The sequence below is a fragment of the Paenibacillus sp. sgz302191 genome, from assembly GCF_057749925.1.
Window position 1 is genome coordinate 57,494 of record NZ_JBYLHY010000015.1, and the last position, 57,671, is coordinate 115,164.

Annotated in this window: 48 protein-coding genes (1 of these 48 cut by a window edge); 19 read left to right on the forward strand and 29 right to left on the reverse strand. The window is 51.8% G+C overall.

The window, feature by feature from the left end:
• Positions 1 to 8 precede the first annotated feature (8 nt).
• Complete coding sequence (locus tag AC3G2T_RS21535; protein WP_474685362.1) at positions 9 to 905, forward strand: DMT family transporter; 897 nt, start codon at positions 9 to 11, stop codon at positions 903 to 905.
• Between the two features lie 16 nt (positions 906 to 921).
• Here AC3G2T_RS21535 and AC3G2T_RS21540 read toward each other — a convergent pair whose 3' ends face one another.
• Positions 922 to 1,923 carry a GNAT family N-acetyltransferase gene (locus AC3G2T_RS21540; protein WP_488436844.1) on the reverse strand — a complete coding sequence of 334 codons (1,002 nt, stop codon included), beginning with the start codon at positions 1,921 to 1,923 and terminating at the stop codon, positions 922 to 924.
• A gap of 201 nt (positions 1,924 to 2,124) precedes the next feature.
• Here AC3G2T_RS21540 and AC3G2T_RS21545 point away from each other — a divergent pair, with 201 nt between their 5' ends.
• A complete protein-coding gene (locus AC3G2T_RS21545) occupies positions 2,125 to 2,922 on the forward strand; it encodes an AIM24 family protein (RefSeq protein ID WP_488436845.1) in 798 nt (265 codons plus the stop codon).
• A gap of 156 nt (positions 2,923 to 3,078) precedes the next feature.
• Here the strand turns inward: AC3G2T_RS21545 and AC3G2T_RS21550 are convergent, their stop codons facing one another.
• The gene (locus AC3G2T_RS21550) at positions 3,079 to 4,269 is read right to left on the reverse strand and encodes a macrolide family glycosyltransferase (RefSeq protein WP_488436846.1); all 1,191 of its coding nucleotides are present in this window, start codon (positions 4,267 to 4,269) and stop codon (positions 3,079 to 3,081) included.
• A 413-nt stretch (positions 4,270 to 4,682) separates the two neighbouring features.
• On the opposite strand from AC3G2T_RS21550, the gene AC3G2T_RS21555 reads away from it, so the two are divergent.
• Together AC3G2T_RS21555 and AC3G2T_RS21560 are read left to right on the forward strand one after the other, a co-directional pair.
• A complete protein-coding gene (locus AC3G2T_RS21555; RefSeq protein ID WP_488436921.1) occupies positions 4,683 to 5,660 on the forward strand; it encodes an aldo/keto reductase in 978 nt (325 codons plus the stop codon).
• Between the two features lie 356 nt (positions 5,661 to 6,016).
• Positions 6,017 to 7,219, forward strand: a complete 1,203-nt coding sequence (locus AC3G2T_RS21560) for a cytochrome P450 (protein WP_488436847.1) — start codon at positions 6,017 to 6,019, stop codon at positions 7,217 to 7,219.
• A 486-nt stretch (positions 7,220 to 7,705) separates the two neighbouring features.
• Here AC3G2T_RS21560 and nadE read toward each other — a convergent pair whose 3' ends face one another.
• The 9 genes from nadE to AC3G2T_RS21605 all read right to left on the reverse strand — a co-directional run bounded on the left by nadE (position 7,706) and on the right by AC3G2T_RS21605 (position 15,367).
• A complete protein-coding gene (gene nadE, locus AC3G2T_RS21565) occupies positions 7,706 to 8,515 on the reverse strand; it encodes an NAD(+) synthase (RefSeq protein WP_474685366.1) in 810 nt (269 codons plus the stop codon).
• A 101-nt stretch (positions 8,516 to 8,616) separates the two neighbouring features.
• On the reverse strand, positions 8,617 to 9,054 hold the full coding sequence (locus AC3G2T_RS21570; RefSeq protein ID WP_474685367.1) for a BrxA/BrxB family bacilliredoxin: 438 nt from the start codon (positions 9,052 to 9,054) through the stop codon (positions 8,617 to 8,619).
• 176 nt (positions 9,055 to 9,230) lie between these two features.
• The gene (locus AC3G2T_RS21575; RefSeq protein ID WP_488436848.1) at positions 9,231 to 10,598 is read right to left on the reverse strand and encodes an MFS transporter; all 1,368 of its coding nucleotides are present in this window, start codon (positions 10,596 to 10,598) and stop codon (positions 9,231 to 9,233) included.
• Between the two features lie 43 nt (positions 10,599 to 10,641).
• Positions 10,642 to 11,895, reverse strand: a complete 1,254-nt coding sequence (locus tag AC3G2T_RS21580) for an enolase C-terminal domain-like protein (RefSeq protein ID WP_488436849.1) — start codon at positions 11,893 to 11,895, stop codon at positions 10,642 to 10,644.
• 86 nt (positions 11,896 to 11,981) lie between these two features.
• Positions 11,982 to 12,686 (reverse strand): FadR/GntR family transcriptional regulator, encoded by a 705-nt coding sequence (locus AC3G2T_RS21585; protein WP_474685370.1) that lies wholly within the window; start codon positions 12,684 to 12,686, stop codon positions 11,982 to 11,984.
• Between the two features lie 105 nt (positions 12,687 to 12,791).
• Entirely contained in the window at positions 12,792 to 13,544 is a 753-nt protein-coding gene (locus AC3G2T_RS21590; protein WP_488436850.1) for an SDR family oxidoreductase, read from the reverse strand.
• A gap of 20 nt (positions 13,545 to 13,564) precedes the next feature.
• Positions 13,565 to 14,575 (reverse strand): zinc-dependent alcohol dehydrogenase, encoded by a 1,011-nt coding sequence (locus AC3G2T_RS21595; protein ID WP_488436851.1) that lies wholly within the window; start codon positions 14,573 to 14,575, stop codon positions 13,565 to 13,567.
• A gap of 222 nt (positions 14,576 to 14,797) precedes the next feature.
• Positions 14,798 to 15,223, reverse strand: a complete 426-nt coding sequence (locus tag AC3G2T_RS21600) for a DUF3905 domain-containing protein (RefSeq protein WP_488436852.1) — start codon at positions 15,221 to 15,223, stop codon at positions 14,798 to 14,800.
• 9 nt (positions 15,224 to 15,232) lie between these two features.
• On the reverse strand, positions 15,233 to 15,367 hold the full coding sequence (locus AC3G2T_RS21605) for a hypothetical protein (RefSeq protein WP_488436853.1): 135 nt from the start codon (positions 15,365 to 15,367) through the stop codon (positions 15,233 to 15,235).
• A gap of 389 nt (positions 15,368 to 15,756) precedes the next feature.
• Here AC3G2T_RS21605 and AC3G2T_RS21610 point away from each other — a divergent pair, with 389 nt between their 5' ends.
• Positions 15,757 to 16,281: a DoxX family membrane protein gene (locus AC3G2T_RS21610; RefSeq protein WP_474685375.1), complete on the forward strand. Its 525-nt coding sequence runs from the start codon at positions 15,757 to 15,759 to the stop codon at positions 16,279 to 16,281.
• Between the two features lie 36 nt (positions 16,282 to 16,317).
• Here the strand turns inward: AC3G2T_RS21610 and AC3G2T_RS21615 are convergent, their stop codons facing one another.
• The 6 genes from AC3G2T_RS21615 to AC3G2T_RS21640 form a co-directional block, all read right to left on the reverse strand.
• Positions 16,318 to 17,232 carry a polysaccharide deacetylase family protein gene (locus AC3G2T_RS21615; protein WP_474685376.1) on the reverse strand — a complete coding sequence of 305 codons (915 nt, stop codon included), beginning with the start codon at positions 17,230 to 17,232 and terminating at the stop codon, positions 16,318 to 16,320.
• A 997-nt stretch (positions 17,233 to 18,229) separates the two neighbouring features.
• Positions 18,230 to 18,598, reverse strand: a complete 369-nt coding sequence (locus AC3G2T_RS21620; RefSeq protein WP_488436854.1) for a hypothetical protein — start codon at positions 18,596 to 18,598, stop codon at positions 18,230 to 18,232.
• A gap of 11 nt (positions 18,599 to 18,609) precedes the next feature.
• Entirely contained in the window at positions 18,610 to 19,296 is a 687-nt protein-coding gene (locus tag AC3G2T_RS21625) for a PspA/IM30 family protein (protein ID WP_474685378.1), read from the reverse strand.
• A gap of 3 nt (positions 19,297 to 19,299) precedes the next feature.
• Positions 19,300 to 19,761 (reverse strand): PspC domain-containing protein, encoded by a 462-nt coding sequence (locus tag AC3G2T_RS21630; protein ID WP_474685379.1) that lies wholly within the window; start codon positions 19,759 to 19,761, stop codon positions 19,300 to 19,302.
• Between the two features lie 7 nt (positions 19,762 to 19,768).
• A complete protein-coding gene (locus AC3G2T_RS21635) occupies positions 19,769 to 20,428 on the reverse strand; it encodes a PspA/IM30 family protein (protein ID WP_474685380.1) in 660 nt (219 codons plus the stop codon).
• Positions 20,429 to 20,471: 43 nt separating this feature from the next.
• Positions 20,472 to 20,771, reverse strand: a complete 300-nt coding sequence (locus AC3G2T_RS21640) for a LiaF transmembrane domain-containing protein (protein WP_474685381.1) — start codon at positions 20,769 to 20,771, stop codon at positions 20,472 to 20,474.
• 339 nt (positions 20,772 to 21,110) lie between these two features.
• Between AC3G2T_RS21640 and AC3G2T_RS21645 the strand changes: the two genes are divergently transcribed.
• Both AC3G2T_RS21645 and AC3G2T_RS21650 read left to right on the forward strand, forming a co-directional pair.
• The gene (locus AC3G2T_RS21645) at positions 21,111 to 22,547 is read left to right on the forward strand and encodes an ABC transporter substrate-binding protein (protein WP_474685382.1); all 1,437 of its coding nucleotides are present in this window, start codon (positions 21,111 to 21,113) and stop codon (positions 22,545 to 22,547) included.
• 586 nt (positions 22,548 to 23,133) lie between these two features.
• A complete protein-coding gene (locus tag AC3G2T_RS21650) occupies positions 23,134 to 24,141 on the forward strand; it encodes a metallophosphoesterase family protein (protein ID WP_488436855.1) in 1,008 nt (335 codons plus the stop codon).
• A 55-nt stretch (positions 24,142 to 24,196) separates the two neighbouring features.
• On the opposite strand, the gene AC3G2T_RS21655 is transcribed toward AC3G2T_RS21650, so the two are convergent.
• From AC3G2T_RS21655 to AC3G2T_RS21675, 5 genes are all read right to left on the reverse strand, one after another.
• Complete coding sequence (locus AC3G2T_RS21655; RefSeq protein WP_474685384.1) at positions 24,197 to 24,895, reverse strand: response regulator transcription factor; 699 nt, start codon at positions 24,893 to 24,895, stop codon at positions 24,197 to 24,199.
• 114 nt (positions 24,896 to 25,009) lie between these two features.
• Positions 25,010 to 27,220, reverse strand: coding sequence for a hypothetical protein (locus AC3G2T_RS21660; protein WP_488436856.1), 2,211 nt, complete (start codon positions 27,218 to 27,220; stop codon positions 25,010 to 25,012).
• Between the two features lie 42 nt (positions 27,221 to 27,262).
• A complete protein-coding gene (locus AC3G2T_RS21665; RefSeq protein ID WP_474685386.1) occupies positions 27,263 to 28,441 on the reverse strand; it encodes an ABC transporter permease in 1,179 nt (392 codons plus the stop codon).
• Positions 28,438 to 29,157: an ABC transporter ATP-binding protein gene (locus AC3G2T_RS21670; protein WP_488436922.1), complete on the reverse strand. Its 720-nt coding sequence runs from the start codon at positions 29,155 to 29,157 to the stop codon at positions 28,438 to 28,440. Before AC3G2T_RS21670 ends, AC3G2T_RS21665 begins: the two co-directional genes overlap by 4 nt.
• A gap of 36 nt (positions 29,158 to 29,193) precedes the next feature.
• Positions 29,194 to 30,840: a permuted SH3 domain-containing protein gene (locus tag AC3G2T_RS21675; protein WP_488436857.1), complete on the reverse strand. Its 1,647-nt coding sequence runs from the start codon at positions 30,838 to 30,840 to the stop codon at positions 29,194 to 29,196.
• A 255-nt stretch (positions 30,841 to 31,095) separates the two neighbouring features.
• Between AC3G2T_RS21675 and AC3G2T_RS21680 the strand changes: the two genes are divergently transcribed.
• Both AC3G2T_RS21680 and AC3G2T_RS21685 read left to right on the forward strand, forming a co-directional pair.
• Entirely contained in the window at positions 31,096 to 31,533 is a 438-nt protein-coding gene (locus AC3G2T_RS21680) for a hypothetical protein (RefSeq protein ID WP_488436858.1), read from the forward strand.
• A 3-nt stretch (positions 31,534 to 31,536) separates the two neighbouring features.
• Positions 31,537 to 31,659: a hypothetical protein gene (locus AC3G2T_RS21685; protein WP_488436859.1), complete on the forward strand. Its 123-nt coding sequence runs from the start codon at positions 31,537 to 31,539 to the stop codon at positions 31,657 to 31,659.
• A 655-nt stretch (positions 31,660 to 32,314) separates the two neighbouring features.
• Here the strand turns inward: AC3G2T_RS21685 and AC3G2T_RS21690 are convergent.
• Positions 32,315 to 32,518 carry a hypothetical protein gene (locus AC3G2T_RS21690; RefSeq protein WP_488436860.1) on the reverse strand — a complete coding sequence of 68 codons (204 nt, stop codon included), beginning with the start codon at positions 32,516 to 32,518 and terminating at the stop codon, positions 32,315 to 32,317.
• Positions 32,519 to 32,803: 285 nt separating this feature from the next.
• On the opposite strand from AC3G2T_RS21690, the gene AC3G2T_RS21695 reads away from it, so the two are divergent.
• Positions 32,804 to 35,326 carry a family 14 glycosylhydrolase gene (locus tag AC3G2T_RS21695; RefSeq protein WP_488436861.1) on the forward strand — a complete coding sequence of 841 codons (2,523 nt, stop codon included), beginning with the start codon at positions 32,804 to 32,806 and terminating at the stop codon, positions 35,324 to 35,326.
• Positions 35,280 to 36,320 carry an alpha-amylase family glycosyl hydrolase gene (locus tag AC3G2T_RS21700; RefSeq protein ID WP_488436862.1) on the forward strand — a complete coding sequence of 347 codons (1,041 nt, stop codon included), beginning with the start codon at positions 35,280 to 35,282 and terminating at the stop codon, positions 36,318 to 36,320. The genes AC3G2T_RS21695 and AC3G2T_RS21700 overlap by 47 nt, the downstream gene beginning before the upstream one ends.
• Positions 36,321 to 36,446: 126 nt before the next feature.
• Here AC3G2T_RS21700 and AC3G2T_RS21705 read toward each other — a convergent pair whose 3' ends face one another.
• Positions 36,447 to 37,526 (reverse strand): hypothetical protein, encoded by a 1,080-nt coding sequence (locus AC3G2T_RS21705; RefSeq protein ID WP_488436863.1) that lies wholly within the window; start codon positions 37,524 to 37,526, stop codon positions 36,447 to 36,449.
• 485 nt (positions 37,527 to 38,011) lie between these two features.
• Here AC3G2T_RS21705 and AC3G2T_RS21710 point away from each other — a divergent pair, with 485 nt between their 5' ends.
• The gene (locus AC3G2T_RS21710) at positions 38,012 to 38,302 is read left to right on the forward strand and encodes a hypothetical protein (RefSeq protein ID WP_488436864.1); all 291 of its coding nucleotides are present in this window, start codon (positions 38,012 to 38,014) and stop codon (positions 38,300 to 38,302) included.
• Positions 38,303 to 38,662: 360 nt separating this feature from the next.
• Here AC3G2T_RS21710 and AC3G2T_RS21715 read toward each other — a convergent pair whose 3' ends face one another.
• The gene (locus tag AC3G2T_RS21715; RefSeq protein ID WP_488436865.1) at positions 38,663 to 40,189 is read right to left on the reverse strand and encodes a sensor histidine kinase; all 1,527 of its coding nucleotides are present in this window, start codon (positions 40,187 to 40,189) and stop codon (positions 38,663 to 38,665) included.
• Positions 40,186 to 40,869, reverse strand: coding sequence for a response regulator transcription factor (locus AC3G2T_RS21720; protein WP_474685395.1), 684 nt, complete (start codon positions 40,867 to 40,869; stop codon positions 40,186 to 40,188). Before AC3G2T_RS21720 ends, AC3G2T_RS21715 begins: the two co-directional genes overlap by 4 nt.
• Before the next feature lie 337 nt (positions 40,870 to 41,206).
• Between AC3G2T_RS21720 and AC3G2T_RS21725 the strand changes: the two genes are divergently transcribed.
• From AC3G2T_RS21725 to AC3G2T_RS21740, 4 genes are all read left to right on the forward strand, one after another.
• Complete coding sequence (locus tag AC3G2T_RS21725; protein WP_474685396.1) at positions 41,207 to 44,350, forward strand: ATP-binding protein; 3,144 nt, start codon at positions 41,207 to 41,209, stop codon at positions 44,348 to 44,350.
• Positions 44,325 to 45,428 carry a response regulator gene (locus AC3G2T_RS21730; RefSeq protein ID WP_488436866.1) on the forward strand — a complete coding sequence of 368 codons (1,104 nt, stop codon included), beginning with the start codon at positions 44,325 to 44,327 and terminating at the stop codon, positions 45,426 to 45,428. Before AC3G2T_RS21725 ends, AC3G2T_RS21730 begins: the two co-directional genes overlap by 26 nt.
• 191 nt (positions 45,429 to 45,619) lie before the next feature.
• On the forward strand, positions 45,620 to 47,800 hold the full coding sequence (locus AC3G2T_RS21735) for a cadherin-like beta sandwich domain-containing protein (RefSeq protein WP_488436867.1): 2,181 nt from the start codon (positions 45,620 to 45,622) through the stop codon (positions 47,798 to 47,800).
• Between the two features lie 5 nt (positions 47,801 to 47,805).
• Entirely contained in the window at positions 47,806 to 50,772 is a 2,967-nt protein-coding gene (locus tag AC3G2T_RS21740) for an S-layer homology domain-containing protein (protein ID WP_488436868.1), read from the forward strand.
• Between the two features lie 328 nt (positions 50,773 to 51,100).
• Here AC3G2T_RS21740 and AC3G2T_RS21745 read toward each other — a convergent pair whose 3' ends face one another.
• Both AC3G2T_RS21745 and AC3G2T_RS21750 read right to left on the reverse strand, forming a co-directional pair.
• Positions 51,101 to 53,188, reverse strand: coding sequence for a methyl-accepting chemotaxis protein (locus AC3G2T_RS21745; protein ID WP_474685400.1), 2,088 nt, complete (start codon positions 53,186 to 53,188; stop codon positions 51,101 to 51,103).
• Positions 53,189 to 53,576: 388 nt separating this feature from the next.
• The gene (locus tag AC3G2T_RS21750; RefSeq protein ID WP_488436869.1) at positions 53,577 to 54,482 is read right to left on the reverse strand and encodes an AraC family transcriptional regulator; all 906 of its coding nucleotides are present in this window, start codon (positions 54,480 to 54,482) and stop codon (positions 53,577 to 53,579) included.
• 266 nt (positions 54,483 to 54,748) lie between these two features.
• Here AC3G2T_RS21750 and AC3G2T_RS21755 point away from each other — a divergent pair, with 266 nt between their 5' ends.
• The 3 genes from AC3G2T_RS21755 to AC3G2T_RS21765 all read left to right on the forward strand — a co-directional run bounded on the left by AC3G2T_RS21755 (position 54,749) and on the right by AC3G2T_RS21765 (position 56,797).
• A complete protein-coding gene (locus tag AC3G2T_RS21755; protein WP_488436870.1) occupies positions 54,749 to 55,558 on the forward strand; it encodes an iron-containing alcohol dehydrogenase in 810 nt (269 codons plus the stop codon).
• Positions 55,528 to 55,893 (forward strand): hypothetical protein, encoded by a 366-nt coding sequence (locus tag AC3G2T_RS21760; RefSeq protein ID WP_488436871.1) that lies wholly within the window; start codon positions 55,528 to 55,530, stop codon positions 55,891 to 55,893. The genes AC3G2T_RS21755 and AC3G2T_RS21760 overlap by 31 nt, the downstream gene beginning before the upstream one ends.
• Before the next feature lie 73 nt (positions 55,894 to 55,966).
• Positions 55,967 to 56,797, forward strand: coding sequence for an SDR family NAD(P)-dependent oxidoreductase (locus tag AC3G2T_RS21765; RefSeq protein ID WP_488436872.1), 831 nt, complete (start codon positions 55,967 to 55,969; stop codon positions 56,795 to 56,797).
• Positions 56,798 to 57,076: 279 nt separating this feature from the next.
• Here AC3G2T_RS21765 and galU read toward each other — a convergent pair whose 3' ends face one another.
• Positions 57,077 to 57,671, reverse strand: the 3' portion of a protein-coding gene (gene galU / locus AC3G2T_RS21770; protein WP_474685404.1) for a UTP--glucose-1-phosphate uridylyltransferase GalU. 314 nt of this gene lie beyond the right edge of the window; the window shows 595 of its 909 coding nt (coding positions 315-909); its start codon lies off the right edge, out of view — the gene reads right to left on this strand; it ends in the stop codon at positions 57,077 to 57,079.

The window sequence follows — 57,671 nt, forward strand, 5'->3', positions numbered from 1 at the left end:
TGAAGAACATGCCGCAACTTTCGCGAACACGTACAACTGTTTATTTATTGTTTCTTGTTATTATGTGGGGAGTCAACTGGCCGCTTTCCAAATATGCGCTCGAATTCACGCCTCCGTTGCTTTTTGCAGGTTTGCGGACGTTGATAGGCGGGCTTTTATTAGTTTTCTTCGCTCTGCCCCGTTACAAAAGGCTTGCTCTGAAAAATACTTGGCACATCTATCTCATCTCCTCCGTGCTGAACATTATTTTATATTACGGCTTTCAAACCGTAGGGCTGAAATTTCTGCCCGCAGGGCTTTTTGCAGCGATCGTTTTCCTTCAACCCGTGCTCCTGGGCCTCTGCTCTTGGTTGTGGCTGGGGGAAGAAATGTACGGTTTGAAAATCATCGGCTTGATTGTCGGCTTTATCGGAGTCGCCGCCATCAGCGTAAGCGGGGGTTCCGGCCATATTTCGGCTGCCGGGATTTTGCTTGCCATCGGCAGCGCGATTAGTTGGGCTCTCGGCACCGTATATACGAAGAAAACGGCAGCCCGGGTAGACGCCATCTGGATGGTTGCCGTGCAGATTACCGTTGGGGGCATCGTCTTAATAATTACCGGATCTTTCACTGAAAGCTGGTCCGCTATCGTTTGGACAACGCCGTTCATATCGACGCTGCTGTTTATTTCGATTTTCGTCATAGCCTTAGGCTGGCTTGTTTACTTCAGACTTGTCAATTCGGGCGAAGCAAGCAAGGTGGGCTCATTTACTTTTCTGATCCCGCTCATTGCGATTATGATCAGCGTTCTCTTTTTCGATGAGACGATTACTTTTAAACTGGTGGCGGGGCTCGTTCTGATTGTGTCCAGCATAGTCCTCGTTAACACTAAGCCGAAATCGTTGCGCAGGACAGGACATGTATAGTGCATAGAGGTTTATCTCATTGGCATATATCCTTCAGTTTGGCAACCAACCGATACGTCCCACGCATGGGCTCATAGCCTAGGCGGCGATTGATCCGCAAAATGGGCTCGTTCGTGGATTCATTGTCCGTGCGGATGTAGGCGGCTCTGCGCTGCTTGGCAAGAAGTATGGCTTTCATTTTCAGAGCCAAAGCAATTTTACGGCCGCGGTAGTCTCTGCCGACACCGGTATATTCGTGATACATGCCGTTTGTCAACTTATTGTACAGAACATTGGATACACCTACAAATTTGTCGCGATCTGCTGCAATGATGACTTGATCCGGGGCATAGCCGTCAACCATCAGGTACCATTTTCGCCATTCGTCGATGGCGGGAACCTCTCCGGTAAACCCGGGTATATCCACCAGGGTCTCTTTGTACAGCTCATAAAGCTTCTGCTCGCTCTCCTCGCCCGCCTCATCCGCTAACGTCGTGAATCGCAAACCTTCGCTCTCCGGCGCTCGAATAACACCATCATCGCAGACGCCCACCAGGTCGGCCTTCTCCAAGTTAAGCACCGATTGAAAATAATGCCGTTCAACTTGAAACCCTCTATGTTCGGCAAATTGAAGGGACTCCGGGCTGTCATCCCAAACCTCCGTAACGAGTGTTGTCGCCCCAAGCCGGCTTCCCCAATCTGCAGCATGCCGAAAGAGAAGCCGCCCAACGCCCTGCTTGCGGTATCGTTCATCCACGACAAGCGTGTTATTGAGATACCCCGGTTCCGTCCAGGGCGCCCGCCAAGACCACACGTAACCTACGATAGCGCCTTGATCGGTAACCGCCACTTGCCGGGTACGGTCATATCCTGCGAGCAGCCCATTTTGATCCATATAGGTATGGCCTACTTCAAAAAGCTTTGCATCATCTTCCTCAAGCCTCTCCGCCGTCGTCGGCTCTGACCAGTGAGTATTCAACAGTTTGGCCAAATCGGCATAATCGTCCGGCAACCGTAAAACCCTTAGTACAATAGACATTCCGCGACCTCTCCTTACAACAAATTTTAACGTGATAATCATACCAAAAAATACCATTCACTTAGTATGTAGAGTTTAAGTAAAACAATGATTACGTTAGGCCGCACGGCAAGGAAATTGGCTTTTCTTGTCGAAAGCTTTAATGGTTGAAGAATTTTTCCAGTCCTTATGAAACGAATATAATAGGAGGCATATAAGCGTATGGCTTTTACAATAAATAATCTGAAAAATAACAGCAACATCGTCGTCAAAGAGCAGTTGGGCGGGTTTACGGTACTGGAGTATATCGAGGATTTGAGCTGTACGTCCCTTGCGGACGCAGAAGCCAACTATTTTATGAGCAGAAGCAACATGCGCAAAAAGCAGCTTATGATCGAGCTCAACAACAACGAGATCATGATGAGCGCGGGAGCCATGCAGTATATGGTCGGTAACATTGAGATGACTTCAGGCATAAAAGGCGTGGGCGGGTTAATGCGAAATTTGGTAGCCAGTGCGGTGACCGGAACTAGCGCCGTCAAGCCTGTCTACAAAGGCACAGGTACCATTATGCTGGAGACCACCTATAAATATTTGTGGTTAATTGATGTCGACAATGATCACATTGTTGTAGAGGACGGCATGTTTTTAGCTTGCGAAACGTCGCTGAACGTATCGGTAAGCGCCCGCAAAACCCTTTCCTCCGCCGCTCTCGGCAAAGAAGGCTTGTTCAATTTGAGCGCCAAAGGCAAAGGGATACTGGCGCTGGAGGCGCCGATCCCGTCCGAAGAAGCAGTCGTCGTGGAATTGCACAACGATGTGCTGAAGGTGGACGGCAACTTCGCGCTAATGTGGTCCGATTCGTTGGAATTTACCGTCGAAAAATCCGGCAAAAGCTTGCTGGGATCGGCTGTTTCGGGCGAGGGGCTGGTCAATGTGTACAGAGGAACCGGCATGGTCTGGCTGGCGCCGCTAATGGATTACAAAGCCGCTCCCGCCCCAGCCGCCTCCAGGCAATAGCGTGTTGGCAGCAGTCGGCCGGACATCGGCGAAGCATTGAAAAAGGCAGTTAAGAACCGGCGGACCAGTTTAACTGCCTTAATTATTCATGTGGTTGACGACCGTCATGCGGCGCCACACCACGCGCCGGGAGCTGCGCGCCGCTATCGTTCCCGGTTAGTCCTTAAATTCGAAAATCTCATCAGCAGCTTGATGATACCCGCCTGATTTTTGAAAAGATTCCTTCATATTTGCAGCAGTTTTCTTGAAGGATGGGTGGCTTAACACATGTTCTACGGCTTCATGCAGCCCATTTGCAGTCAAGCTTTGCATTTGTAATTGAATGCCTGCTCCGAGATTGGCGACTTGTCCCGCAATTATCGGCTGATCCGCGCTTTGCGGGATTACAATGAGCGGAACCCCGTAATAGAGACCTTCATTAGTACTGTTCATTCCACCATGTGTAATAAATAATTTAGTGTACTGCAGTACATCAGTTTGTGGAACATAATTTTTTACGATGAAGTTTTCAGGAATTTCCCCTAAATCAGAAATTTGGGTTCTATTCCCAATAGACATGACAATCGTATGATCAGTGTTCCCCAAAGCCTCAAAACAAAGCTTATAGAAATCAATTGCTTGGTTAAAAACTGTGCCCAGTGAAATGTAAATTGGGTTTTTCCCCGTGATTGCAGTAAAGTCGAAGCTTTCTTGAGTTAATCGCGAAGAGATGGATGGACCTACAAATTTATAAGTCTGGTCGAATGTTTCTCCATAAGGCTGAAACTCCCTTGTTGTATAAACGATTGTAAGCGGTGCAGGATTACAAAACACTTCGTAAGGAGAATGGATCTCCACATCGTATTTTTCCTTCAGCATTTCCGTCAGGCTTTGGAATCTATCAGTTATAGGTTTAACGATGTCCGCAGGGACCTTTATGGAAAATTGCCCCAAAATCTTATCGAATGATTCTTTTGTCTGCGCAAAAGAAGTACAGGAGTTGATAGCAGGAAGCTTAAGAATTTGAGCAAGCAAACGTCCGCAACCAAACATGGAATCATGGATGATGTAATCAAAATGCTCTCCTTTGATCTGTTCAAGAACGCTTGGTATGACTATATCCGCCGTAAGTAACAGACCGTTGACTCTTTCGAGTAAATAATCTCTTCCGCCTGAGATAAAGGCTTTTATAAATTTTTGATCGTCAAATGTTCGTACTGAAGCTCCCGTCTTCTCAATGCGCTCCCGAAAAGCTTCTATAGAAAAGTACACTACCTCTTCCCCACGCGAAATAAGCTCTTGCACAACTGCAATAGTTGGATTGATATGTCCCTCTGATCCGCCATTAATAAATAAAACACGCGCCATTTCTACCACTCCTTAGGTACCATCGCTCGAATCAAATAATGGAATCAAGTTTATCATAGTACAATACTTGAAAATTTCAAAACTTTAGGCCCTTTAGCGTAACAAATCCTTGTGGTCCCCCCTCCGCCTGCGCGATCATACGATATCCGTGCCGACTGATAAAAATTCACATCATACGCGGAGAATCGGCAAAACCGCCATTCTACTATCCAATGCTCCAACATTCGGAAAAAACACATCTGCTTGGCAGCGCGGAGAAAGCCTGCAAAAGTGCAGCCGAACCCAAAACCCTGAAACCCGCGCTTTGCTGCCGATCCGTTACGCCCAGGTAAGTAACTGAAAGAAATTTCAGCTCTTATGCTCGGTCCCGGCAAAGGTTATAATGAAGCTAATCCAAGTTGGGAGGCCAAATGATGAAAGTAATGCCGCTTGAAAAACGAGGAATATCGGACAGCCGGATCGTCTTCGGATGTATGGGGCTAGGCGGAGATTGGAATTATGAACCTTATACGCAGGAAGACGTCAAAGTCGCTGAGCAGGCCGTAGAAGCGGCGCTATCCTCGGGAATCACGATGTTCGATCATGCCGATATTTATAAGATGGGCAAAGCCGAGGCTGTGTTCGGGCAAATTTTGAAAAGCAGGCCGGAGCTCCGGGAACGGATCGTCTTGCAGTCCAAATGCGGGATTCGCTTTACGGACGGCTTGCTGCCTCAGCGCTACGATTTTTCGAAGAGCCATATTTTGAGCTCGGTGGACGGCATTCTGGAGCGGCTCGGCATCGAATATCTCGACGTGCTTTTGCTGCACCGCCCCGATCCGCTGATGGAGCCTGACGAAGTGGCGGAAGCGTTCACACAGCTGAAAACGTCCGGCAAAGTGCGGCACTTCGGAGTTTCCAATATGACCGCCGCGCAAATCCGCTTCCTGCAAAAGTCGATCGAGCAGCCGCTCGTCGTCAACCAGTTGGAGCTGCATCTGGCGAGGCTGGACTGGCTCGACCAGGGCATTCTCGTCAACCGCGCCGAAGGGTCCGGCTTGAACTTCGATGACGGCATCATCCAGCACTGCCAGATGGAGGATATCCAGCTTCAGGCCTGGGGGCCGCTCTCGCAAGGCCGCTTCACCGGCAAAAGCCTCGAAGGCGCTTCCGAAGAAGTGAAACAGACCGCCGCGCTTATCTCCAAGCTGGCGCAGGAAAAAGAGACGACGCCGGAAGCGATTCTGCTCGGCTGGCTGATGAAGCATCCGGCCAAAATCCAGCCGGTGATCGGGACATCTTCGGCGGAGCGAGTGCTCGCCTGCCGGGACGCTGTCCGCCAATCGGAGCTCATGACCCGCGAAGAATGGTACGAACTGTATACAAGCTCAAGAGGCCGCAAAGTGCCATAACCCGGAAAGCCAAGCCGCATAACGATGCTCTCTTAACCCGCCTGCACATGCACGGCGGGTTTAATTGCGTGCAGATGGCCGGCCTGCAGCACTTCCGCCTCAAATGTTCATTTCTGCGGTTGACACATTAAGTTCAATTGACCGCCGCTTTTACCATAATTATAATAACATTGTAAAATGTTTCAAATAAGACAAATAAGCTGCATGTAACATTATTACATTGAATATTATTCAGAAAGGAGGATTAGCTCTACAAGCCAAACAACCGTTGTGCCAGCCCGCCCGCTTGAGTTCTGCACTGGCAAGCCGCGATTGACAAAAATCCTACATGAACAATAGGAGGTATTATGATGAATATGAATGGACATTCAGAAGCAAACGTACAGGTCGCCGCGCTTAACATTCCCCCTAAAGGTTTGTTTGAAGCGGAACCCCCCTTTCATTGGTACAAGGAAATGAGAGAGAATGGCCCAGTCCGTTTTGATCCCGAGCGGAATTGTTGGGACGTTTTTCTTTACGACGATGTGAAAGCGATTCTTGCGAACCACGAAGCTTTCAGTTCCACCAACATTCCCGGACTGTCCGGATCCTCCATCCTTTCCATGGATCCTCCAAAGCACAAGCTGTACCGGGCTATCGTCAGCAAAGCTTTTACTCCCAAAGCCGTTGAAGATTTAGCACCGCGCATTCAGGAGCTTACTGACGAGTTGCTTGATGAAATTGAAACACAGGGAGAAATGGACGCTATCGCGAGCCTGTCTTTTCCGCTGCCTGTCATTATCATTGCCGAGCTGCTCGGGGTGCCTCGAAGCGGCCGGGACCAGTTCAAGCTCTGGTCTGACGAGGCTATAAGAGGAATCGACGTTGAACATGGGGAGACACGGGAACAGTATGCGGAAAATAAGATCAAAAACCGGTTGGCACTGAGTGAGTATTTCAAAGAAATTATTGAAGAAAAACGGAAAAATCCCGGCAATGACCTGGTTTCTGCCTTGCTTGCGGCCAAAGTGGAAGAACAATCCTTAAACTTGCCGGAGCTGATGGAATTTTGCCGTCTTCTCCTCATAGCCGGAAACGAAACAACGACAAACCTAATCGGTAACGCAATAGTTTGCTTTGCGGAGCATCCGGACAGTCAAAAGCAAATACGCGAAGATTTGTCTCTATTGCCTAATGCCATTGAAGAAGTCCTCCGATATCGTTCGCCGATACAATCGATAACACGCCGATGCAGCAAAAATACTGAAATAGCGGGACAAACGATCCGCGCAGAGGATACCGTTGTCTTGTGGTCCGGATCGGCCAACCACGACGACCGTCAATTCGAGCAGGCGAATCAATTCAACATCTTCCGTTCGCCGAATCCTCACATCGCTTTTGGAAACGGCATCCACTTCTGTCTCGGAGCTCCGTTGTCCCGCTTGGAAGCCCGGATTGCTTTGACGCAGGTTTTCACGAGATTTTCGGTCTTCACCGCAAAAGAAGGAGTGTCGTTCACCCCTGCCAAAGACCCGCTCATTTACGGCTACAAAAGCATACCTATTACTTTCCAAAAGTAACAGCAAGAACGAAATCACTCTGCGGATGAAAGAAAGCCTGCAAAAGTGCAAAAGTGCAGGCTGACCGGAAACCCGCGCGGCACAGCTGGGCGCGCAATCTGCCTCGCTGCGCGAAGCGAAGAAAGCCTGCGAAAGTGCAGGCTGGCCGGAAACCCGCACGCCAGAGCTGGGCGCGCAATCTGCCCGGCTGCGCGAAGCGAAGAAAGCCTGCAAAAGTGCAGGCTTTTTGCTCGTCCGTGGGCCGGGCACGCAATATTCCTGCAAATGTGCAGGCTTTTTAGCTGCTGCGCGAGCTCGGGCCCATTTTTATCGAAAATTCCTGCACTTTTGCAGGTTTTTCCTCAAAATGAACCTCATACACAGAAAAAACCTGCACTTTTGCAGGTTTTTCCTTCGACCTGGCCTGTCGAGCCGCCTGATGGCCGCCCGCCGCCGTGCAGCGCCGCCACTCCGTACGCCGGGAGAGGCCGGGCGCCCCCCTACAAGCTAAATGCCGGGAATCGGCGCGCGCTTGTGCTCCGTTTTCAAATACTGCTTCTCCAGCTTCTCTTGAACGGCCGGATCGATTTGCTTGCCCTCCAAGTAGTCGCTGTTATCGCCGTATGTAATGCCCAGCTCGTTCTCGTCGGTCTGCCCTTCCCACAGCCCGGCGGTCGGCGCTTTGTCGAGCACGCTTTGCGGGACGCCCAGCTTGGCTGCCAAGGAGCGAACCTGCCGCTTGTTCAGCGTGCTGAGCGGAGTAATATCCACCGCACCGTCGCCATATTTGGTGAAGAAGCCGGTGATCGCCTCGGAAGCGTGATCGGTGCCGACAACGATAAGCCCCAGTTCAAAAGCGAGCGCATACTGCATCACCATGCGCGTTCTCGCTTTCACATTGCCTTTGCCGCCGCGGCTGATGTGCTGGTGAACGCCGATATGCTTCAGCCCGTATTCGACTTCGATGGCAATTTCATCGACAGCTTCCTGGATGTTGTTTTCGATCTGATATTTCAGGTCGAACGCCTTGGCCACCGCGTAGCTGTCCTCGATATCGACCTGCTCGCCGTAAGGCTGGAACACGCCGACGGTTTTGTACTCGGTGCCGCTCTCCTCGGTCAGTTCGTCCGTCGCCTTCTTGCAAAGACCTGTGGCTACGGCGCTGTCAATGCCGCCGCTGATCGCGATCAGAAGGCCGCGCGCGTTCGCGCCTTTTACATATTCCTTCAGAAAATCGACCCGTTTGCGGATTTCCGCATCGATATCGATCTCCGGCTTAACGCCCAGTTTCGCAATGATTTCCTGCTGCAAGCTCATGACTCTCTCCACCTTGTCTTTGATATTTGAACAAAGAGCCCACACTTGCAAGTACCTGCAATGCGGGCTTTCTGCCTCATGTTGATATGAGATTATTTCATTTATTTGCAGTATTCGTTGAAAGCCCCGCTCAAGTCGCCGGCGATCATCTCCGCGGAACGGTCTTCGATTTGGTGGCGTTGGATGAAATGCACCAGCTCGCCGTTTTTGAACAGAGCGATGGATGGCGAAGACGGCGGATACGGCGCCAAATATTCGCGCGCTTTGGCCGTTGCGTCTTTCTCCTGGCCTGCGAACACGGTGTACGTGTAAGTCGGGAGCGCATCGTTTTGCAGTGCCTTGGCTACGCCAGGGCGGCATTGTCCGGCGGCACAGCCGCACACGGAGTTGATGACGAGCAGCATCGTGCCGTCTTTGGAGCTCTCAATCGCCTGATCGACCTGTTCGGGAGTCAGCAGTTCCGTAATGCCCAGACGAGTCAAATCTTCTCTCATCGGTTTAACCATATCTTTCATGTAAGAATCAAAAGACATTGCCATATGTTCCACCCCTTGGATTTTGATGTAGTAAACATGCTTATTAAGTCATATTATACATCCGTACGCATGGAAAGCAAAGCGCGAAAACGCCCCATAACGAGCTAAAAGCCTCCCGGAATCATAAATTCCGGAAGGCGCTGCCTGCAGTCGGGCCAAAAACTTAATTGTAACCGCTATCACGAAAGATGCAAATTATTTTGTTCAGCCGTGCTGTCTGCATGTTTGTTCATTTTTTTCAAATCGATCGGTTCCAGTTTGTCAACGATGAGCAGGAATGCAATGCCGCCAATAACAGCGACCGCCGCTGTATAATACATGGCCCCGTGAAAATTGCCTGTTCGCTGGATCAATGCGCCGATAACAATCGGGCTGATAATCCCCGACAAATTACCGCACAAATTCAATACGCCGCCGACCGTGCCCACCATCTTTTTCGGCAGCACATCCCCCAGCGCTACCCAGCCCATATTGGAGTAAGCATTGGCGAAAAAAGCAAGCGAGAGAATAACGACAGCAGCTGCCGGCTGATTTTCAAAAAAGTTGGCGAAGGCTAAAAGCCCCGTTAAAATCATTCCCGAAACCATCAACACTTTGCGCGCAAATGTGGTCGTTTTCCCTTTTTTCAATAAATAATCGCTGGAAAAACCGCCGAACAATACTCCGGCCATCGCCATTAAATAAGGCAGTACAGCCGCGAACCCGGCTTTGTTGATCGGCAGATGCAGACCTTTTTCCAAATAGACCATAAACCATGTCAAAAAGAAATATAACGTGGAAGAAGCGGCAAATTGCGCGATGAAAATTCCCCAAACCCTGCGCTGTTTAATGACATACATCACTTCGCTCCATGAAGACTTCTGCCCACGGCTGGAAACTTTGGAATCGAAGCCGCCGTTGTTTCGTATATACTCCAGCTCCTGCTCGTTAGCGCGCTTGCTCTCCTGCGGATCTCTGTACAAAATGATCCAGAAAACACCGAAGATGATGCCTGCCGCCCCGGTCGCGTAAAATACCGATTCCCAGTTGAATTTGGCAATGATCAAAGCGAGCGCGGGGGTAAAAATCGCCAGCCCGATATATTGCGCTGAGGAATAAATGCTTACGGCTCTGGCGCGTTCACGATTCGGAAACCACGACGTAACGATTTTGGTGTTGCTCGGATAGGCCGGCGCTTCCGTAAGCCCGATCAGCATGCGGCAAATGAACAGCATCGCGAATGACGCGCCGGTGCTGGCAAAAATATTGTGCGAGCTGAAAGCCATTACAAAAGTGAACACGCTCCACAAAATAATCGCCCACCCATAGAGCATTCGGGGACCGATCCGATCCAGCAGCCAGCCCACGGGAACCTGGGCGGCAGCGTACGCCCAGGTGAAAGCGGAAAACAGGAAGCCGAGCTCGGTAGCCGATAAGCCAAGCTCTTTTTGAATCGTGGAGCCTGCCACGGACAAGTTCGCCCGATCCATATAGTTAATGGCTACGGCTATGAAAAGGAGAACTAATATAAAAAATCGGACTCTCGTAGGCTTGTTTGTCGAGATCATACATAACCCCTTCTTTCTGTACGGTTAATTAACGACATTAAAATTACGGCTTTGCCGCAGTTCCGTCCGGCATACGCGCCAGCGTCCACTCCGGTATCGTGCCTTGGCACGGGTATTTCGCCGCCTCTTCTTCATCGAGATCGATGCCGAGCCCCGGCAGATCATTGACATACGCATATCCGTTTCTGACAGTCGGACAGCCCGGGAATACGGTCTGCAGCTGCTCGTTAAGCGGCGTCCACTCCTGGATGCCGAAGTTCGGCGAGCTTACGGACAAATGCAAGTTCGCCGCCACGCCGACAGGCGAAATGTCCCCGGGACCGTGCCATGCCGTCCGCACGCCGTAGAACTCTCCGAACACGGCCAATTTTTTCGCCGGCGTAATCCCGCCGATCGCGCTGACGTGAGCGCGTATAAAATCAATGTGACGGCTCGCGATAAGCGGCTTCCACTCGTTCACATTCGTAAACAGTTCCCCCATAGCGATCGGCGTACTCGTCTGCTGCCGGATCATGCCGATCCAGTCCAGATTTTCGGGCGAAGTCGGATCTTCCAGGTAAAAAAGATGGTACGGTTCCAGCTTCTTGGCCAATCTGACGGCTTCAATAGGAGCGATTCTTTCATGGATGTCATGAATCAGTTCAATGTTGTAACCGAGCTTGGCGCGAAGGTGCTTAAACAAGCTTTCGATGCTCTTCGCATACGCTTCCGGATCGAAATAGACCCCTTTTTGCAAATTGTCCGGTGAATGCTTCGGCTTCAAGTTATCGGCCCGCGAAATGACGCTGGCGATCAGCCGCGTATCCTCGGTGCCGCTCCCGCCGTACATGCCCATCTGCACGCGGAGGTGCTGGTACCCCTCGTCCATTAACTTTCTGGCGTTCTGCTCCACTTCGACTTCATTGCTTCCGTCAACATGGCGGTACAACGCAATCCCGTCGCGGCATTTGCCGCCCAGTAGCTCATACACCGGCAGGCCCGCCACTTTGCCTTTAAGATCCCAGAGGGCCATATCGACGCCGGACAGCGCGTTGTTCATAATCGGCCCGTTCCTCCAATACCCGCTAACGCTCGCGCTCTGCCATATATCCTCTATTCTTGCCGGATCCTTGCCGATCAAAAACGGCCTCAAGTAATCTTCAATCGCCGATTTCACCGCATATATCCGTTGGGTAAAAGTGGCGCACCCCAGTCCGTACAATCCTTTCTCGTTCGTCTCGATTTTTACGACGACCAGATCGATGCCGCCCGGAGCGGTTAAAATCACTTTTACATCTTGTATAATCAAGTTCCTCATCCCGGTACCATCCTTTTAACCGCACACTCAACTTGTCAGTTGTCCTACATGTAACCGGACAAATAAACGAAGCCTGCCTGCGGCTTTTATTTATTTGTTTTAATGATTTGCTTCATCTTGGTGACATTGCCTTCCATCGCTTCCTTGAGTATACGCTGGGCGGTGGCGCTGTCCCTTTTTTGAATCGCTCGCAAAATGTTGATATGCGTCTCGATGCTTTCGATCGTAACGCCAAAAACCCTGTTCAGCTCTTCCAAATAAAAATAATAAATATTTCGGATTCCCTGGGTCACTTTATAAAAAACGTCGTTCTTCGAGGCTTTAGCGATAGAGAGATGAAAATCGAAATCGGCTTCCGTATACTTCTTGTAATTGTTCCTGTTGTTAATCATTTCGTTTAACGTACGCTCGATTTCCTGAAAGTCTTCCTCCGTCCCGTGCAGCGCGGCGAGCTCTACGCTTTTGAATTCCACAGTTTGGCGAAACTCCATCATATCCAAAAATTCCTTCTCGCTCAGGCGCATAATCGGTGCCGAATCGATAAGCGTATACTCGCTGGGCACTTCGGAGACAAACGTTCCTTTGCCCTGATAAGTCGCTACAATGCCCATATCCCGCAGCTTTTGAATGGCGCTCCTGACGCTGACTCTGCTCACCTCGAACATGTCGCAAAGCTTGCTTTCGGACGGAATTTTGCTGCCCACTTTCCATTGTCCGCTGCGGATATGCTCATTCATTTGCTCGAATACGCTGTTTACAATATTATTTTTTTGAATGGACTTTATGCTCATGCGCGAACCCTCTTCCAAACATGTCATACAGGTAACTTCAATTATATAACACGTTTTGGAATCCGTAAACGGTTTCACGCAGCCCGGTATGCAAATGGCTTTGCGCTACCGGCCGAGCCAGCCTCCGTCGACGGCAAGCAAATGCCCGTGAATATAAGCGGCAGCGTCGGAAGCGAGAAAAACCGCCGGACCTTTGAAATCGTCAGGATCGCCCCATCGCCCCGCAGGAATCCGCTCCAAAATTTGCCGGCTCCGGACGGGATCGTTGATCAGAGCCTCATTCATGTCCGTAGCAATGTACCCCGGTACGATTGCGTTCACATTTACCCCCTGCGAAGACCATTCGTTGGCCAGCGCTTTGGTCAATTGCGCTACAGCTCCTTTGGCCGAGGCGTAGGCCGGAACCGTAATCCCCCCTTGAAAAGAGGCAAGCGAGGCGATGTTAATAATTTTTCCGCTTTTTTGAGCGACCATATGCCGGCCCGCTTGCTGGCACAGCACCCAAACCGCTTTCAAATTGACTTGCAGCACGGCGTCCCAGTCTTCCTCGGAAAAAGTGACAGCAGGCGAACGGCGCTGTATGCCCGCGTTATTAACAAGAATATCGATGCTGCCAAATTTATCCAGAACCGTCGGCACGGCTTCTTTCACCTGCTGCGGGTTGCTCATGTCGCAAGGAATAATCTCGCATTTGACGCCCAACCGCTCGATTTCCCGTTTGACCTCGTCCTGCTCGGGAGAACGTTGGAGCAATGCGATATCCGCCCCCGCCTCCGCCATGCCGAGGGCTATGGATCTGCCGATGCCGCGGGTGCCTCCGGTGATGGCGGCCGTTTTGCCTTTTAGGCTCAATAACATGTTGAATCCCCTCCTGTTGTTTACGGATGAAACAATACTTTCAACGAAATCTCGGTATTCTCCATGTATTCAAATCCTTGTTGGATCTGCTCTAGCGGAAGCTTGTGGGAAATTAAAGGGGCTACGTCAATGATTTTCCGCTCCATCAGCCGGATCGCTGCGGCAAAATCGCTCGAATTGGCGCATCTTGTCGTCGTTAAACCTATTTCCCGGAAATGCATCGCAGCCAAATCAACGGCGGGCGCCTGTTTGTACACGCTGACAACAACCGCTTTGCCTTGAAACTTAATACATTCAATCATTTGTTTCGCTGTGATTTGCGTGCCTGCGACTTCAAATACGACATCGGCCCCGACGCCCTTCGTATGGGCAAGGACGACTTCTTTGATATCGGTCTGTTTGGCGTCAATTGCCGTAAAACCCATTTGCCTGGCGATTTCCAGACGATAGGGGCTAATATCCGAAATGAAAATTTCACCGGCGCCGGCCTGTCTGGCTACCAAACCGATCAGCAAGCCGATTGGCCCTGCTCCCAAAATAGCTACGCTGTCTCCGATTTTTAAATCCGAGCGCCGCACCGTATGAACGGCCACAGCTAGCGGTTCGGTCAGCGCCGCCTCGGCGTCGGACACATTGTCCGGCAGACGGTGAAGCCGGTTAACGGGAACCGCCACGTATTCGGCGAACCCTCCGTCCCTGTCTATGCCGATACATCTCAAAACGGCGCACACATGATATTGGCCGGCCCGGCAAGCCGCACATGTCCCGCAAGTCAAATAAGGCTCGACGGTAACCCGGTCCCCCGGCTGAAAATCATCGCTGCCGACGACCTTTTCAACCGTTCCGCTGAATTCGTGCCCCATTACCAAAGGCGCCTTGGCCCGGGGATGCTTGCCGGCATAGATCATCATATCCGTGCCGCAAATTCCCGCATAAGCTACCTTGATTAGCGCTTCGCCCTCCTGCACAACCGGAATCTCGACGGATGCCGGCTGCACCTGTTTCTCGGCGACATACATACCTGCTTTCATGTCTATTCCTCCACTCCAAACTTGTCATACAAATTTATTTTAACTTGTCATACAACTATTCTACTTCATTTCCCCTCACCTGTAAACGCTTTATTTATTTTAATGCCGTTTTCCCGAATAGATGGCCGAAAAAAACGCTCCGCCCGCATTAGCCCATCACTGGCTGCACACCGTGCAAGAACCAGCTCAGCCAGCCTGTACACCATGCAGAAAAAGCGAAAGCTACGCTTCCGCCTCGTCGTCCTTTTTGCCGGAATCATCGACCGGTTCGGCCTGCCCCAGCTTGTATTCGTATGCCACATCTTTATCCGGATGCATGAAAATGCCGCTTTGCGGGGAGATGCCCTTTTCGAAATAGTCCCGGTTCTCGGCTGTCTGAAAGCCGATATCCTTGTAAGGATGCACCCAACCGTCGCCCGCCATGACGAACGGGTCGGTTTCCTTGCTCCAATTCTCTAACGGGGAATTAGCGGATTCGTAGTTATGGTCGCCGATGACGACCCCGTGCTCGTTGACAAAAGCTTCGCGCGGACCGCGGCCGTGCTCGAATTGCGGCAGGAAGTCGATCTCGAACGGATCGAGCCCGCCGCCCGGCTCTTCATGCTCCCGCCCGGCCGCCTTCGGCTTCCGTTGCTCCTGGTCGCTCATAGTGTCCTCCTAATCTGCGGGTTGGTTCGGGCCATCCAGCTTTTTATCGACAAAGCCTTCTTTGCCGAATTCAGCGGATTGCTTTTGCAGCTCCTTGTTTTGCTGCTCGTGCTGAATTTGTTCTTTGGAATCATTGCGATTCATGCTCGGTCAGCTCCTTTCTGCATGTATTATGTGTCATTGTTGGAAGAAGCATTCAGGCCGCAAGAATCCGGGCAAAAACCGGCTGCCGCTGGCCCTAACAAACGGATCGTACCGCGCGCAGCTCCCAGTACCCGATGTTGTGCTGCATGACGGTGGTCGGTCTATCACATGCGCCCAATGTTGCGCCGAATGATGGCGGTCGGTCGACCACTTGCGCCCAATGTTGCGCCGAATCACGACAGGCGGTCGACCACTTGCGAGGCATCTAAAGTACCCGACGACGGTTTTGGAGTGGTAACTTAAAATAGGCATTATATTGTGATTTTTTTCACATACGTACGGGAAAAACGGGTTTATACTAAAACCATAGAAGAGAGGAGCTGGTTCAAATGATGAAATGGCTAAGAGAAAATAAGTACGCGGCGATGCTGCTGACTCTCGTTCGATTGTATGTAGGTTGGGAATGGGTCACTGCAGGCTGGCACAAAATTACAGGGGAAAAAGCGTTCGACGCAGCCGGTTATCTGCAAGGCGCAGTTACGAAGCCGGTGCTGGCTGCGGGGACAACGGATCTTGTATACCCGAACTTCGTGGCTTTCGTCAAAGGTTTCGCTCTGCCGAACGTAGGCATTTTCAACTTCCTCGTGCCTTGGGGCGAACTGTTGGTCGGTCTGGGCCTTATACTTGGCGCATTGACGACCGCAGCGGTATTCTTCGGGCTGATTATGAACTGCATGTACATGTTTGCAGGCACCGTTAGCACGAACCCTTGGCTGATGCTTCTCGGATTCTTCATTATTGCGGCAGGCGCGAACGCAGGCAAATTCGGCGTGGACCACTTGATCCTCCCTTACATTCACAAATGGATCGACAAGTTGTTCGTGGCGCTGCATCTAAAACCTAAATTGAGATAAAAGAGGGGCTGTTGCCCCTTCTTTTTTTGTTAGCTGTCACTCCAGGAAGTGAAACGTGAACGAAGACTTGGTCAGTTTTTCAAATCGAAAGCCGTCCTCTTTCAACCGGCGGATGATCACGGGAAGCGCTTCGACGGTCGTCGTTTTGAAGGAACTGTCATGCATCAGGACGATGATGTTTTGCTTGCCCCGGCTTGCGCCCAGCACCGATGCGATAATCATGTCTTTATCCTGCACGGGAGCCGCCGCGTCCGTCGAGCTGACATTCCAGTCGAAGTACTGGTAGCCGTCTTCCTGCATCGCTTTGACGATTTGGCTCATGATGCCCCTTCCGCCCGCCTTCCGGCTCAAATGATTGTTCGAGCCCCCCGGAAACCGGATAATGTCCGGCCGGTAGCCGACAGTCTCCTCCAGCAGCCGGTCCAATCGGCGGGCGTCATTTTTAAATGCCTCCACGGATCTATATATCGACCTGTAGTTATGGGAAAACGTGTGATTGCCCAGTGCGTGCCCGTCTGCCGCAATTCTTTTGTAAAGCGCCCTCCCCTCGCCGCTGTCCGAACCGACAACGAAAAAGGTCGCCTGCACGCCATTGTTTTTCAAAATGCGCAAAATTTTGTCCGTGCTTTGAGAAGGGCCGTCGTCAAACGTTAAGAAGGCCGTTTTTTGCCGGGCATGGGGTGTCGGCGAGGCTATCGGAGGTTTGTTCCGGCGGACGCCCGAATAAAAATGCTGCCTCTCCACGATAGAGTCATCCTCAAAAGCTGCGGCGCCGGGAGTAGTCAGGGCTTTTGCCTGAGCCTGGGGAGAGGCCTTGATTACAGGGGTGCCTGACGCCTCCGGCCGATGCGGTCCTGCGCTGCACCCGGCGAAGCCCGCACCTGCTAACACAAGCACAGCGGCAAAAGCGGATCGAATCATTAATGCCCTTAATGCAGGAGCTTCACCCATAACCACTTCCCTCCCCCGATGGAAATACAACCATTCAACGTCCTTATTATGGCTATACTGTGCCTTCCGGGCTCTGGTAATTTTTTGAAAGGCGCTCCCTACCCTAATGTTTCGACAATTCCGTTCATTATTTCCCAGGAAATGCGCCGAAATGCCGCAAATCGCCGAATTCGACGAGGCCCCATTGCAAATTGTGCAATGGCAGGCAGCCTCTTAGGCGCTTTCGGCGCTGCTCGTTGCATAGCAAGCGAAGGGCAAGATCGCCATCGAGCTAAAAGATTTAATTTGTTTGGCATCCGAGGCGGCATTGGCTCAATAGCTTGACGCCGAAGATGGCAAAGCCATTCGATAAGTGGCACCTACAGCCAAGGGGGCCTCAATTGGAGGCGCTTCCAAACGTGAAACGGCTTGCCAGGCCGAAAAAACCTGCGAAAGTGCAGGCTTTTTCCGGGAAAGCGGCTCATTTTTGGGAAAAGCCTGCAATTGTGCAGGAATTCCTGATCCAAATGGGTCTGAGCGTATCTATTCGCTGAAAAACCTGCATTTTTGCAGGAATATCTCGTTACAAACACCTCAACGAGCAAAAACCTGCACTTTTGCAGGCTTTCTGCACGTAACGCTACCAAACGGACAGGCTCCAACCTAGCCTGCGAGTTTTTCGGCAATCTGATGCATTGCCAACCAGATGCACCCTCTCCTCGCCTGCGAGTTTTCAAGCAAGTCTGATTTTTGCAGGCAGGCTTTCTGCGCACGAGCGCGGTGCAGTCGATGCCTTAACAACGAAAGCCATGTAGTCGACCGACCGCCATCATGCTGTGCAACACCACGCGCTGGGAGCTGCGCACGATGCGAGCGCTACGTGTCTGAACGCGGCTTTATCGTTGCACATTTTACAACGCGGCGGCTGCAAAGCAAAAAGACCGTTATCGGCCAAGTGTTACCGGCTTCTAACGGTCTTCCATATTCGAGCGAGCACCCGTACAGTGCCGCTTTCAAGCTACTTTTTCGCTAAATGTATCGTCTCCTCGCTGTCATCCCATTGGATCCGGAGGTTAAAACCGTCCTCATCCGCATAAGGCGTATCCAGCGTAGATGATCCGCTAATTTTCAAGTTTTTCAAGCGAGTGTCGCTTTCGCCGTGCTGCTTGAAATTTTTGCTGTCTTCGAAGGAGTAACGAACATTTACAGGCTGAGTATCTTTGCCGGTATATTTGATGACGTATGATTGTTCATTTGAGGATGGACGAACGGAACAATCGACGCTCCAGGATGCGCTCTTGCCGCTAAAATTTGCCGGCTTGGAATTGGAGCAGCCTACCAGGCCTATTATACCGAATAGGATCAGGCACACGATCCATGGTCTCATAGCCGGGCCGGTTACTCCCCGGCGCCGCCGTTCAGCTTTTCTTTCAACAGGCTGAGCTGCTCGTCGACTTTCGCTTGCTTAGCCGTGTCGACCGGCGTGTAGCTGCTGACAGTTCCGGCTGGGACGTACGGTTTGCGGGCGATTTCCGCTTCCACTTCCATCTGCATAATTTTTTCTTCCATGCGTTGGAAGCCGCGGGATGCGTTGCCGCTTTCGATCACACCGTTGTAAGATACTTGGGCCATTTGTTTTTTCGCTTTCGCCAATTGGGCGCGGGATACGAGCTCGTTGCGCTTGTTGCGCATTTTGTAGAACTCATCCTTCATTTCGTGCAGCTGCTGTGTCAGCTCATCCGCTTGGGCTTTGGAGCCGGCGTGCATTTCAGTGTACTCGACGATTTTTTCTTCGTGGTACAGCTTTTCTTCAAGGTTTTGACGGGCGAGCGCTTCCTGACCGTTTTTCAAAGCCACCGCCGCTTTCGCTTCGCGGTCGGCCGCAAGGCGGACGGACTCTTCCAGACGCTGCTTCAGCTTGCGCTCATTGGCGATTTGACGGGCAACTGTGACTTCGGCTTGAGCGATTTCCTGCTCCATATCGCGAAGGTACTGGTTCAGCATAACGATCGGATCTTCGATTTTGTCCAGTACCTCGTGAATCGATGCTTTTGTCATATCTTTCATTCTTGTAAATACTCCCATGGTTTACACGTCTCCTTTGTTTGGATCATTTTTATTTTCGTAACGAGCGACTTTCGCTCTTAATTCTTCGATTTCTTTTTGCAAAGCTTTTTTCTCGATATCTTTCATCATTTCATCGATGCTGCTCGATTTGTCGGGGGCACCGTAAGCGGGGTTATAAGCTCCTGCTCCTGCTGGTCCGGGTCCCGGCTCCGCATGAGGCTTATGGGGCGTGTAGCCTCCGTTGTAAGCATGTCTGCCGTAAGATCCGGCATAAGGATCGTAAGGCGGGTGGTCATATCCCGGCTCTTTGGGGATCACGATCGCAGCAATAAAGTAGATGAAGATAACGGTGCCTCCGGTGAAAAATGCCGTAATAATCACCAGCAGACGCAGCAGCGTCGCATCCACATTCATCGCCTCGGCGAGTCCGCCGCAAAGGCCGGTCACTTTCTTGTCTCTCCTTGAGCGATACAATTTGCCCATGTTGTTTTTATCCCTCCTGCTTCAGTTTATTGCGCAAAGCTTCCATCTCGGCGTCAACCGCCGGATTGCCGACAGAGTAATAGCTTTCGCGGCTCATTCGTCTTACGTCGCGGAGCGTTCTGGCATGAAGCTCCATATCGGATACACGCTCTTCCAGGCGTCCGAACATCCGCGGTGTCGCATCCTGCGTCATGCTGCCCATCCGGGCGTTCAGCCTTTGCTGCAGGCGGGCGGATTCCATTCTCGCCAAATAGTAGCTGCGTTTGTCTGCCACTTCCTTGTAATCGGCTTTCAGCTGCTGTAGTTCTTCATCCAGCTCGAGGATGGATTGCTTGGCCTGATCGTAAAGCTCGCGATACTGCTCGCTTTTCTCCTCGGCTTGCAGCTTCTCTTGAAGCACGATCCGGGCCATATGTTCTTCCCCGGCTTTCAAAGCCAGCATCGCTTGATGCTCGCGCTTTTCCTTCGTTTCCAACGCCGTTAAGTATTGCTGCCGCAGCGCGGCTGCGTGACTTACGCATTGCTGGTACAGCTTCTCGGATTGATGCAGCTGCTCGCGCTGCGCGGCCAAGTATTGGTCAATTAATCGAACCGGGTCTTCCGACCGCTCCAGATGCTCATTCAGCGTTGCCACGGTTATGTCTCTCATTCGCCTGATCAGGCTCATCTCGCATACCACCTTTTTCCATCACTGTATTTCGTAAAGCCGATTATATTCTCGCTCTTCCCGACAACATCGACACTCCGTAAGCGATCAATCCGATCGCCAGCAGGATGATCACCCATCCGGCCAGTTTTCCCAGCAGGATGACAATGCCCAGCGCTGCAATGATCCAACCTAGTTTGCTTCCGTTTTTGATGCCGACATAGCCGAGTCCGATCATAATAATCGGAACGACATAGCCCATTACCGAACCTATGACCGGTCCCAGGTGAACGCCGAGCTTATTCAGCAAAATCAGCGCTCCGAAAGCGATCAGCAGAGCCGCGAAACCTGTGTTTCTGTTCATTGCTTGTCACCGCCTTTCTTCTTGTGTATGGTTTCTCTCGTTCATGTCTTTATTTTAGGCAAAACGGGGTCTGGGCAAAACGGACCCGCGACGGTTTTTGAACCTAGACCTAAGTCGGGGCGCCGGTCAGACCTAAGGACAAAACCATCGCCAACCCGTCCGCTCCGGGATTTCCCAGGCTTATGGCGCGGCCGCCGCCCTCAACTATGGGGGCCCGGAACGCTCATGATTTTGACGAAAATAGGTAAAATTTGTAACCCTACCATTTTTCAGTGTATGATAGAATCGACGGACGTTATTTTTTTATAAATGAATAATCGGTTATGGAGGTTAATGAACATGAAACGATGGATTGGAACGGCTGCCGCTGCTGTGCTGACGGTTGCGATGGCCGGGTGCAACGGGGTGCAGTCTGCCGGCGGCAATACGGGGGCAGGGGCGCTTAAACAGCTTGGCAAAGACGAGAAGGCCACAATCAAGGTGATGTACTACGATAAGAATTCCTTTTTTCAGCAGTACGGAAATCTCTTTATTTCGAAGTATCCGAATATTGATATCGAAGTTGTGTCCAATCAGGGCATTTACGGCGAAGGTAAAGATCCGGAAAAAGAGATGGAAAAGCTGATCGAAGAGGAAAAACCGGACGTTCTGTTCATACAGAATCTCGAAACGCTGGAAAAATACGTGGAAAAAGGACAGCTCTACGCGCTTGACGATGTAATCAAGCAGGATAAGTTCGACATTGAGAACTTGCTGCCGGCGACGATTGAAACGATCAAATCCAAGGGCCAGGGCAAACTTTATGGCTTGTCCCCCGATTTTTACGGCCAGGCGCTCTTCTACAATAAAGACCTGTTCGAGCAAAACGGTGTGCCGCTGCCCAAAAATCAAATGAGCTGGGAGGAAGTGTTCGAGCTTGCCAAGCGCTTTCCTACCGATGGACAAGGCGACCAACGCATCTACGGAATAGCCCCATATTCATACATGTCGACCGAAGACATGGGCTTCCAGTTGATGAGCGGCATCGGCATGACGCAGGGCCTCTCCTACATAGACGCCGAGAATATGAAAGTCACTCTTCAATCCGATGCCTGGAAAAAAGCGCTCGAGATTGCGGTCGATGCGATAAAATCCGGCGCTATCTATACGCGCAAAGAAGAAAACAACAATGGCGCTGCCCGCATGTATGAAGATTATCTCCTGCAAAATCCGTTCGTTGCCGGCAAAGCGGCGATGACCATCGAAGGCAATTATTTGATTGACAATATGCAGCAAGCAAAAGAACGGCTCAAAGATAAATTCAAGCCTTTCAACTGGGAAGTCGTCACCGTGCCCGTGGATCCGCAAAACCGCGAGTATTCGAACAGCGTGAGCGTTTCGCAGCTGTTCGGAATCAACGCACAGTCGGCCAACACCCGCGCCGCATGGGAATTCGTGAAATACGTCAACAGCGAAGACTACGCCCGGGTAGTGTCCAAATCTTCGCAAAGCATGCTCACCCGCACCAAATACATCAAGGAGAAAGACGGGCATAATATGGAGGCTTTCTATCTCCTGAAGCCGAATCCCGATTCTCCATTTAAAAACTACGAAAAAATACCGAACGGCTTCTACCAGCCTTTCTCCATGGTGGCCAATCAAGAGATCAAGGCTGTGACGGAGGGCAAAAAGACCGCTGGCGAAGCGCTGCAAACGATTCAGCAGACTGGGCAGGAAGCTCTGATTAAAGCGAAACAGGAAGAAGACGCCAAAAAAGCGGCCGAACCGCAAAAATAGCAGTGACAGAAGCAGGCAGGCTTCGCCCGATAACGGGCGGGCCTGTTTTATTTGTATACGCCCCCCAGTTCGACTGGGGGGATGGGAGCCGGTCTGCCAACCGCTACCACTTGCGAATCGTGGAAATCTGTTCGAAATTAAAAATCATATAGAAAAGCGCAAGAGGAATCGCACCGCGCGCAGCTCCCAGCGCGCGGTGTTGCGCTGCATGACGGCTGTCGGTCGACCACAACTGCAAAAGGCCGTCTCATGGCAACCCGTTACAGCATCCGCCCGACGCAGCCCGATTTTGAGATCGAACACGCCAGCGTGCATGCGCCGAACATCCCATTCCTGTCTGTCGCCAGGCGGACGAACCCAAATGATGGGCCAACCTGTTTGCAGGTGAGCCAGTGAAAAAGGGCGGGAAAGAGGCTAGGGCTGATGGAAGCCACCGGCTAAACCGGTGGTTATGACTTGTATAAAATGATGCGGCGTAAGCGCACACTAGGAGTCTGTCCGATGCACCACGTTGAGGGTATGCACAAAAGTATCTCCGTCGGACAGACTCCTAGTTCATTATTCAGGAAAGCAGGTATACGCATTGATGAAAAGATCGCTTCGGCCCGCCGTGGCCGCCGCCGTCATAGGGCTGCTGCTTGCGGGAGCCTCGCTCGCGCATGCTCCGGGAGCCAGGCCGGCATACGCAGCGGCGGAGCTTCCCGCCGCGCCGCTCTTCTCCTTCTCCGTGCTCAGCGACATCCACATTACGCCGGCGGATGCCGAATCCCACAAAAGGCTGCGCGCGGCGCTCAGCGATCACGCGGCCGTCCGCCCCGACAGCAGGCTGCTCGTGCTGAACGGCGATCTCACGAACGGAGATGAAGCCGATTACCGCTGCCTGCTGGGGATTTTGGGCAAGCTGCCTCATCCTCCGGTTCACGCGACGATGGGCAATCACGAATACTACCGCATGTGGCGAAAGCCCGGCGGCGGCATGGATACGGCCAGGCTCAACCCGGACTGGTCGAGCATGCGGGCCGTGGAACAATTCACCCGAATGTTCCACTATGACAAGCCGTATCACGAGCTGCTCCTCGAGGGATACCGCTTTTTGTTCCTGAGCGGCGAAGCCTACCGCGATGTCGATCCGGCGGCAGGCGAGGACGCCTGGCTGTCCCGGGCGCAGCTGAGCTGGCTGCAGGCCCGGCTCGACGCGGCTGCCGGGGCCGGCAGGCACAGGCCCGTGTTCGTGTTCCTGCACCAGCCGCTACCGCGGACGCTCGACGGGAGCGGCCTGGAGCGTGGCGTGGTGCAGCACGAAGCGCTGCGGGCGCTGCTTGACGCGCATCCGAATGCAATCCTGTTCAGCGGGCACACGCACTGGAACCTGGAAACGACGCGGCAAGTGAAACAGCTTCGCTTTCTTGCCGTCTCCAGCGCGTCCATCCGTCAGGTGTGGAACGCCCGCGGCGAACCCGAGACCCGCCCCGTCAGCCAAAGCCTGATCGTGGATGTGTACCGGGACCGCGTCGCCATTCGCGGCCGGGAGCACTCCCGGAAGCGCTGGATCGAGCCCGCTTTCGAAAAGACTTACGATGCCGCCCCCTCTTAGGAGTCCGCAGCTCCGTCCGCCAAACTCCCAGGAGCCTGTTCGACGGAGTAGACTCCTAACTGATAAAACCCTGATCGTGCTCGCCGATCATCTCAAAACGGTAGCCGAGCCCTCGAATGGTTGTGAACACAATCTGATCCGACATCGCCCCCAACTTGCTGCGCAGTCTCTTGATATGTACATCAACCGTACGCTCGTCACCGGCATAATTCACCCCCCACACCTGTTCGATCAATTGGCTTCTCGTCAAAATCTGGTTGGGGTGGCTGGCCAGCGTGAAGAGAAGCTGGAACTCCTTGAGCGGCAGGCAAATACTCTCCTGGCCGATCCTCACTTCATGTCTGGCCCGGTCGATCATCAAATCGCCGATCTCGATTCTTGTGGAAGCGATGATCCGGTACCGTTTGAGCAAAGCCCTCACCCTCATAACGAGTTCTCCGGAATGATACGGCTTCGTCAAATAATCGTCCGTGCCCAGTTGAAAACCTTTCATAATATCCTCATGCTCGCCTTTGGCCGTTACGATCAGCAAAGGGATGTTGGCATTTTTTCTCAGCTCGCGAACCAGCTGCCAACCGTCCCCGTTCGGCAGCATGACATCGAGAATAATCAAGTCCATCTGGATTTGTTCCAAATACTCCAGCGCCTGCTTGCCGCCGGATACGCAAGCCACCTCGAAACCTTCTTCAATAAGCGTGCTTTTGAGCCGCTGCCGAACGGATTCATCATCGTCAACGATGAGTATTTGCGCCATCACTCAGCCCACCTTTTTTATGTTTCATTTTGCCAACGCCAAAGGGGCGTATGTACGTACTGCGCATACAACGCCCCATCGGTACGCGGGTGTGGAATAGAAATCGATAAACCGTTACTTCAGCTGTTTGACCAGACGTTTTGCCGTTCCGTTCGGCGTATTGATCGTTTCGTACACATTGACATGGTACGTGCTGGAATCCTGTTCTTCTTTCAGCGAGGAAAACGTAATTTTTTGCTTGCCGCTGATCAGTTTGTCGGTTCCGGTAAACGTCATTGTCGTCGTGCCGACCACCCGGTCAAACGAATCGACCAGATCGAATTCCATGTTCGAGAAGTTCGAATCCACGATCACCGGATCAGGATGCTGCAGATCCAAGTCCAGATTCAACTGGTACGTGTACGAGCCGCTGTTGTATGTCCAGCTGAGATTGTAGTAGTTCAGCTTGATCTCGAACGGATAGAAGGAGATGGTGTCGCCGTCCGTATCCGGTTGAATGCTGACCTGATAATTGCCGAGCGTTACGCTGCCCTGCGAAACCGACTTGTCGTCAAACACGCGGAGAGCGAAGGAATCGTCTTTCTCCGATTGCGGGAGCAGGTAGGAGTAGCTGACCACATAGGAAGTGCCTGGCGTGATTTGCGTGGCAACCGAGCTTTGTCTCGTGCCTGTAAACGTGTTGCCTTTGCTGTCCACCAGCTCATTTTCCAAATCCGGCATTGCGATCGGGCTGGAGCCGTTGTTCGTAATTTTGTATTTGCCGATTGCCGTCTTGTACCCCAAATCTACGTTATCGTGAACGTGGAATTCCACGAGAGAGACATCCAGATTTTTGTTAATAATGTTGTTGCTGTTGAATGTAAATTTGTCGCCTAATGTATACGAAGTTGCCGCTGTGTAACCGTTGTTCGCCGCAGTCGCGCCTTTTAACAGGAATATCGTAACCGGCATCTGATTGTCGGAACCGCCGGACGAAGCCGTGCTGGATGAAGTTGTCGACGTCGCAGTCGTGGTCGAAGCCGTAGAAGTCGTACTGGTCGTTGACGTGCTGCTGGACGTGCTGCCGGAAGTCGTAGACCCCGAAGTCGATTTGCTGGTCGTACCGGAGCTTGAGGTCTGCTTCCAAAGCACGAGCTGGGCTGTCTGCGGATCGACTCCGCTTGGCAGAATGGCATTGAAGTAGTAGGAAACGGACTTCTGCGGGTCCAGATACGTGTCGCGGGCCGAGTTATCGGTTGACGAGACCGAAGCGCCGGCATCCCCGAACTGATAAGAAGCCAGGAACGTTGGAACCGCCGCAACCGAGTCTCCTTCATTGCTTAGCGTCACCACCGTTTGGATATGAACGCCGTCCACTTGCGTTGTATAGGTCGCTTTATCCGCTTTGACCGTCAAATGCTCGCCCTCGAGCTGGCCGAGGTAGTCCTGCTTTTCCCCTAGCGCGGCAGTTTTGAAGGAAGCTCCCATGTTCATCGTGCCCAAAGACACTTCCTCGCTGGAGTTCATGTAATAAAATTCCAGGGAAAGCCCGCTTTCCGGCAGCTGTTTGGATACCGCCGATTGCAGCGTTATATAGCCCGTTTGCTTGGGAATAAATGTCTGGTCCCCGCCGTCCGCGACGGAAGCCGTATATTTCAAGCCGTTGGCGTCCACAAGGCGCACCAGAAGCCCGGAAGGAAGCTTCAGGCTGTCCGTGCCCAAATTGGTGACGGACAATTGCGTGTACGTGTACCATTTGCCGTCTTTGGAAGCTTTGACGCTTTGACCGAGCTGGAACGCGACGGAGGCGTCGTCCGCAAGCGTGCTGTCCAGGGTATGTAGGTTCAGGACTTCCTCAGGCGCGCTTGATTGACCTTCCTGAACTACATTAGCGACGGACAGCTTGCCCAAATGGTCCATGAAATCCGACTGGCTGTTGTCCCAGCGGAACACTTCCACTTGAAGCTGATCCGCGGTTTCGCCCGAAGCTATGCTGGAATAGAAGCGGAACGTTTGATCCTGCCCGGGCTGCACGCTAGCGCTCTTTTTCTCGCTGAGACGCGCCGTATAGTTGTGGCCGGAGGAATCCGTAACGCGAACGCCGTAATTGTTGAAATCGATAGCCTGATTGTCTCCGTTATGGAGTTTGACCCCGAATTGCAATGACGAGGACGACAGCGATACCTGTTCCAGGCTGAAGTAGGAGCTGTCGGAAATAAACACACCCTCGGCCGCCGCTGTTGCGGAAGGAGCCGGAACGGCCCAGGACATCGCCATAATGCCGCCGGATAATAAAAGTGCCAAACTGGTACGCTTGAGTGAAATGGACGTAAGTTTACGTTTCAAAATGAATACCCTCCTTGTAGTGTGTGGATAGTCGTGATGTCATCAATCAAAACGCAGCGCATCGATCGGTTTCAGTTTCGAAGCTTTGTTGGCCGGATAGAGGCCGAATATGACGCCTACCAAAGCGGAGAACAAGAACGCGTACAACCCGACGCTTATCGATAAGCTGGTTTCCTGGCTCGGGTTGATATACGGCCATGCCAGGGCAAGTCCTACACCGACAATGAGCCCGATCAAACCGCCCATTCCGCTGATCAACGTCGCTTCAACGAGGAATTGGAGCAAAATGTTGCGCCGCTTGGCGCCGATCGACTTGCGGATACCGATTTCCCTCGTTCGCTCGCTTACCGTAACGAGCATAATGTTCATAATTCCGATGCCGCCGACGAGAAGTGAGATCGCCGCAACCGCGACCAGCTGATTCGTCAGCGTGCTGGAAGCCGATTGCCGGGCGCTGATCAACTCGGAAGAGTTGAAAATGTTCCAGCCCGAGGTGCTTTTGAACTTGTTGGTCAGGTACATCTCCAGATAGGTCTGGACTCTGCTGACAGTGTCTCCCGACGTAGCTTCCACAGAAGCGGAACGGATGGAGCCCAGCTTGAAGTCCCTGCTCATCGTCGGCAGCGGCACCAGCACCGCGCTGTCCAGCGATGTGCCGCTGGTGTTGGAGCCTTTGCTTTGGAGCACCCCGATGATCGTATACATATAGCCACTGACATTAAGCTCCTCATTGAGCGGGTCGTTCGTGCCGAAAAACTCCTTGGCGACATCGCTGCCGATCACGGCTACGTGATTGCGGAAATCCAGGTCCGCTTGGGCAAAAAAGCGTCCGCTCGCCATTTCGCCTTTCTGCAAGGTCAGGTAACGGTCATTGGTGCCGATGACGTTGTAAGTTTCCTGATCGCGGTCGTATTTAATATTCGCGCTGTTTTTGGTCATCGTAGGCGCGATGGCGCTGATGCCTGCCGTGCCTTCCAGCTGCATAATTTCATCGTACTCCAGCTTGGTCGCCCTCCCGCTTCCCATCAGGTTGATGGTGAGCAGGTTCGTTCCGAGACCCTCGTACTGCTTTTCGATCGACTTGGACGTTCCTTGTCCGATCGCAACGAGCGTAATCACCGAGCTTACCCCGATGATCACCCCGAGCATCGTCAGAATCGTGCGCAGCGGATTCGCCCGGATCGTTGCGAACGCCATTTGAAAAAGTTCCCATGGCCTCATGTATAAACCTCCTCCAGCTTGTTGCCGTGCAGGGCCAGAGGCGTATTCCTTACATCCCGAACAATTTCTCCATCGCGCAAAGTCACAACACGGCTCGCATTATCGGCAATATGATTATCGTGGGTAATCAGTACGATCGTATTGCCCTGTTCGTTCAACTGCTTGATCAGTTCCAGCACTTCGATGCCCGTCTTCGAATCGAGCGCTCCCGTCGGCTCATCCGCCAAGATGAGCGAAGGCGAGATGGCGAGCGCACGGGCAATCGCCACCCGCTGCTGCTGTCCGCCGGAAAGCTCGCTGGGCTTGTGGTGCCCGCGCGTTCCCATGCCCAGCTTTTCCAGCATGATTTGCGCCCGTTCCCTGCGGGCTTTCGAAGGTATGCCTGCATAAATCATCGGAAGCTCCACATTTTCAATAGCCGAAAGCCGGGGCAGTAAGCTAAATTGCTGGAAAATGAAGCCAATCTTCTTGTTTCTAAGCTCCGCCAGCCCGTTGTCGGACATGTTCTCGGTCGACACGCCGTCCAGCGTGTAGCTGCCCGATGTGGGAGTGTCCAGCAGTCCGATCGTATTCATCAGCGTCGATTTGCCGGAGCCGCTGGGACCGATAATGGCTACAAAGTCGCCTTCCTGAATCTCAAGCGAAATTCCCTTCAAAATTTGAAGCGTGTCTTCGCCGCGAGTGTAACTTTTAACGATCTGTTTCAGTTCGATCATATTCATACGTCTTCGCTCCCTTCCTGCAGCCGGCTGTTAGCGTCCGCCGCCTCCCGTTCCACCGCCGCCGTTGCCGCCGCCTCCGCCGCCGGGGAATCCATCCGGAGGGCCGAACTGGTTCTGCTGGGTGGTCGTCGTTGTTTTTTTCGTTGAGTTCACAACTTCATCGCCTTCGCTGAGGCCGCTTGCGACCTCGACCTGGGTTTTGCTTTTAATGCCTATGGTGATTTCATGATTCTCTTCTGTCGTACCGTCCGCCTTTTTCAGCGATACCGTACTTTTCCCTTTGGTCGTCTTGACCGCCTGGATAGGAAGCACCAAAATGTCCTTTTTGTCCTGGATATAAATTTCCGCAGTTGCCGTCATGGCGTATTTCAAATCCGTCGCTTCGGTATTTTTAATCGAGATCACCGCATCATATGTCGTTACTCCATTGGAAGTCGTACCCACGTTGGAAACCGATGTCACTTCTCCCTCAAAAGATTTGCCCGATATGGCGTCAACCTTGACCGTGGCCTTCTGGCCGACCTTGACACTGGTCAAATCAAGCTCGTCGACCGCGATGGCCAACTGCATCGTACTCAAACTTGCGACAGCGCCGAGCGTAGTGTTTGCTTCAACCGACGCGCCGACCGGATAGCTGTTCAGCACGTTGCTTTTGCTGTTGGCAAAATCGGCGGAGAAAATGCCGTCAAACGGAGCTGTGATCGTCAGTTGGTTCACCTTTTGCTGGGCGTCGTCCACTTTGATCTTTTGGCTGTCGATCGAAGCTTCTTTGCTGATGATATTGTTTTGCAGGTCATCGTTGAACAACGTCGCAATCGTATCGCCTTGATTCACCGGATCGCCGTCTTTGAATTTCAGATTCTTGATCGTGCCGCTCGCTTCAGCGAAAATGGCGGAAGTTCGGACATAATCCAGCGCAGCCTGTGAAGTCGAATCCGTTTTGCTGCTGCCGTTGGTGATAGTTCCTTTCACTTTGGTTCCAGCCGACAGCGTTCCGTCGTTCTTGACGTAAACTTCGATATTGACCAGCTTGTTGCCGTTGGCATCCGCCTGGATGTCCCGGTCGATCGATTGCACGGTGCCGACTTTGGAAAGCAGGAAACCGTCGACGGTCAGCTCGACCGGATCTCCCTGTTTCAGTTGAACGGCCTCTTGCAAAGCAAACGGCAGCTTCACCTTGAACTCGGATGTGTCGGATACGGTGCCGACTTTCGCGTTTTTATTGACCGTGCTGCCTACATCGAGGTTGGAGACCAGCGTCAGCTTCCCGCTAATGGGCGCTGCGATGCTCATGTGGCTCTGCTCGCCCTGCAGCTCGACCAACTCTTTTTGCATCTGATCGAGACTCACCTGCGCCTCCTTCAAATTCGTTTCCGTCGAAGGAACGGACAGTTCGACCAGAACATCGCCTTTTTTCACAGCCTGATTCTTCGTCAGATTCATCGTTTTAATGATGCCGTCGACAGGCACGATAATATTTTGCATATTTTGCGCCTGAAGCTGCGAAGTGCCGGAAATCGTGGAAGTGATCGAACCTTTCGTCACTTTCATCGTCGTCTGCTGGGACGTCGTGGTGGTCGGCTGCGATTTCTTATGTAAATAGTAATAAGTGCCCGCCCCGCATAACAACGCAGCCAAAACCACGATGATCCACTTTTTTTTGTTGCGAACTTTCATCCGTAAATCCCCTCTCCATGTCCTCGAACTTTTGAATGTCTCAGTCATTGTCGCTTGATAAATCCAAGTGTAAAGCTTGTAACTGAAACGCGTCTGAGCATAGGCTTAAAATAAGTTGAACGGAAGCTGAAAATTTGCTGAAAGAAATTGGAAGGTCGGGACAGGGGTCCCGTGCTTACAGAATCGCGCGGAGCTCCCAGCGCGCGGTGTTGCGCTGCATGACGACGGTCGGTTGACCCTATGGTGTATAATGGGTTGCAGGGTAAGAAAGGGGCGTTCGGACTTCATATGGGAGCAAGCTACGATGGTCTTTTTAGAAAAGCTGTACTTATTGGCTATATTGGCTGGGCTTTGCTGCTTCTCGATCTGCTGTTGTACATGGGGACGCGATTTGTTCGATCGATTGATGCTTGGAATCTTTTGATACTGATGTTCATCGCAGTTTGTGCGACCGTCTTTTGGGGGATTTTCGCCATTTTCGGATTGGCGTTGATTGCGCACGATCTTAAGCTGAAAAGATTGCTGGAGGAAGAAACTCCTGTTTCCGAACGCGAGTTGAAAGTTATGAACAGCCGATTTTTGAAAGGCATGCTGCTCAACGTGCTCTTTGTTGCGGCCGATTTGTTAATCGTTTACCGGATTTACAAAGACATATTTGAGATTTCAACGCTGGACATTACGGTTGGGGTGTGAGTAATGAAAAACCAAGCCGTGGGGGCTGCGCGATTTTTAGCCGCGTTCGGAATGGGCGCCTGCTCGGTTCCCCACCCGCAGGGTACTCCGGCGAAGACGGTGCCGGATGGAGGGATGACTCCGTGAAAAAGGCGCTGCCCGGTAGGAGGGGGCTTCGGCGAAGATGGCGCTGCCGTATGTGAGTCGGCTTTGCGGCCTTGTAAAGCCTGCGATTGTGCAGGTTTTGTGAGGGAAGCGGTTTGTTTTGGGGAAAGTCGAGTTGTGCGGGAATTTTCGGTTAGAATCGGCCTAAGGAGCGCGACCGTTTATAAAACGGCAAGGCTTGGCATCCCCATCAACCTGCGATTGTCAGGCAGTTGAGAAAACATACATTGGAGAGACACATCAGAAAGACGAATCTCTATAAACGCGTAGAAAACCTGCGAAAATCAGATTGTTGACAAAATGACGGGTTAGAGGAAACAGAGAAGGCAGCTGCTCTTCCCAACCCATGCCTCTCCTGTATGGGTTGTTGTAGCTGAAGTAAGCCTTGCTTCTCCTGCGAGGGCTGGTCGCTGAAGTAAGCCCCGCTTCTCCTGTGGGGGTTTTGGAGTGCTGAAGTAAGCCCCCACTTCTCCTGTGGGGGTTGGAGTGCTGAAGTAAGCCCCCACTTCTCCTGCGAGGGTTGGGGTGCTGAAGTAAGCCCCCACTTCTCCTGCGAGGGTTGGGGTGCGGGGCACAAGGCGGCCTGGTAGGGGAAAACCTGCAAAAGTGCAGGTTTTCCCCGTAGAAATAGCCCATTTTAGCGAAAAGCCTGCGAAAGTGCAGGAATTTTCTGCGAAAATGACTCTGAGCCCAGGTTCGCGGCGAAAAGCCTGCACATTTGCAGGAATTTGTCGTGGCCGGCGTATCCATCGAGCAAAAACTGCACTTTTGCAGGTTTTCTTCGTGCCGCTAGGCAGATGGGGTAGCGTTGGCGGGTGAGTTTTCCGGCGGTGGTGCTCATCGTTACCATCCCCGCCGGCGTCATCTTTGCAGCGGACCGTGAACCTTTGTTTTGAGCATACGGATGCCGGAACCTCTATAAACGTGGGGCTGCACACACCCAGCAAACACTCCTCCCCTTTTTCGCCAATATTCGCCACCCCTCCACCCCATGTCAAAAGTTTCCACCTCTTTGTGCAATATTTTTGGTTTCCAACTATATGCAAAATATTTAAAGTAAATCTTGTAAACGTTTACTTTATTGCTGTTTTTAGAGGAAACCGGTTTCGAAAAATCGCCGAGGAGGATGTGTATTTTGAATTCAAGCAAAAAAGTCTGGAGGAAATGTTATCAGTTACTCTTAAGTGTTTTCGTGTTTGTTTCGGCTTTTTTCGGCTCTTTTGCGGGGACGGCCAGCGCGGATGTAGCGAGCGATTTTCAGGTTTCGGTCATGGCGCCTTTGATGAAAATAACCGATTGGAACGCTTTTAAAAACCAGCTGAAAACATTGAAAAACAACGGCGTCTACGCGCTTACGACCGATGTGTGGTGGGGCGATGTAGAGGCGGCGGGCGACAATCAATTCGACTGGAGCTACTACAAAACGTATGCCAACGCTGTAAGCGAATCCGGCTTGAAATGGGTTCCTATTCTTTCCACTCACACATGCGGCGGAAATCCGGGGGACGATTGCAATATCCCGCTCCCTTCCTGGCTGTGGAGCAAAGGAACCGCGGACGAAATGAAGTATAAGAGCGAAACCGGTTATGTAAACAATGAAGCGATCTCTCCGTTTTGGAGCGGTATCTCGCAGCAGTACAATGAGCTATATGCCTCTTTTGCGCAAAATTTTGCCGGATATAAAGCTATCATCCCCAAAATCTACCTTAGTGCCGGGCCGTCCGGCGAGCTGCGCTATCCTTCCTACTATAATGCGGCCGGCTGGAGCTATCCTTCCCGGGGAAAATTCCAGGTGTACACGGACACGGCGAAAAATGCGTTCAGAACCGCAATGATCGGCAAATACGGCTCTTTAAGCGGCGTGAATCAGGCATGGGGCTTGCAGCTGACGAACACGAGCCAGATTAATCCCCCAAGCGACGGCGACGTGTTTTATTCGGGAGGCGGTCACAACACGGCTTATGGAAAGGACTTCCTTTCATGGAATCAGAGCGTACTCGAAAATCATCTCGGCGTAATTGCGGCGGCAGCCCACAATAACTTCGATTCCGTATTCGGCGTTCGGATCGGCGCCAAAATTTCCGGCATCCACTGGCAGATGAACAACCCCGCGGCCCCTCACAGCGCAGAACATGCCGCAGGCTACTACGATTACAGCAGGCTCATTCAGAAATTTAAGGACAGCAATCTGGATCTGACATTTACCGCTTTGGAAATGTACGACAGCGGCACCGCTCCGGCTTATTCGCAGCCCTCTACCCTTGTCGATACGATCTCCTCGATCGCGGGTTCGAAAGGCGTCCGTTTGAACGGCGAGAACGCGCTGCCCACCGGCAACTTCCAGAAGATCGAAGAGAAAATTACAAAATGGAGCTATAACGGCTTTACGCTGCTGCGCCTCGCCAATATTGTCAACAGCGATGGCTCGCCTACCGGCGACATGGCGAATTTCAAACAGTACGTGATCAGCCACGCGAAACCAAGTGAAACGGAGCACAATCAAGTTACCGTTTATTACAAAAAAGGATTCGCTACGCCGTATATCCACTACCGGCCCGCAGGCGGCACCTGGACCAACGCACCGGGCAAGCCCATGCCGGATTCGGAAATAAGCGGCTATGCCAAAATGACCATCGACATCGGCTCCGCCACCCAATTGGAAGCCTGCTTCAATAATGGCAGCGGCACTTGGGACAGCAACAACACCCAGAACTATTTCTTCGGTGTCGGCACATCCACCTACACGCCGGGCACGAACGGCGCAGCCGGTACAGTCACGGCCGGAGCGCCTCAAGGCGGCGACACGACTCCGCCAACCGTGCCGACAAACTTGGCCGTGACCGGCAAAACAAGCGCTTCCGCTGCGCTAAGCTGGACCGCATCCACCGATACCGCCGGGGTGACCGGCTACGAAATCTGGCGCAATGGCGCCAAAGTAGGCGCCACTTCCGCAACAACCTACACCGATACAGGCTTGACAGCCGCAACGGCCTACAGCTATTCGGTAAAAGCTTTTGATGCGGCAGGCAACATTTCCGGTCCGAGCGCAGCCGTCAGCGTCACTACAGACCCGGTTTCCGGCGGCAACAGCGTCACCGTCTATTACAAAAAAGGATTCGCTGCGCCGTACATCCATTACCGGCCCGCAGGCGGTACCTGGACCACCGTACCCGGCAAGCCCATGCCGGATTCGGAAGTAAGCGGCTATGCCAAAATGACCATCGACATCGGCTCCGCCACCCAATTGGAAGCCTGCTTCAACAATGGCAGCGGCACTTGGGACAGCAACAATACCAAGAACTATTTCTTCGGTATCGGCACATCCACCTACACGCCGGGCACGAACGGCGCAGCGGGTACAGTTGCGGCCGGAGCGCCGAGCGGAGGAAATCCAAGGGGCAAGAACCCCCTGGGTACGGATTGGAGCAAACAAAGCATCTACTTCATCATGACCGACCGTTTCAGCAACGGAGACACTTCCAACGACAATTACGACGGCTTCAACTCCGACAAGAGCAACCCGTCCCAATGGCACGGCGGCGATTTTCAAGGAATTATCAACAACCTCGATTACATTAAAAATCTCGGAAAAAATCTCGGTTATGCTGGATGTCGTCCCCAATCACACTGGGGACTTCCAGCCCAATAACGGCTTCGCCAAAGCCCCATTTGACCAATACGATTGGTATCATCACAATGGCACCATCACAGACAGCGACTACAGCTCGAATAACCAGTGGAAAATCGAAAACGGCGATGTTGCCGGCCTGGACGACCTGAATCAGGAAAATCCGGCTGCGGCGAGCGAGCTGAAAAACTGGATCAAGTGGCTCGTCGGCGAGACGCAAGTCGACGGCTTACGCGTCGATACGGCCAAGCATGTTCCAAAATGGCTCCTCAAAGATTTTGACACGGCCGCCAATACGTTTACGATCGGGGAAGTGTACAGTGGCGACCCGGCTGCAAACGGCGATTATTCCAACTATTTGGACGCCGTTCTCGATTTTCCGATGTATTACACGATTAAAGATGTTTTCGGCCATGACGCGTCGATGACTAACATCAAAAACCGTTACGCGCAGGATTCGAATTACCGCGACGCCAAGTTGAACGGCGTGTTCATGGACAACCACGATGTCAAACGGTTCCTGAACGACGCCTCCGGCAAGCCGGGAAACAGTTCGGACAAGTGGCCGCAGCTCAAAGCCGCATTAGGATTTTTGCTGACATCGCGCGGCATTCCGATTCTTTATCAAGGTACGGAGCTGGGCTACAGCGGTGGCGCCGACCCGCAAAATCGCGAGGATGTGAACCCTAATCCGAATCACGAGCTGTACAAGTATATCGCCAAAATCAACGCCGTCCGCAACAGCCACCCTGCCCTGCAGAACGGCACCCAAAAGGAAAAATGGGCGGACAATACGTTCTACAGCTTCCAGCGTTCCAAAGACGGCGATGAAGCGATCGTCCTGATCAACAATTCCTGGAACCCGGAAACCCGGACCATCGGCAATTTCGAAAATCTCTCGAACGGCGTTACGCTTACGAATCAACTAGGCACGGATACCGTTCAAATTAACAACGGTTCGATAACGGTCACCCTGGCTCCCAAGGAAGTGAAAATATTTACAAAGACTAATTGACGCCATTAAACAAAAAGCATTGCCCCGGCGGCAAGCCGGGTACAGTGCTTTTTTGTCGGCCGAGTGCCGTCATGCAGCGCAACACCGCACGCTGGGAGCTGCGCGCGGTGCGAATTTGGCCGTTATTTAGTTCGCGGATGTGCTGCCGGATGCATCTGCTGTCGGTGCAGCGGGAGCGTCGGCAGGTTTTTGGTGCTTATCTTCCACGAATTTTTTCAAAGTGTCGGTCAGGCTGTCTTTCAGCTTGCTGATCAAATCGTCTTCGCTGATGCCTTTGGCCGCAGCAACCTCGGCGATGGATTTGCCGGACTCCAGCTCAGTTCTCAACTCATCCTGCGTAATTCCCAAAATAGTTGTCAGCGCTTCGGAATTTCCGAAGAAGCCGCCGCCAAAGCCAGGGCCGCGTCCGGGACCCGGATGGCCTTCGCCATCGCCTTGCATTTTCGTATTCTCAATTTGCTGTTTCAGGCGGTCGGACAGTCCGGAGATGAGTTTGTCGGCCTGCTCCTGAGTGAGGGTTCCCGCCGTAACTTGAGCGGCGATAGCCGTTTTCTCGGCTTCGGTCAGCTTAGCCAAGATGTCGTCCTCAGTCAATCCGGCCGCTTGCGCGATTGCCAGCAGCGTCTTGCCTTCTTTCAGCGATGCCTGGATCGTACTTTCATCTACGCCCAGCACGGTTGCCGCTTCCTTCACGATGCTGCCACCGCCGTGAAATCCGCGTCCGCCTTGGAACGCTCCACGGTCTCCGCCTTTGCCGCCAAAGCCTTTATTCTCGATTTGCTGCTTCAGGCGGGTCGAAAGATCCGTTTTCAGCTTGTCGGCCTGCTCTTGCGTCAGCTTGCCGGCTGTAACCTGCTCATCGATCGCCGCGCTCTCGGCAGCTACCAGCTTAGCCAGGAAATCGTCCTCGGTCAATCCGGCCGCTTGTGCGATTGCCAGCAGCGTTTTGCCTTCTTTCAGCGATGCCTGAACCGTGCTTTCCTCCACGCCCAGCACCGTCGCCGCCTCTTTCACGATATTGCCGCCACGGAAGCCGGAGTCGTGCCGAGCGCCGCGCTCTTTTGCCGTAGTGTCGGATTTTTGAACGGACGATCCGCTGACTGTATCTGCAAATGCTTGATTATGTAAGGTGCCAACAAAACCTGCTCCAAGAACAAAAGTTGCTGCAATCGTACCTGCAAGAATTTTTTTGTTAATTGCTTTCATCAATGTTTCCACCTTTTTCTTATAATTTTTACTTACATGTTGAAGTATAGCCCCCTTTTCTGAAACCATCCTGAATGAAAACTTAAGAAACGATGAGCGTTTCCTGAGAATTGGCTGAAAGCGGTTCATACGAAAAAACGCCCCAGCCGCATCGTCGGGCGCACCGCTTGCAGCTCCCAGGAGTCTGTCCGATGAACCGCGTATGCACAAAAGCAACTCCGTCGGACAGACTCCCAGCGCGCGGTCGCATCGCCCTGCAAAAGTCCGCCATGGCGCTAGGCGGCCACACACACTGGAGAGGCGAGGCGCATCTCTAAGTAGAAAACCTGCAGGGGCACAGGCCGCCTCTTCCCCGTCCCATGCCTCTCTTGTACGGATTGCGGCGCTAAAGCGGCGGGTTGGCGGAACCGGAGGAGCGCAGGCCGTCTCTTTCCCGACCAGTGCCTCCTCCTGTGCGGGTTGCAGCGCTAAAGTGGTGGGGCAAGATGGGTTGGTGGGGATGCGGAGCAGCTTCCCGGCCAGCAAAACCTGCAAAAGTGCAGGTTTTTTTCGCAAAAAAGGTTCATTTTCGCGAAAAGCCTGCGATTGTGCAGGAATTTTCGATGAAAATGAACCTAAGCACGGATTCGCGGCGAAAAGCCTGCACATTTGCAGGAATTTTCCGTAGCCAGCGTATCCATCGTGCAAAAACTGTACTTTTGCAGGTTTTTTCGCGCAGCCAGGCATATAGCGCGACCAGCGCGCAAACAGCAGATCGTGCGATCGGTGGCGCGTAACCAGACAGATGGCCCGACCATAGAGCAACCAGACAGAAGGCGCGACCGGGTACTGGCGTGTGGGTTTCTGGACAGCCTACACTTTATACTAAAATAGATCGTAGTAAATCTGATTATTTTCATTCCGTGGGGCGAGGTCCACGACGACGTGGGGGGGGGGGCCAGGTTTGCGGGGCTTGTGGGGCTTGCGGGGGGTGCGGGTCTTCATAACCGGCTAGGGTCAGCCAGCTAGGGGCTACCAGCTCAGTCACCGGCACTCCTCCCCGCTGCCGGCCCGCCTATCGGCTGCGCCGTCTTTTAGCCGCGCAACGGCAAAAAGAACCTTAACCCCATTAACAACCAATCGGGTTAAGGTTCGGTTCAATGCAAAGGCAGCCGGATGCGGAACGTGCAGCCTTCTCCTTCTTTGCTCTCCACATGAATCGTGCCGCCGTGCAAATCCACGATGGACTTCGTGATGGACAGGCCGAGTCCGGCTCCGCCATTTTTTCTGGCGCGGGAGGAATCGATGCGGTAAAACCGGTCAAACACGTGCGGGAGATGGTCCGCCGGGATGCCCGGGCCGTTATCCTGCACGGCAAGCTCAACGGCATCGGCTGTCTGGCTCAGCTTAATCTTGATTTGTCCGGTTGCGGCATTCGTATGCTGGACCGCATTGTGGAACAAATTAAGCACGACCTGCTTGATCTTGTCGGAATCGAATTTGTACCGGGTTCCCGGCGCCACGTCGAGCGTCACGGCCCGGTCTCCCGCCAACAGCCGCAGCTGCGGCTCCATGTCGCGGATCACTTCGTCGAGCTGGCCGTCGGCCAACTGCGATGTCGGCGTGCGGTCGAGCCGGACGAGCAGGAACAGGTCGTTGACCAGCTTGTTGATCCGCTCGGACTCTCCGTGCATGCTTTTCAGCGCTTTCAGCAGCTGCTCGGGCTGGTTGTATGCGCCGCGCAGCAGCACCTCGAGAAAGCCGTGGATCGAGGTAAGCGGCGTGCGCAGCTCATGGGACGCGTCCGCCAAAAATCGGCGCATCTGCTCTTTGGCTTCTTTTTCCGCTTCGAAGGAAATTTCCAGCCGCTCCAGCATGCCGTTGAACGAAGCGGAGAGCCGGTCGATCTCCATCTGTCCCTGATGGGCGGGCAGGCGCTCTTCCAGATTGCCGGCATCGATGCGCTTCACCGTCTCTATCATATTGGACAGCGGGATCAGCGTCCGTCTCAGCACAGGCAAAAATGCAAGCAGTCCTGCCACCAGCGCAAGCATGGACAACGAAAGAAAAGTGATCAGCTGACGAATCAGCACATCTTTAATTTGCTTCGTGCTGACGCTGCCTTGAAGGATCCCCTGCGAACGATCCGGGAACCCGAAGACGTGAAAAACAACCAACTGTTCGTTGCCGTTGCTGTCGGTGATGCGGCTGAAATTCCTCTTGTCCCCGGACTTCAGCAAATCCTGGTATTCCGCGTTCGACAATTGCGGGGTTACCATCCCGTCGGGCGTCGATACCAGCGTAAAGTTCCCGTTCTCGTCGATCCACGCGAGCGACAAATCGATGAACCGCGGCCCTCCGTCGTTGCCGCTGCCGTCGCCGCCGGTCAGGTCCCGTCTGGGAGGAATCGTAGCGCCGTCCCGCTCTGCATTGTTGTCGTTTCTCGAATTATTCCCCCTGCCCAGGCCTTCCTTGCCCCTCATCCAAATGTTCGGCGGAAGCGACTTAAGCTGGGTAGTAATGCTGTCGACCTTGTTGTTATATAAAAATTGCTGCATAAAGATGTATTGAAACACACCGATAAGCAGCAGCAAAATGGAAAGAATGAATAAAGAACGGGACAAGAGCTGAAATCTTAAAGAATGCGGGACAAAAATATCGGCGAACCTGCCCCTGGTTTTCATGCCAGGTCCATCCGATAGCCCGCGCCGCGAATCGTGCGGATCAATTTATGCTCCCGATCGTTCAATTTATCCCGCAGAGACCGTATGTAGACCTCTACAATATTTTCTTCCCCGCCGAAGTCATAGCCCCATACCTTATCCAAAATCATCGTTTTGCTGAGCACCAGCCCGTGATTGATCGCCATAAATTTAAGCAGCTCATATTCGGTCGGCGAAAGCTCCAGCACCTTGTCGTGCAAGCTGATCTCCTTGCGGCGGTCATCCATGCGCAGCGGACCGATCACAACCTCGCCGAACAAGTTCGGAAAATGGTTGCGGATTCTCGCATAAATTCTCGCCAGCAGCTCCTCAAAGCTGAACGGCTTGATCATGTAATCGTCGGCGCCGAGCGTAAGCCCTTTGACCCGGTCGTCCACTTCATCCTTGGCTGTCAGCATGATGACCGCTATGTTATCTGTCTTTTTGATCATACGGCAAACTTCAAAACCGTCCATTCCCGGCATCATCACGTCCAGAACGGCAATGTGCGGCTGGAACTTGTTGCAAAGCGTTATGGCGGACAGTCCGTCTTGCGCCGTCATCACCTCGAACCCTTCGTTTTGCAGCCCCAGCTCCAGAAACTCGAGAATGTGCGGTTCATCGTCCACAAGCAATATTTTTATCCCTTTTAATTGGCGCATATTATCATTACCCCCCCAGCCATCATTGTACACCTAATCTATATCCATTATCCATTCCCTAGCTGAATAGGCTCTGAGAGAAACCTGAAAAGTTGCTGAATGTTCGGCACTCGAAAACCGGGCCCTTCCGGCATCTTGTACGTCGACGATGTTCCTTTCCAGCTCCGCCACAGCACCCATGACTTGCAGCATGAATTTGCCGGAAGCAATAGGCGTTGCATCAGATTCAGGAGGGGATTTGAAAAAATTGTCGAATATTGTGAATGTGCGCTAATTTTGTTGACCATAGTTTCCACGTATATCCAATTAATACATCATTTGTTAAGGAGCGGAAACTATGCTCAAACGGACTTTGGTCATCTGTCTTATTGGCTTGATTTCTTTTTCGTTAATTCCGCTGTCCATTATCTTGGATAAGGGTAAACAAATGAACGATCTGCAGGTTCGTGATGGAGTCATGGATCTCTCTGCGTGGAATTACGAACAGAATAAAAGAATCAAATTGGATGGCGAATGGGAATTTTATTGGAACCGATTGCTAGTTCCCGAGGATTTCAAGCAAGCAGGCCCGGACAAGCCCTCTTCCAACAATTTTATAAAAGTGCCCTCCCAGTGGAATGGAAAAATAGTCAACGGCCACCCCTTGCCCGCTTATGGTTTTGCCACTTACCGCATGGTACTGAAAAACGTGCCTTTCAGCGGGGTTTTTGCTTTGAAAAAGACGAATATACGTTTTTCAAGCGCGATTTATGTAAACGGTCAAAAGCTCTTTGAGGATGGCAAACCCTCAGAGCAAGCAGCGGGTTACCGATCAGGGAATGTTCCGCAAATCGGCTTTTTTTCGTCTGAAAAGGGAGACGTCGAAATTATCGTTCAGGTTGCCAATTATGATTATGTCAACGCAGGTATTCCGGCATCCATCTATTTTGGCGAGCAGGCTGCGATGATTGCGTTTCAGCAGAAGAGCATGGCGCATGAATTCGGAACCTTTGCCATTCTCGGGACCCTTGCGCTTATATATTTCATCTGCTTTGTAACGGCAGCAATATACCGTAAAAAAGACTTCACTTTGTTGGTTTTCGCAATTTTTTGTTCAATCTATGCGGTCTATAACGGATTGATCGGAGAGCGGCCCCTCTTATTGCATGTACCCGGAATTTCATTCGACGTGGTATATAAAGTGAAGGATATTTGTTCAACTGCCGGATTTATTGGTCTGGTCATCCTCTTTTATCAATTGCATAAAAACATGATTTCATTAAGGGCGACTCAAGCCGTAACCATTGTGCTGGGCAGCTATTTGGTTCTGATAGCAATGCTTCCCATTCACGCTTACATGTCCATCCATCCTTATATCATTGTTTTATATCAGTCGATGATGATTGGGCTGCTTCTGAGAATTGCCGCACATCATATCAGGAGCGTCGAAAGCGATCGCTTTAAGTCTTTCCTTCTGTTCATGGCGATTCTCTCAATTAACCTTTACTCCATAGACCTTATCCTGTTTGCCTTATCATATAAAGACACTCTATGGCTAGGGCAATTTTATATCGTTTTGTTTAACCTCATCATGATCTTTCTGATTGTCCTCCGTTTCTTCGAGGCCTATCATACGATAGACGAAATGAAAAATCAGCTTCTCCAATTAGACAAGATCAAAGACGACTTTCTGTCCAACACGTCCCATGAGCTGAAAACGCCTTTGAATGCCATAGTGAGCATTACCGATACGCTTCTCAAGGGGGTAGAGGGGCCGGTTAGCGAAAAACAAGCGCAGAATCTGGCCATTGTATTGGGGAGCGGAAGAAGATTAACCCATCTCGTCAACGAACTGCTCGATTATTCAAAAATGAAACATGGAGATATCGCGCTGTATAAAAGCAGCCTCGATTTGAAAGCTATTGTCGATTCGGTCATCGGGATTCATTCATTTCTGCTCGGAGGCAAACAAATTACGCTTGTTAACGGGGTCTCTGCGGAGCTTCCCGCGGTGTATGCGGACATCAACCGGTTGATTCAAATTTTGCACAATCTGATCGGCAATGCGATCAAATTCACCGACCGGGGGGTGGTAAACATAAGCGCAGAGGTTATTCGCGAAATGATTGAGGTTCGCGTAAGAGATACGGGCATCGGGATCGCGGCGCATATGCAGGAACGCATTTTTAACGCTTTCGAACAGGCGGATACTTCCGAAACCAAGAAATATGACGGAACGGGTCTCGGATTAAGTATAAGCAAGAAGCTGGTGGAGCTTCACGGCGGAGAAATTCATGTGGAATCCAGTCCAGGGCAAGGATCGGTTTTTATGTTCACCCTTCCGTTAGCGGGCAAGCGTGCGGACAAAATCACAAGACAGACGGATGAGAAGGAACGGCTGAAAAATGATGTACCCCCCCTCTCTTATTCGGAGTATCCTATCCATGTCGAAGGGGAAAAGAAAGAACATATTCTGGTGGTGGATGATGATTTCGCCAACCTTCAATCCATGATTAACCTGCTCAAGCTGGAGGGGTACTCCATTGTGGTTGTCAATCGCGGGCAAATGGCGTTGGATGAACTGGCCAAAAGACCGGATTTCTATCTGGTTGTACTGGACATCATGATGCCGGACATGTCCGGGTACGAGGTACTGAAAGCCATCCGGGAAAGGTTCTCTCCCTTTGAACTGCCGGTGCTGATGCTGACGGCCAGAAACAGGGTTGCCGATATCATCTTGTCGATGGAAAACGGGGCCAACGATTTTGTCGGGAAACCGTTTGAAGCGGAGGAATTGACGGCGCGTGTCCGAAGCCTGACCCGACTGAAAGCTTCCGTGAAAAATGCCAAGGATGCGGAAATCGCCTTTTTGCGTTCGCAGATCAAACCTCATTTTCTGTACAATGCTCTGAATTCCATTGCCGCGCTATGCATCGACGAACCCCAAAAGGCAGAGCAATTGACGCTGCAGCTTTCGCAATATTTGAGAAGCAGCTTCGATTTCAAGCAACTGGATTCGCTAACGACCTTAGACAATGAAATGGAGCTTGTACGAGCGTATATCAACATCGAAAAGGCGCGTTTCGGCGCCAGATTGCAAGTGGAATACGATGTAAACGCCGATCTTGAAATACGAATTCCCCCGCTGATTCTGCAGCCTTTGGTGGAAAATGCAATCAGACATGGACTAATGTCCAATTTACGAGGGGGAACTGTAAAAATAATCGTAAAAAAGGAAGCAGACGCCGTGGTCTGCTTTGTCGTAGAGGACAACGGATGCGGGATGAGCGAACAAAAGCTGGAAGAAACGTTAAGAGCGGGTGTGGATAAGAAAGGCGTAGGGTTGTGGAACATCAGTCAGCGGATCAAGCTTCTTTACGGAAAAAGTATTCGTATTGAAAGCGCAGAAGGAAAAGGTACGAAGGTTTCTTTCGATATCCCTGCACAGCCGAATCAAGCGGATCGGAGGTTGAGGCATGCTGCGGGCCATGATCGTAGATGATGAAGAATTATCGGTGAAACGGTTGAAAAAGATACTATCCGAGAGCGGCGAGATCGAAGTTTGCCATACGTTTCTGAGCCCGTTAGAGGCATATGAATTTGCGAAAGCGAACCCGATACATATCGCGTTTCTGGATATTTCTATGCCGGAAGTTAACGGCATGAAGCTTTCCAGCCTGTTGATGGAACTTGATGAATCCATAGATGTGGTTTTTGTAACCGGTTATGACAATTATGCGGTGCAGGCGTTTGAGACGAACGCACTGGATTATCTTTTGAAGCCTGTAACCGTAGAGCGAATGTCCAAAACGTTGGACAAGATCAGAAAAAGACATCGGATCGCAGCTGTCGAACCCTCCGTAGAGATTCTCCTGTTTAATGGATTTAAAATTTATCTGCGGGATCAGGATAAAGTGCCATTAAAGCTGAGGAGCCCTAAAACCGAGGAGCTGTTTGCCTTTCTTGTTTGCAAGGGAACCGTCAGCCGGGAGGAAATCATCGATACATTGTGGAGCGACCTGGAACCTGACAAAGCATGGAAAAATTTGAACTCGACTCTGTACTATATTCGAAAAGCGGTCAATGCGGGCAAAACAGATCATTGGATTATAGCGGAAAAAAATGAAATCCGGATTGAAGGAAACGGCGTTTATTGCGATTTGTATGAATTTGAACAATTGCTGAAGCGAATCCGATCGATCCCTGAAATAAACGCGGATTTGTTCGAGCGAGCGGAAGCGCTGTATACAGGGTCGTTGTTGAAAGGAAAGGCCTACGAATGGGCAATCGAAAAGGCGCGTCGACTGGAGCAGGATTACATCACGTTGCTGGAAGCCGCCGGAAGATTCCATATGAAGATGAACGAGCCGCAAAAATCGTTGCATCACTATTGCGAAATTTTGAAATTGGATGCCATTAGAGAGGATATCCATCATGAGGTCATCCGTCTGTACGCAGCGCTGGGGAGGAAAAATGAGGCGTTTCGGCAATATCGCATACTGGAGGATGTGCTGCTGCAGGAGCTTGGAACGAAACCCGATCCCCGAATCCGGGATTTTGTCATGAATTTGACGCAATAGAAACAAGCTGAATGAAGAGCCTTCGGAATCGACCGGGATTCCAGGGCTCTTTCTTGTTTATTCTCTGTTTATTGTGTTTTTGTATAATGAACCCGACTTCTGTCGAAAGAGAGGACGAGATTTGTAAATCAGCAAAGATTTGAAGCAAGGCTGGATTTTTATCGGGAGAACAGTACGAGGGAGGAAAAAGAATGCGTAAAAAGATAAAACAGCATATGGCCTGTGTACTGGCCTTTCTGTTGATGGCGGCACTGCTGCCTGAACTGTCCGGAGGAAAAGCCTATGCTGCGGGCAGCGGCATCATCAGCACGGTAGCGGGCACGGATACAGCGGGCTATTCGGGAGACGGAGCAGCGGCGACGTCGGCCCAATTGAGCTTCCCGACAGGAGTAGCTGTGGACAGCAGCGGGAATCTGTTTATTGTGGATAGTGATAACAACCGGATCCGGAAAGTAGATACGTCGGGGAAGATCACCACGGTGGCGGGCACGGGTACAGCGGGCTATTCGGGAGACGGAGGAAAGGCGACGTCGGCCCAATTGAACAACCCGTTTGGAGTAACTGTGGACAGCAGCGGGAATCTGTTTATTGCGGATACTTCTAGCCACCGTATCCGGAAGGTAGATACGTCGGGGTACATCAGCACGGTAGCGGGGACGGGTACACTGGGCTACTCGGGAGACTTAGGATTGGCGACGTCGGCTAAATTGTATAACCCAAAAGGAGTAGCTGTGGACAGCAGCGGGAATCTGTTTATTGCGGATTGGTCTAACAACCGTATCCGGAAAGTAGATACGTCGGGGTACATCAGCACGGTGGCGGGCACGGGTACATACGGCTATTCGGGAGACGGAGAAGAAGCGAAGTCAGCCCGATTGTTCTCCCCGAATGGAGTAGCTGTGGACAGCAGCGGGAATCTGTTTATTGCGGATTCTTCTAACAACCGTATCCGGAAAGTAGATACGTCGGGGTACATCAGCACGGTGGCGGGCACGGGTACAGCGGGCTATTCGGGAGACGGAGGAGCGGCGACGTCGGCCCAATTGAGCTACCCGTATGAAGTAGCTGTGGACAGCAGCGGGAATCTGTACATAGTGGATACGAATAACCATCGGATTCGGAAAGTAGATACGTCGGGGTACATCAGCACGGTGGCGGGCACGGGTACAGCGGGCTATTCGGGAGACGGAGGAGCGGCGACGTCGGCCCAATTGAACAACCCGTTTGGAGTAACTGTGGACAGCAGCAGGAAACTGTTTATAGCGGATAAAGACAACAGCCGTATCCGGAAGATAGAACTCGCATCCGGCAATGCGAATTTGAGCGGCTTGACATTGTCGAGCGGTACACTGAGCCCGACGTTTGCGTTGGGCACGACCAGCTACACGGCGAGCGTGGCCAACAGCGTGAGCAGCATCACGGTAACACCGACGGTGAGCGACGGCAACGCGACGGTGACGGTGAACGGCACGGCAGTGACGAGCGGTACAGCGTCGGGCGCACTTAGCCTGAACGTGGGCAAAAACCCGATACCGATCGTCGTAACGGCACAGGATGGGACGACGAAGACGTATACGGTGACGGTGAGGCGAGCAGGGAGCAACGATGCGAATTTGAGTGGCCTGACGCTGTCGAGCGGCACACTGAGCCCGGCGTTTGCGGCGGGTACGACAAGCTATACGGCAACCGTGCTGTATAACATCAGCAGCATCACGGTGACGCCGGCGGTGAGCGACAGCCATGCGACGGTGACGGTGAACGGCACGACAGTGACGAGCGGTACAGCGTCGGGCGCAGTTAGCCTGCACGCGGGCGACAACCCGATACCGATCGTCGTAACGGCACAGGATGGGACGACGAAGACGTATACGGTGACGGTGACGCGAGCAGGGAGCAACGATGCGAATTTAAGTGGCCTGGCGCTGTCGAGCGGCACGCTGAGTCCGGCGTTTGCGGCGGGTACGACAAGCTATACGGCAACCGTGCTGTATAGCGTCAGCAGCATCACGGTGACGCCGGCGGTGAGCGACAGCCATGCGACGGTGACGGTGAACGGCACAGCAGTGACGAGCGGTACAGCGTCGGGCGCACTTAGCCTGAACGTGGGCAACAACCCGATACCGATCGTCGTAACGGCACAGGATGGGACGACGAAGACGTACACGGTGACGGTGAGGCGCGCACCGAAGGGCGACGCGAACGGGGACGGCGCGGTCACTTCCGCGGATGCGCAGATCGTCTACCAATATGTGAAGGGGCAGATTACGTTAACGAATGAACAACTGCAATCGCTGGACATGAACGGCGATGGTGTAGTCGATGCCAACGATGCGAAAATCATCATGAACATTTACTTGGGTAAAGGAGTCTGAGACGCTTGAAACATCGGACATGGTTTGGACAAGCTTTTCATTTTAAACGGGTAATTTCGAGTATCCTGGTGTTTTGCATGATGGTTTCCTTCAGTGCGTTAACCATTGCCCGTGCCGATCCTGCGATTGAGGTGGGCAGCGTGTCGGGAAATCAAGGGGATACCGTCGGCGTAGCCGTGTATTTGGATCCCAGCAGTTATACAATCGTTTCCTACGGCATTAATGTAGCATACGATCCCAACGTACTTGAGCTTCCGTCGAGCGACGCGGTTACGAATCAAACCTCGACGGATACAGAGTTCGATACTTTTGAGTACAACACCACAAGCCAGAGCGGTATCGTCAATGTTAACTTTACAGGTATTGCGACTACCATCACGCAGAAACAGAAGGTATTTACGATTCAGTTTAAAATTAAATCCGGTGCCGCATCCGGCGATTCGAATGTGACTATCCACTCCTATGATGTGAGTGATAATAATGCCCAACCGCTAGCGGTGCAAACGGCTGCAGGTAAAGTAACCGTCAATAACGACGCGCCGAAGGCAAGCGCTGTGAGCATTACAGGAACGGCAAAAGCGGGCTACACGCTGACAGGGAACTATACGTACGCAGACGCGAACAATGATGCGGAAGGAGCGAGTACGTTCCAGTGGTACGCGGCGGATGACGCGAGCGGAACGAACAAAGCGGCGATCGCGGGAGCGACAAACCGGGCGTTCGTGCCTACGTCCGCGCAGGAGGGCAAGTACATCACGTTTGAAGTGACGCCGGCAGCTTTGACAGGCCAAACGCCGGGAATCGCAGTTTCCAGCGCGGCGTTAGGACCGGTGACGATGAATACCGTAACGGTGGCCATCGGCAGCGCGAGCGGGGCTGTGGGGCAAACGGTCGATGTGCCGGTTTCCGTAACCGCCGCATCAGCAGGCATCGGTTCATACGGCATGCAAATCGATTTTGACAAGAACGCGCTCGAAGTGGTGAGCATTCGGGAAGAGTCAGGCGGGGAGCTTTTCGGATCCAACTTCAACAACACAGACGGGTGGTTGAAAGCCGGTTGGGCTGACGCAACAGGCGGCGATCGCCCGATTGCCGCAGGGCAGAAGCTGTTTACGGTAACGTTTAAAATTAAAGACGCGGCAACGTTAGGAGATAAAGCTTTAGCAGTGGCGACCGGAGAAGTAGCGAATTTTTCGTTCACGGATACAGCGGCCATTGAGATGGGCAAAACGTTGAACGCGGGAAAAGTGACTGTAACGCCTTACGTGCCGAGCAGCAACGCGGATTTGAGCGCATTGAGCTTGAAAGACGCAGCGTCGGGAGTAGCGATATCGCTGAGCCCGGCGTTTGCTGCGGCGACGACCGCATATACGGCGAACGTGGCTAACAGCGTCTCGTCGGTGACGGTGACGGCGACGGTGTATGACAGCGTCTATGGCACAGTGACGGCGAGCGTGTACAACAGCGCAGGGACGCAGGCGGGTAGTACGCTAAGCCTGACGAACGGCGTGGCGTCGGATGCACCGCTTTCGCTGGACGTAGGCAGCAACACGATCAAGTTAGTCGTGACAGCACAAGACGGCGCGGTGAAGACGTATATGGTGACGGTGACGCGTGAGGAAGCGTCTGGCAACAATTCATCCGGCGGCAGTTCATCCGGGAGCTCGTCCGGCGGCAGCGATAGCAAGCCCTCCGACAGCTCAGGCTTCCGCGTCATTGTGAACGGCAGAGAGCAGGAACAAATCGCCACGGGCGCAACAACGAAAGAAGACGGGAAAACGGTGCTAACGGTAACAGTGGATACGGCCCAATTGGCAGCGCAGCTTGCGAAAGAAGGAGACAAACCGGTCATCGTCATCCCGGTAACGACGTCGGGCGCGGACAAAGTGACGGCGGTGCTGACCGGGGCGGCGGTGAAAGCGCTGGAAAACAAGCAGGCCGTGCTGGAAATTCAAACGCCGAACGGGAACTATACACTTCCGGCAGCGGAAGTATTCATCGATCAAATATCGAAGCAGCTTGGCGGGCAAGTGAACTTGGCAGATATCGTCCTCCATGTGGAGATTGCCAAGAGCGGCGCGGCCACGGCTACCCTGATGCAAAATGCGGCGGACAACAGCAAGTTTACCGTTGTCGTTTCGCCGGTCGATTTTACGATAACTGCTTCGTATAACGGCCAAACGGTGACCGTGGACAAGTTCAGTTCGTATGTGGAGCGGGAAATTCCGCTGCCGGACGGTATCGCCCCCGGCAAAATCACGACCGCCGTCGTGCTCGATGCGGACGGAACAACCCGCCACGTGCCGACTTACGTGACAGCACGCGACGGAAAAAATTACGCGGTCGTGAACAGCTTGACGAACAGCGCGTACTCGCTCATTTGGCACCCGATGACGTTTGCGGATGTGGAGGGGCATTGGTCCAAGGATGCTGTTAACGACATGGCGTCACGTCTGGTCGTGAACGGAGTCGATGCCACACATTACAATCCGGATGCTTCGATCACCCGCGCCGAGTTCGCAGCGATCATGGTACGGGCGCTCGGCCTTGCCGACAACGGCAAAACCGCCGGGTTCGCGGATGTGAAGTCCGGCGACTGGTACGTCGGTGCGGTAGCGAAAGCGCAGGAGTACGGTATCATCAACGGGTACGAAGACGGCACGTTCCGCCCAGGCAAAACAATCACGCGCGAAGAAGCGATGGCGATGATGGCACGGGCGATGAAGTGGACGGGACTCGACACGAACGTCAGCAGCACAGACGCGGCAACCGTACTCGCCCCGTTTGCAGACGGCGCAGCGGTAGACGTGTGGGCGAAGCAAGCAGTCGCGGCCACGGTGAAGAGCGGATTGGTCCAAGGCCGGGAAGCAGGGCTGAAGCCGACGAGCGAAATCACTCGGGCGGAGACGGCGGCCATCGCGCAGCGGATGCTGGAAAAGGCTAAGCTGATCGACAACAGAAATTCCAAATAATGCGCAGTCCGAGCGGGGCCGTCCGAAAGCAGATATGAAGCTGAGGGACGGCCCTTGCTTTAGGTGCAGAAGGTAAACATCCGAATCATCGCGACGGCGGATTGTGGTTTTGCCAAGCCACGGTTCGTCATTTGGAATTTCTTAGTCAAGATGCCGAGACCCGCCCGTGAACCAGAAGACGATATTTTTAATACTCTTTCGATCAGCTTCAATATGGATTTCTTTTATCAAGGCTCTCAATAAAGCCCGTTTTTCTTCGTTCGTTGCTTCTTTCTTCCTGAAAGGAGCTTACCGCGGTAAGCTCCTTTGCTCTTTTTTCGACACGCACTCATTCGAATAAATTTGCGTCTCTTTCAACTTGAAATTTCTGAATCGCTTGCTGTAATTCTTCCACTAAATTAGATAAATTGCTAGTATATTGCGCCACTTGTTGGAGAGATTCAGCCTGCTCGGCCATAGAAGAAGATATTTCCTCCGCGGAAGCTGCCGTCTCCTCCGACAATGCCGCAATATTTTCGACAGCCCCGATGACCACCACCTTCTTTGACTGGATGTTCTCAATCGATTGAAGCTCCGCTTGGATTTCTGCCGTAATTTTATCAAATGAAGTGATCATTTGTTTCATGGTAACACTTACATGGGCAACGGCTTCCTTTTGAACCTTGTTGATTTGATCCGTATCATGTACAACTTCAACCAAGCGGTTCGTTTCAGTCAATATCTGACCAATGGTAGTGTTAATTTCATTGGCTGATGTTTGAGATAGCTCGGCTAGTTTTCTAACCTCGTGGGCAACAACTGCAAAGCCTTTGCCGTGTTCGCCTGCCCGGGCCGCTTCAATCGAAGCATTCAACGATAAGAGATTCGTCTGACCGGCGATTTCAAAAATAGCTTGTGAAACAGAAGAGATCGATTTCGATTTCTCATTTAAGTTATTTACCAGCGAGGTAACGTGCTGAAACGACTGTTCCAGCTTGCCGTACGAATCTTCCAGATACTGCACCTGCTGGTTTGCCGTTTCAATTTGGGTGCTTGAATCCTCGGCAGTTTTGCTGATATCCAAAGATTGGGTAATCAATACTTCGATTTCGCTGCTAAGCTGATGCACTGCATCCGACGCGCTTTCGATATCCGTAGCAGTATTGGATGCGCCATGGGCAATCTCCTCCGTAGTCTGGACGACATCGTTAGCGGCTGCGGCGTTTTTGTCGGAAATCATTTGTACGCCTTCCGCGGCCGTTTTCACCGAAACTGCGCTAGTTTGGACTTGCCAAACCAAGCTGTTTATATTGGATACCATCGTATTATAATCCACAGCCAAATCGCCGATTTCATCGTTGGAAGCGTAACGAACTTTGGCAGATAAATCTCCCTTGGCGGTCTTCCGAATGACTGAGCTAAGGTCCTTCAAAATTTTAACAACATATCGGGAAATAAAATAACTGGAAATTAGGGCCAAAAGCAATCCAATAATCGCTGCGACTAGCGCATCTTTTTGGATCAGTTTAAGTTTATTCGCAAGACGGTCTGAAGGGACAAGTGAAACAATTTTCCAGTTCAGTTCAGGCAATTGCGTGAAATGAGGCGTATAGGATTCACCGCTCAATGTCAACTGCTGGGGGATGCTTGGTTCAGACTGATAAAGCTTCTTGACCCAACCGTAATTCGATTCAAATTCGTTGGCATCCTTCGTCACATCTTCAACGGACTTAAGTTTACCGGCCTGCTCCGGGTTGATGTTTTTTGAAGTCAACTCTTGTAAAGATGAGGTGATCACCACTCCCCTGTTGTCCAGAATGATAAACTTATCTCCCGTAGATTTCTCTAACTGCTCGCGAATGATGTAAAAATTGTCCAAGCCCATCTGTATCCCGACAGCGCCAACCATCTTATCCTTAACCATTACGGGGGTTGCAACAGTGATGATCATCTTCCCCGCACGGTTTGGTACAGCATAGGTAAAAGCTGGCTTCATGGCTTGTTTGGCTGCTGAATAAGCCAGTCTTTCCGTTACCGGAACATCAGATTTATCGTTATTTAAGTCCAATATTTTGTTATTCACAGCGTCCAAGAACAAGACATTACTTCTAACGGGGTCAGACTCTTTAATCCGTTTGAAGTTCTCGGTCAAAACGGAAGCATTGAATGTATTGGTCTCTATCATTATCGAAACTTGATTTGCTAAATTGTTAGCAGTCGACTTCGCTTCCTTTAGAATGAGGTCCAGTTGCGTAACTGCATTCGTTGAGTTGATCTCGTCCAACTTGATAGCGTCTGCGGTATAGGAGGACTTCACTTGTATATATGTTAATACATTGGACAAAAGCAATGTGATTACCATCATGACTCCCAGAATAGAAATAAACTTCGCCATAATAGGTACTCTAGTTTTCTTTCCAGCAAGATTAATATTCATCGTGTGAATCCTCCTGTTTTTGGTTGTTTTCGGTTGAATATACTAAAAAAACATTCGATATTTTCCAACATATTCCTCCTATTTGCGATATGAGCGGAAATGATTTAACATTGCTGCTTCAACATTCAATTCTAATTTCTGCTTTACCACTATTTGTGATACGGTTCAGCATATCATCTCTAAGGCGAAATTTAGGGCACCCTCAATAGAGGGTGCCCTGATCCATAGGAATGTGCTTGGTTAATTGAAAAACCCCCACAGTGGACTTTCACCACCTAGTTAATCGCCATGCATGGCGCACAAAAAGGGGACGCAATTAAGCGCGTCCCCTTGAATATTCTAAATTTAAGCGGTTGAACATGTTACTTAAAAAGTCTTGGCTCTCAAATCACTCAGCTTTCATCCTTCTATACTCAGCGGGGCTAACGCCTAATTGCATTTTTATAAACTTCGTAAAGCTTGACGGTTGTTCAAATCCGAGTCTCCCCGCAATCAGATAAATGGGGTCCTTCGTCGTCACGAGCAATCGCTTAGCGATCTCCAGCATGTGCAATTTAATAAATTCCTGTGCCGTTTTCCCCGTTTCTTTCTTCAGCATATCCGAAAGATAGTTAGGGGAATACCCCATCGCCTGCGCAAGTCCCTTTACGCTGGGCATCCCCACTTTTTCAATCGTTTCCGTCGTGCACTGCTCCTGCAGCAGCCGCTCAAATTTGGCAACCGAATCTTTGACGACTGCCTTTCTCGTAATAAATTGTCTCCCGTAAAAGCGTTTGGCATAGTTCAGAAGCACTTCTAGATGCGACAGGAGCAGGTCGTTGCTGTAGGTGTCCAAATTTCCGCCGTATTCAACCTGAATATGGCTGACGATGCGATCGATAATTTCCTTTTCCTGATCCGAGAGATGCAAGGCTTCATTCGCCTCGTATTCAAAAAAGCTGTATTCCGGCATTTTGTGCCACAATGCGCTGCCTCTGATCAGATCCGGATGGAAGCAAAGCATCCAACCGCCCGTCTTTTCGTCGCTGTTCCGGTTCCCCTTAGCGAGAATTTGTCCCGGTGCCGCAAACATCAGGCTTCCTTCAAGGAAGTCGTAATATTTGCGTCCGTAAATCAGTTCGCACTCGGCATTGTTTTTCAAGGAAATCATATAGAAGTTCAGCTTGTACAACACCTTGTATTCGGAATCGCGAGGATTGATCGAATTGTAGTCGATCAGCGTGATCAATGGATGCCTTGGCTTGGGGCAGCCCAGTATGTCGTGCAGCACAGAGATCGATTCGATATTGATCATGCGCCCAGCCTCCCTGCAAGCAAAGCCGGTGCGGGCTTTGCCGATCGTCTTGTTTAAGTAAATGTCATTATACATCCGAATCGGCGTCCCATACATAGTCAAATCCACGATGAACTTGTGCCGATTACGGATTCAAGCCGATCAGTGATTCAGACAACATGTTCAGTAATCTGGATATGTAACCGCATAGGCTTTTCATTTATTGTACAGGATAGAAACACAAAAAATAAGACCGCCCCTTGGTCGAAAGAGGAGAAGGATGCAAGATGAAAGATTTTACATTCTACAACCCGACGAGAGTGGAGTTCGGAAAAGATAAAGAAAACCTAATCGGCAGCTACATGGCGCCCTACGGCATAAAGAAAGTGCTGCTGGTTTACGGCTCGGAGCGAATCAAAACGTCTGGCCTGTTCGACAGGGTTGCGAAATCGCTCGCCGATCACGGAATCAGCTTTGTCACCCTGGGCGGGATCAAAAGCAATCCGGTCATCAGCAAAGCGAGGGAAGGCGTACGCATCGCCAAGGAGAACGGCGTCGATGCCGTGCTCGCCGTGGGCGGCGGCTCCGTGCTCGATACAGCCAAGGTCATTGCCGCAGGAGCCGTATACGAGGGCGACGTTTGGGACTTGTGCAGCTACAAGAAATATCCGGATGCCGCGCTGAAAATTTTCGATATTTTGACCTTGTCGGCAACCGGCAGCGAAATGAACGCTTCCGCGGTCATTACCAACGAGGAAACGACGGAAAAGTTCGGCTTCTCCAGCCCGGCCGCTTTCCCGACTGTGTCGGTCATCAATCCGGTGCTTCAGGAAACGGTCACCCCGGAATATTTGGCTTACTCCGGCGTTGATATTTTGTCCCACTGCATGGATTTATATTTTACCGCCGCCTACATTCCAGAAATGACGGCGAATCATATCGAGAACATCATCAGAACGGTCATTCGAACCACGGACGCCTTGTTGAAGAATCCGAGGGACTATGAAGCCAGAAGCGAATTTGCTTGGGCTGCGGCGCAAGCCTTGAATAGAACCACCTTGCCGGGGTGGAGGGGAATCGCTACGACACCCACTTGATCGAGCATTCCCTATCGGCCCTGTACGATGTGCCTCATGGCGCCGGTCTCGCCGTCGTTTACCCGGCATGGATGAATTGGCATCTTGCCATGAACCCGACAAGATATGAACGATTCGCACGCCATATCTTCGGCCTGCAAACAGCCGAAGAAGGCATCGGGGCGTTAATGAACTGGTTTGTCAGCATTGGCGCTCCGGTCAAGCTAGAGCAAGTTCATATCACAAAGGACAAGATCGAAGAGATTGCCTCCCATATTTATCGAACCATTGAAATGGCCCGGATGCAATCCCTTTATCCGAAAGAAACGATTGTCGAACTGCTGAATCGAATGTAATCAGTTTCTCGAAGCATGAAGCCCCTTCCAAGGGGTTTTCATGCTTTAGCAAACGAGGGAGGTCGCTAGCGAAATGAACAAAGGCTGGTCAAAGGACGATATTCCCGATTTGTCGGGCAAAGTTGCCGTGATTACGGGTGCAAATAGCGGAATCGGATTCGAAACGGCATCCGTGTTGGCAGAAAAAAATGCCACGGTTATTCTGGCTGTCCGCAATACGGATAAGGGCCAAGCTGCAGGTATAATGAATACTCCTTATCGGCTAACCAAGGATGGTTTTGAATCCCAGTTTGGAAGCAACCATCTGGGGCATTTTGCATTAACCGGATTATTGCTGCCCCGGTTGGTTGCCGCTCCATCCTCAAGAGTGGTCACTTTAAGCAGTTTAGCCGCTCACAATGCCAAAATCGATTTCGATAATCTCGACGGTTCCAAGGGATATAGCAGCTGGAAATTTTACGGTCAGAGCAAGCTGGCCAATCTGCTCTTTGCCAGAGCCTTGCATAGCAAGCTCAGCAGGAACGGGACGAAGACAAAGAGTATCGCTTGCCATCCAGGATTCTCGAATACGAATCTTACTTCTTTTGGTTCGGGAAAGCGTCCCAATGCTGTGATGCGTCTAATGTCCTTTTTCATGACACAGCCGGCGAACATGGGCGCGTTGCCCTCGTTATACAGCTCCACATCCTCCCACCTAAACGGAGGGGAGTATATTGGCCCTGACGGAAAAGGAGGCAGGAAAGGCTATCCCAAAAGCGATCCTATCATCGAGAAACTGTATACCCCTTTGGTAGCTGAAAGCCTCTGGGATGTCTCAGAGAAATTAACCGGAGTTATCTTTAACTTCGATTCATACGTGGCATGCGTTAATCTCCCATTTCATGCACAGAGCGGAATGCTCTGAAGTTCAAAACATCCGGCTCTTAAGCATATCTGTATAAAACAATCAAGCACGACTGAAACTTCGATTTTGTTCTTCAGTACCTTATTTTTGAAATCAGCGCCGTCCATCGTGAGCGTCGTGAATACAAAGGATTTCTACGTATCTATTCGTTGCATTCCTATTACGCACTCCACATGCATCGAGTGTGTACTTAAGCTCCAATCTGCAGATTTAGCATCGAAGCCTCAACCTTAACGTTCATCGGGAATAAGATTATGTTCTTGTCACCTGACACCTGTTTTAAACGGCCCGTATGGAAGGCGGCTCATTGCCCAGCTCCCTTTTTAACAGGAGATCCATGTAGGCCAGCATTTGCGCGCGAAGCTCCTCCCGCTGCAATCCGAGTTCCATCGTCGCTTTCAAATACCCGAACTTGTCGCCGATATCGTAGCGGTCGCCCTTCATCTCCAGCGCCAGAAGCCCTTCCAGCCGGCAAATCTCGCGCAAAGCGTCGGTCAGTTGGTACTCGTTGCCCGCTCCTCTTTCGATCCGCTTCAGCGCCTGGAAGATGCTCGGTTTCAAAATGTACCGTCCCATGATCGCCATATTGGAGGGAGCTTTGTTAGGCGCAGGCTTTTCGATCAGGTCCGTCACCTGGAAGGTCCGGTTTTGCTGCCTTGATGTCGCGATCACGCCATATTTGCTCACTTCCGACTGCGGCACCGGCTGCACGCCAACAATTTGCTTGTATGTGGATTCGTACAGATCGATCATTTCCGTAAGCGCGCAGGAATCTTTCGAGAGAATGTCGTCTCCCAGCAGCACCGCAAACGGCTCATTGCCGATAAAAGACTCCGCGCACAAAATTGCATGCCCCAATCCAAGCGGCTCCTTT

What these genes read in the sequence shown, in the direction of transcription:
- AC3G2T_RS21595 (WP_488436851.1), bottom strand. Translation starts at nt 14,575, where the DNA reads ATGAAAGCAGGTATGTATGTCGCCGAGAAACAGGTGCAGCCGGCATCC.
- AC3G2T_RS21695 (WP_488436861.1), top strand. Translation starts at nt 32,804, where the DNA reads ATGTGTATTTTGAATTCAAGCAAAAAAGTCTGGAGGAAATGTTATCAG.
- AC3G2T_RS21690 (WP_488436860.1), bottom strand. Translation starts at nt 32,518, where the DNA reads ATGAGCACCACCGCCGGAAAACTCACCCGCCAACGCTACCCCATCTGC.
- AC3G2T_RS21640 (WP_474685381.1), bottom strand. Translation starts at nt 20,771, where the DNA reads ATGAACAGAAACACAGGTTTCGCGGCTCTGCTGATCGCTTTCGGAGCG.
- AC3G2T_RS21560 (WP_488436847.1), top strand. Translation starts at nt 6,017, where the DNA reads ATGAATGGACATTCAGAAGCAAACGTACAGGTCGCCGCGCTTAACATT.
- AC3G2T_RS21745 (WP_474685400.1), bottom strand. Translation starts at nt 53,188, where the DNA reads ATGAATATTAATCTTGCTGGAAAGAAAACTAGAGTACCTATTATGGCG.
- AC3G2T_RS21685 (WP_488436859.1), top strand. Translation starts at nt 31,537, where the DNA reads ATGAAAAACCAAGCCGTGGGGGCTGCGCGATTTTTAGCCGCGTTCGGA.
- AC3G2T_RS21555 (WP_488436921.1), top strand. Translation starts at nt 4,683, where the DNA reads ATGAAAGTAATGCCGCTTGAAAAACGAGGAATATCGGACAGCCGGATC.
- AC3G2T_RS21580 (WP_488436849.1), bottom strand. Translation starts at nt 11,895, where the DNA reads ATGAGGAACTTGATTATACAAGATGTAAAAGTGATTTTAACCGCTCCG.
- AC3G2T_RS21545 (WP_488436845.1), top strand. Translation starts at nt 2,125, where the DNA reads ATGGCTTTTACAATAAATAATCTGAAAAATAACAGCAACATCGTCGTC.
- AC3G2T_RS21725 (WP_474685396.1), top strand. Translation starts at nt 41,207, where the DNA reads ATGCTCAAACGGACTTTGGTCATCTGTCTTATTGGCTTGATTTCTTTT.
- AC3G2T_RS21600 (WP_488436852.1), bottom strand. Translation starts at nt 15,223, where the DNA reads ATGAGCGACCAGGAGCAACGGAAGCCGAAGGCGGCCGGGCGGGAGCAT.
- AC3G2T_RS21550 (WP_488436846.1), bottom strand. Translation starts at nt 4,269, where the DNA reads ATGGCGCGTGTTTTATTTATTAATGGCGGATCAGAGGGACATATCAAT.
- AC3G2T_RS21665 (WP_474685386.1), bottom strand. Translation starts at nt 28,441, where the DNA reads ATGAGGCCATGGGAACTTTTTCAAATGGCGTTCGCAACGATCCGGGCG.
- AC3G2T_RS21540 (WP_488436844.1), bottom strand. Translation starts at nt 1,923, where the DNA reads ATGTCTATTGTACTAAGGGTTTTACGGTTGCCGGACGATTATGCCGAT.
- AC3G2T_RS21765 (WP_488436872.1), top strand. Translation starts at nt 55,967, where the DNA reads ATGAACAAAGGCTGGTCAAAGGACGATATTCCCGATTTGTCGGGCAAA.
- AC3G2T_RS21570 (WP_474685367.1), bottom strand. Translation starts at nt 9,054, where the DNA reads ATGGCAATGTCTTTTGATTCTTACATGAAAGATATGGTTAAACCGATG.
- AC3G2T_RS21720 (WP_474685395.1), bottom strand. Translation starts at nt 40,869, where the DNA reads ATGCGCCAATTAAAAGGGATAAAAATATTGCTTGTGGACGATGAACCG.
- AC3G2T_RS21650 (WP_488436855.1), top strand. Translation starts at nt 23,134, where the DNA reads ATGAAAAGATCGCTTCGGCCCGCCGTGGCCGCCGCCGTCATAGGGCTG.
- AC3G2T_RS21585 (WP_474685370.1), bottom strand. Translation starts at nt 12,686, where the DNA reads ATGAGCATAAAGTCCATTCAAAAAAATAATATTGTAAACAGCGTATTC.
- AC3G2T_RS21535 (WP_474685362.1), top strand. Translation starts at nt 9, where the DNA reads ATGCCGCAACTTTCGCGAACACGTACAACTGTTTATTTATTGTTTCTT.
- AC3G2T_RS21710 (WP_488436864.1), top strand. Translation starts at nt 38,012, where the DNA reads ATGGGTTGGTGGGGATGCGGAGCAGCTTCCCGGCCAGCAAAACCTGCA.
- AC3G2T_RS21670 (WP_488436922.1), bottom strand. Translation starts at nt 29,157, where the DNA reads ATGATCGAACTGAAACAGATCGTTAAAAGTTACACTCGCGGCGAAGAC.
- AC3G2T_RS21655 (WP_474685384.1), bottom strand. Translation starts at nt 24,895, where the DNA reads ATGGCGCAAATACTCATCGTTGACGATGATGAATCCGTTCGGCAGCGG.
- AC3G2T_RS21700 (WP_488436862.1), top strand. Translation starts at nt 35,280, where the DNA reads ATGCTGGATGTCGTCCCCAATCACACTGGGGACTTCCAGCCCAATAAC.
- AC3G2T_RS21675 (WP_488436857.1), bottom strand. Translation starts at nt 30,840, where the DNA reads ATGAAAGTTCGCAACAAAAAAAAGTGGATCATCGTGGTTTTGGCTGCG.
- AC3G2T_RS21590 (WP_488436850.1), bottom strand. Translation starts at nt 13,544, where the DNA reads ATGTTATTGAGCCTAAAAGGCAAAACGGCCGCCATCACCGGAGGCACC.
- AC3G2T_RS21735 (WP_488436867.1), top strand. Translation starts at nt 45,620, where the DNA reads ATGCGTAAAAAGATAAAACAGCATATGGCCTGTGTACTGGCCTTTCTG.
- AC3G2T_RS21705 (WP_488436863.1), bottom strand. Translation starts at nt 37,526, where the DNA reads ATGAAAGCAATTAACAAAAAAATTCTTGCAGGTACGATTGCAGCAACT.
- AC3G2T_RS21610 (WP_474685375.1), top strand. Translation starts at nt 15,757, where the DNA reads ATGATGAAATGGCTAAGAGAAAATAAGTACGCGGCGATGCTGCTGACT.
- AC3G2T_RS21730 (WP_488436866.1), top strand. Translation starts at nt 44,325, where the DNA reads ATGCTGCGGGCCATGATCGTAGATGATGAAGAATTATCGGTGAAACGG.
- AC3G2T_RS21615 (WP_474685376.1), bottom strand. Translation starts at nt 17,232, where the DNA reads ATGGGTGAAGCTCCTGCATTAAGGGCATTAATGATTCGATCCGCTTTT.
- AC3G2T_RS21605 (WP_488436853.1), bottom strand. Translation starts at nt 15,367, where the DNA reads ATGAATCGCAATGATTCCAAAGAACAAATTCAGCACGAGCAGCAAAAC.
- AC3G2T_RS21750 (WP_488436869.1), bottom strand. Translation starts at nt 54,482, where the DNA reads ATGATCAATATCGAATCGATCTCTGTGCTGCACGACATACTGGGCTGC.
- AC3G2T_RS21715 (WP_488436865.1), bottom strand. Translation starts at nt 40,189, where the DNA reads ATGAAAACCAGGGGCAGGTTCGCCGATATTTTTGTCCCGCATTCTTTA.
- AC3G2T_RS21645 (WP_474685382.1), top strand. Translation starts at nt 21,111, where the DNA reads ATGAAACGATGGATTGGAACGGCTGCCGCTGCTGTGCTGACGGTTGCG.
- AC3G2T_RS21635 (WP_474685380.1), bottom strand. Translation starts at nt 20,428, where the DNA reads ATGAGCCTGATCAGGCGAATGAGAGACATAACCGTGGCAACGCTGAAT.
- nadE (WP_474685366.1), bottom strand. Translation starts at nt 8,515, where the DNA reads ATGAGCTTGCAGCAGGAAATCATTGCGAAACTGGGCGTTAAGCCGGAG.
- AC3G2T_RS21575 (WP_488436848.1), bottom strand. Translation starts at nt 10,598, where the DNA reads ATGATCTCGACAAACAAGCCTACGAGAGTCCGATTTTTTATATTAGTT.
- AC3G2T_RS21625 (WP_474685378.1), bottom strand. Translation starts at nt 19,296, where the DNA reads ATGGGAGTATTTACAAGAATGAAAGATATGACAAAAGCATCGATTCAC.
- AC3G2T_RS21630 (WP_474685379.1), bottom strand. Translation starts at nt 19,761, where the DNA reads ATGGGCAAATTGTATCGCTCAAGGAGAGACAAGAAAGTGACCGGCCTT.
- AC3G2T_RS21755 (WP_488436870.1), top strand. Translation starts at nt 54,749, where the DNA reads ATGAAAGATTTTACATTCTACAACCCGACGAGAGTGGAGTTCGGAAAA.
- AC3G2T_RS21620 (WP_488436854.1), bottom strand. Translation starts at nt 18,598, where the DNA reads ATGAGACCATGGATCGTGTGCCTGATCCTATTCGGTATAATAGGCCTG.